We start from the raw sequence: 57671 nt of genomic DNA on the forward strand, positions 1-57671 counted from the left end.
TTCCGAAACGATTGCCTTTTTATTTTAAGTTTATGCCCAGACAACGTTTGATGCATATTGAAAACCTAGAACACTTACAGCAGTTCCGAGACCTGATTGCAGCAGAAATTTATACTGGGCTTAAAGACTTAAGAGTATTGCGTCAACAGCAGCATGGTGACCGATTTGATTGAGCATTTACATGCGTAAAATCTGCTTAGTCTTCCTGTAAATCTTTCAACAAATGTGCAATTTTTAAAGTATGGGTCTTATTCCCTTTGACTTCCATAACCTTATTTTCCACCCACCATAAATATTCAAAAATTTCAGTTTCACTGGCTTGTTCACAAATGAACCGAAATAAACTGGGTAAGTATTCCTCATATTCATCTTGTAGTGCAGGATTACGATAGATCCGCAGGGGATCCCAGTCTTTAATCAGTATTTTGTTAATCGCATGTAATAAAGAAACATGTCGATTTTCCTCGGTAAACATAATACACCCCGCTGTCCTTGGGTTGGTTTGACGTTTAAAAAGAAGTTGTGATGAAGATTATTTATCTATTGTTTTCATGTTTTAAAAGATATTAGCGTGCTTTTCGCATGAGTAAATAGTGCGCTCAGATAAATGGAAGCTAAAGAAAAATGCCCAATAAAGTGGCAGTAAAGTTAGATCGCAGATTTACTTCAAAATATTATTCAGAATAAATGTTTCAAAATAGTGCGTAATTACGTCTTAAGTAACATGTAGTAATAATTTAAAAAATCAAGTCTTTGTTTGAATGACGCAATTTTCACTAATACCGTGAATTTCATCACTCTCTAAATTTACATCATCCCATTTTTGCATTTGCTGTGTGAGCCAAACAAAATCCGAAACTTGCGGCTGGGCTTGTTTGGGAATAAAACCACGAATGATGTTCTGAATCAGGTGATATTTTTCGACGTGAACACTTGCTGAACATGCAAAGCGAATGATGTTGTAATCGACCAAGACTTGCCAAACAGGCTCAAGATCTTGCATTTGTTTAAGTTCAACTTGTGCTTTTTGGATGGCTTGGACGAGGGCTGCAAGCGTATTGGGATTGGAGATAGCCCATTCTTGAGTCACAGCCAGTACTTTGTCTGCGACGCGAGGAATAATGTCTGAGCCAGTCGCAATGATTTGGCTATAGCCTTGAATTTCCGCTTGTGTGTTCCAAGGTTCCCCAACACAAAAACCATCGATCAATTGATTTGAAATGGCTTCCACCATATAGGGCGGCGGTAAAGTGCGTAAATGTACGCGTTTGGCAAACTCAGGATTGGCCAACGCCAACCACTCGCGTAAACAATAATGATGAATAGACTGCTTAAACACATGGGCAATCGGAAGATACTGTTCATGCTGCATGGCACTAAAGAATTTCTGTGCAGTGGTGGCTGCATCGTCAGTTTTTTTGATATCAAGCGCGTAGCATAGTTTTTGGCTTAAGCTGATAAAAGCACTGTTGTAGCTTAAGACGAGAGGGGTTTGTAGCGGAATACCTAGTTGATCTTGAGCGAGTGCGGCAGTAGGCAACATAGCAGATAAGCAATGTGCTGCGTCTAGGAAACCAAAAGCCAAACGATCTCTTAAACTTGCCCAAGATGCTTCTTTGACTAAGCTCACGTCTAAGCCCACTTCTTCAAAAAAACCGCGTTGTTTAGCCCACAGTAAAGCAACACAGTCTAAAAGTGGAATATAGCCCAGATGAAGTTGCGACTTTTCGAGTTGAGCCATGACTTAGTCCTTGAGTTGAGATTGTAAAAGCTGTTGAGCATCCAACAGACGTCTTGCCATTTCACCGATGGTCATACGGTGGCTCATGGCATTTTTACGCAGCAATTGAAAGGCATCATCTTCAGATAGTCCATGTAATTGCATCAGCAAGACTTTCGCACGCTCCACATCTTTACGGTCAGCCAGTTTATTTTTAGTGTCTTGTAAGTCTGTGAGCAATTTTTTGTGTTTACGAAACTGTTCGATCGAGATTTCTAAAATATTTTCTAATTTTGAAGGATCGATCCCATCCACAATATAAGCTGTCACCCCAGCATCTATGGCACTTTTAATGGTGTCTTTATGGCTATTTTTAGTAAATAAAACAGTGGGCAGATTAAATTGGCTTACACAGCTTTCAATGATGTCACGTTGCGGGTGGTCCATATCTAACAAAATGACGTCAGCACTTAATTGTTCAAGACGGCTAATATTGATGTGATCGATAATCAGGCAGGCAACTACATCGAAATCATGTTCGATGAGGGAATTTCGAATATATTGTGCACGTTCTTGATTGTCATCAATCAATGCAATTTTCAGTTTAGGCATACTGTACAGTGCTCAGGAAAACCTGAAAATGAGATCTAAAAGTATACAAGCAATTTAAATGCCAAACTTAACAAATGCCAGCTTTATCTCGAATCAGGCAGTCAATCTTTATGGTCGCGATTACAGACCAAGTATGCATGTTGGCATGAAGACGATTGCGGATATGGGTTTAGTAAATCGAAGTGTTGATGTTCTCAGTCGATTTGTACATCTAAGGGCGAATTTCTAGATGTCGTGCTTAGAACAAAGCAATGTCGTTTATTTGAGAAAACAGATGCTCATCGATAATGCAAAATGCACCAAGAGGTAGCAGTGTTTTAAAAAGTCGGAAAAACTAGCTGTTGTGCTTTAAAAAAAAAGAGCTGATTATATCGAATTATAAGATTTTATTTTAAATAAATCATTAAAAAACAAAATATTAAAATTAAATTATAAATATTGGCACACTCGTTGCATTATCCCAAATGAGTCAAAGACGACTCTAAATCAAATTTGTAAGACGGCCAACGACGTCCGTTCTGATCGCTTCTACATCCCAAGTGTTTGTGCTGTAGAAAAACTATACGCTCAGTTCAGTCTGGAGAAGGTTATGTCTTCAAATTTACATGCTAAAAAAGCAACAAAAATAAGTCTTTTCAGTTTTAACGGCGCAGCAATGAGAGCCTTCCACATGAGTTGGCTCGCCTTTTTTGTTTGCTTCTTTGCTTGGTTCGCTTGTGCTCCGCTGATGCCAGTGATTGCGGGTGAATTTCATTTAACCAAAGATCAAATTGCCAATATCAATATTGCAGCTGTCGCGATCACCATTTTAGTTCGTCTTATTGTGGGGCCATTGTGTGATAAATACGGCCCGCGTAAAACCTATACCGCACTTCTTGTACTCGGCAGCATTCCAGTCTTTGGAGTAGCGTCTGCAAATAGCTATGAATCCTTCTTGTTCTTCCGTCTATTGATTGGTGCGATTGGGGCAAGCTTTGTCATCACTCAGTATCACACCAGCATTATGTTTGCGCCAAACGTAGTCGGGACTGCAAACGCAGCGACAGCAGGCTGGGGTAATGCAGGCGGTGGTGCAACACAAGTACTCATGCCATTGATGCTTGGTGCCTTAGTGATGTTTGGTGTAGAGCAAGCGATGGGCTGGAGAATTGCACTGATTGTTCCGGGTGTACTGATGCTGATCGTGGGGTTGATGTATTGGAAATTTACCCAAGACTGCCCACAAGGCAACTTCAAAGAACTTCGTGCAGAGGGTGTCAGTGTTGGTTCAGATAAAAAAGGTGGTGTAGCGATTCTGATGCATGCTGCGAAAAACTACCGTGTTTGGATTTTATTTGGTGCCTATGCCGCGTGTTTCGGGATTGAAATTTTTATTCATAACATTGTCGCGATGTACTACGTTGACCACTTTAGCTTTGGTTTAAAAGAAGCCGGGATGGCGGCTGGTATTTTCGGTTTACTGGCACTGTTTGCTCGTGCTCTGGGCGGCATTGTGTCAGACAAAGTCGCAACTAAAAAAGGGCTTGATGGTCGTACTAAAGTGTTGTTTGGCATGATTCTGCTGGAAGGTATCTTCCTCGTCTTATTCTCTCAAATGAATACCCCTATCTTTGCGATACTCGCAATGACAGTCTTCGCATTGTTCACCCACATGGCATGTGGTGCAACTTATGCTTTGGTACCTTTTATTGATCGTGATGCTTTGGGCGGTGTGGCAGGCATTATTGGCGCAGGGGGTAACGTGGGTGCAGTGGCAGCAGGTTTCCTACTCAAAGGTATGTTGGATATTCAAACCACACTGATGATTTTAGGTGGCTTGGTGGTCATCGCTGCAAGTTTTGTCCTTATGATTCGGTTCTCTGTTGAGCATAAAGAAAAGGAACAGCGCTTATTCGAACAAGCAGTACATGATCGTAGCATTGCTGAAGCGCAAAACTAAATAAAGAGATTAAACCCAAGCCTCAAGGCTCAGGCAGAACAAATGAAATATTGCGGAGAAAGAATATGAAAATCATCATGATTGGTCATGGCATGGTTGGCCACAAATTTATCGAATCAGTACTCGAACATGTGGGTGATGATGTTGAAATTACCATCTTGGCCGAAGAACCGCGCTTGGCTTATGACCGCGTACATTTGACTGAGTATTTCAGTGGTAAATCAGCAAAGGATTTAACCCTTTGTCGTGCAGATTTTGCTGATGCTTATGGCATAGATTTACGTTTGAATACCAAAGCGGTTGCAATTGATCAAAGCCATAAAACGGTGACGACGAATCATGGTGATGTTCTTAGTTTTGACAAATTAATCTTGGCAACAGGTTCATATGCTTTTGTTCCGCCTATTTCGGGTAATGACCGTGAAAACTGCTTTGTTTACCGAACCATTGAAGACTTAGATGCGATTCGTGCTGCAAGTCTCAATGCGAAATCAGGTGTGGTAATTGGCGGCGGTTTATTGGGCCTAGAAGCCGCTAAGGCGCTACGTGATTTGAACTTGGAAACCCATGTCGTTGAGTTTGCACCGCGTCTTATGGCGGTTCAAATTGATGACTTGGGCGGAAAGGTTCTACGTGCAAAAATTGAAAACTTAGGCGTAAAAGTCCATACCCAAAAAGCGACTTCATCAATTGAGGAAGGTGCAACGACGAAGCATGTGATGAAATTTGGTGATGGTTCTGAGCTTGAAACAGACATTATTTTGTTCTCAGCGGGTATTCGCCCACGTGATGAGTTGGCACGTCAAAGTGGTTTAGCCCTTGGAGAGCGTGGCGGGATCATGATTAATGATTATTGCCAAACGTCAAATCCAGATATTTATGCCATTGGTGAATGTGCGCTGTGGCAAAACAAAATTTATGGTCTGGTGGCACCGGGCTATGACATGGCACGTATTGCAGCAAAACATGTCACTGAACAAACTTGTGCTGAGTTTGCGGGTGCAGACATGAGCACCAAATTGAAACTGATGGGCGTTGATGTGGCTTCTGTCGGTGATGCACATGCGATGACACCGAATGCACTCAGTTATTTCTATGCCGATGAAGATACACAAGTTTATAAAAAAATCGTGGTGAACGGCGAAAAAACCAAGTTACTTGGCGCGGTTTTAGTGGGCTGTGCAAAAGAGTACAACGACTTACTACAAATGATGCTGAATGGTTTAGCGCTTCCAGAAAATCCTGAAAGTTTAATCATGCCGGGTTATGCACAATCTTCCGCTAAATCTGGCGGTAGTGGCGTCGATTTACTGCCAGACAGTGCAACCATTTGCTCATGTAATAACGTCTCTAAAGCCGATATTTGCAGTGCAATCGCCGAGGGCTCAACGTCTCTAGGGGCCCTAAAAAAATGTACCAAAGCAGCTACTGCATGTGGTGGATGTGCACCATTAGTGACCCAAGTTTTAAAATCTGAATTACAACGCCAAGGCGTGACCGTGAATAACCATATTTGTGAGCACTTTGCCTACTCACGTCAAGAGTTGTATCACTTGGTACGGGTTAATGAAATCAAAACTTTTGATGACCTGATTCAACAACATGGTCATGGTTTGGGCTGCGATATTTGTAAGCCAACTGCAGCCAATATTTTAGCGTCGTGTTGGAATGACTTTGTTTTGAAACCAAGCCATGCAGGTCTACAAGACAGTAACGACTACTACCTAGGAAATATTCAAAAAGATGGTTCTTATTCTGTCGTCCCACGGATGGCAGGCGGTGAAGTGACGCCTGACGGCTTAATTGCTGTGGGGCAAATTGCTAAAGAATATGGCTTATATACCAAGCTCACTGGTGGGCAACGTGTCGATATGTTTGGCGCGCAAATTCACCAACTTCCTGAAATTTGGGAAAAGCTCATCGCTGCCGGCTTTGAGTCAGGCCATGCGTATGGGAAATCGTTGCGTACAGTGAAGTCTTGTGTCGGCAGTACATGGTGTCGCTACGGTGTGGATGACTCGGTGGGTTTAGCTATTTTCCTAGAAAACCGCTACAAAGGACTGCGCTCACCGCACAAATTAAAAATGGCTGTTTCAGGCTGTACCCGTGAATGTGCCGAAGCACAAAGTAAAGATGTCGGTGTGATTGCCACTGAAAAAGGCTGGAATCTGTATGTCTGCGGTAATGGCGGGATGAAGCCTCGCCATGCCGAGTTATTGGCTTCAGATCTTGACACTCAAACTTTAATTAAATACATCGACCGATTTTTTATGTTCTATGTGCAAACCGCAGACCGTTTACAACGAACTTCGGTATGGCGCGACAACATGGAAGGTGGTTTAGATTATCTCAAAGATGTGGTTGTGCATGATTCTTTAGGTCTAGCTGCTGAACTCGAACGTCGTATGAGCCATGTGGTGGGGACTTATCAAGATGAATGGCGTACGGCTGTCGAAGACCCAGAAGTACGTAAACGCTTCGTGACTTTCATCAATGCCAAAGCTGAGCAACAACAAGATCCGCATATTCAGTTTGCAGAAGTTCGTGGCCAGATTCGTCCTAAAACTGCGGCTGAACGAGATCGTAGCCGTATTCCAGTGGTTGAAGCTTAAAAAATTAGGGTATTCAAACTTCTTTCTTCAGCACTCTCTCAAAAGCAAAAATAGAGGGACTAAATGAATGAATAAGTTTAAAAGGATCAAGATGATGACAATTTTAAAAGAAATGAATGAGCTAGATTGGGTTGATGTCTGTGCGCTAGATGATCTAACGCCAAATACAGGCGTAGGTGCACTTATTGAACATCAGCAAATTGCTATTTTTCGTGTCGGTGCTGAAAAGCGGGTATATGCCTTGAGCAATCAGGATCCATTTAGCCAAGCTTTTGTAATGTCGCGCGGCATTATTGGTGATTTACAAGGTGAGCGGGTGGTGGCATCGCCCATTTATAAACAGCATTTTAGTTTGGCGACAGGACGTTGTTTGGAAGATAAAGATCAGAAACTATTGGTTTTTCCAAGTAAAATTGAAAATGGCCGAGTGTGGATTAGTCCGACACCACAAAAAACCTACATCACCAACACAGGTGCATCTCAGGAAAAAATGAAGTTGGTGCTGGTTGGTAATGGCCTAGCGGGGATGCGTTGTTTGGAAGATTTACTCGACATGGCACCAGACCGTTATGACGTGACAGTGATTGGTGAAGAGCCTTGGGGGAACTATAACCGTATTATGTTATCGCCAGTGTTGTCAGGCGATAAAACCATTGACGACATCATGTTGCATCCACATGCATGGTATAGCGACAAAGGGATTCGTTTCATTGCGGGGGATCCTGCGGTACGTATAGACCGTCCTCGTAAGCAGGTCTATACCGAAAAAGGAGAAGTGGTTGATTATGATCGTTTAATTTTAGCGACAGGTTCGAAACCGTTCATTCCTCCAATTGCTGGAGCAGATTTGAAAGGTGTCATTAGTTTCCGAGATATCTACGACATCAACACCATGCTGGATTACTGCAAGACCAAGAAAAATGCCGTGGTAATCGGTGGTGGACTGTTGGGACTTGAAGCTGCATATGGCCTCAAACAACGCGGGATGAATGTCACGGTTTTACATCTGATGGATCGTGTTATGGAGCGCCAATTAGACAGTAAAGCCAGCCAAATGCTACGCCATAGTATTGAACAAAAGGGTATCTCCATTATTACTGAGGCCAATACTGAAGCATTGGTGGGTGTAGATGGTCATGTCACTCAAATTCGCTTGAAAGACGGTACAGTCTTAGCGGCTGATCTTGTAGTTTTTGCAGTTGGTATTCGTCCGAACATGGCACTTGCACAAAGTGCAGGACTGCGCTGTAACCGTGGTGTATTGGTGAATGACACCATGCAGACTTTTGACCCAAGTATTTACGCCGTAGGCGAGTGTATTGAACATCGTAGCCAGACTTTTGGCTTGGTTGAGCCACTTTGGGGGCAGGCGTTCATTTGTGCCTCACATTTGGCGGAGCATGGCAGCTTAACGTTCAAAGCACCAACTGTTCCGACACAGTTAAAGGTAAGTGGCTGTGATGTGTTCTCAGCGGGTAATTTTGAACCGAAGGATGACTTTGAAGACATCATTTTAAATGATGAAAAACGTCAGATTTATAAACGCATTATTATTCAAAAGGATAAGGTCGTTGGTGCGGTGTTGTTTGGGGATACCGAAGATGGTGTTTGGTATGCAGAACTTATTTCGGATCAAACCCCAATTTCCTCAATTCGAAATAAACTGTTATTTGGTAAAGATTTTGCATTAAAAAAAGCAGGGTAAAACCTTCCACTAACCCCTTCTAAAAAGGAGGGGGTGATTTTAAGTATTTGCCATAGATAAAGGAGCGAAGCAGAAATGAATAGTATCCCTGTAATGGAACTGCATAGCTCCACAGAAAAAATGATGACAACCACACAAACCACCTGCCCATATTGTGGGGTGGGGTGTGGGGTAACAGCAACTGTTGACGAAACGGCTTTAGGGCAAAAAGTGTCTGTAGTGGGCGATGCTCAGCATCCATCTAATTTCGGAAAGTTGTGCATTAAAGGCAGTAATTTAGCCGATACCGTAGGTTTAGAAACACGTGTCTTACATCCCATGTTAGGGCGTAAACCGCAACGTGAGGTAAGTTCATGGGATACCGCAACAAATTTAATCGCCAATAAATTTCAACATTATATCGATCAATATGGGCCTGAAAGTATTGCTTTTTATGTGTCAGGTCAGCTGCTGACTGAAGATTATTATGTGGTCAATAAATTTGTTAAAGGCTACTTAGGTACGGCCAATATCGACACCAATTCACGGTTGTGTATGTCTTCAGCCGTTGCTGCGCATAAACGCGCTTTTGGTGAAGACTTAGTTCCAGCCAGTTATAGTGATTTTGAACATACCGATATGGTGGTTTTGGTGGGTTCAAATACTGCATGGTGTCATCCTGTGCTGTATCAACGCATCATGAAAGCTAAAGAGGAGCGAGATATTTTCGTCGTCGTGATTGACCCGCGTTTTACTGCCACCTGTGAGGCGGCTGATTTACACTTACCGATTTTACCGGGTCAAGATGTCGCGCTGTTCAATGGTTTATTACAGTATTTAGCAAACAATCATTGTACCGATACCGATTTTATTGCAAAGCATACTCAAGGCTTAGAACAAGCGTTGGCAAGTAGTGCATCGGAAGCATCAATAGCGAGTGTGAGCGAACGGACGGGGATTTCTGTTGAAAAATTAGCACTCTTTTTTGAAAAATTTGCTCAAACAGAAAAAGTGATGAGCTTATTTTCAATGGGGGTGAATCAGTCTTCACGTGGGGTAGACAAAGCCAATAGCATTACCAACTGTCATTTGTTAACTGGCAAAATTGGAAAATTAGGCGCTGCGCCTTTTTCCATGACGGGCCAGCCGAATGCGATGGGCGGGCGTGAAGTAGGTGGACTTGCCAATATGTTGGCTGCCCATATGGATTTGGATAATCCAAAGCATCAACAATTGGTACAGCAGTTTTGGCACAGTCCAACCATTGCAAAGCAAGTGGGTTTAAAAGCCGTCGACCTTTTTGAAGCGGTCGAAGCCGGAAAAATTAAAGCCATTTGGATTATGGCGACCAATCCTGTGGTGAGTTTGCCCAATGCCGATCAGGTGAAACGTGCACTAGAGAAATGTGAGTTTGTGGTGGTGTCAGACATTTGTCTGGATACCGATACCACTCAATATGCCGATGTGTTACTGCCTGCATTGGGTTGGGGTGAAAAAGACGGCACGGTGACTAATTCTGAACGCCGGATTTCTAGACAGCGTGCCTTTCTAGAACGCCCAGCCCAAGCACAAGCGGATTGGTGGTCAGTTTCACAAGTTGCTAAAAAATTAGGATTTCAGGGTTTTGACTTTGAAAGTAGTCATGACATTTTCAAAGAACATGCACAACTTTCAGCTTATCAAAATGCAGAAATCGATTTACGTTCATCGACTGAAACATTTCGCTATTTCAATTTGGCAGGTCTGACGAATCTTTCATTTGATGACTACCAAGAGCTTGAACCGACGCAATGGCCTGTGCTCGTACCTTTGAAAAACGGCCAAACCAAACCAAACATTTTTGCCCAATTATTTAAAGATGGTCAGTTTAGTCATCCAGATGGTAAAGCCAAGTTTATTGCAACAACGGCAGTTGGTGCGGTGAATCCAATTAGCAGTGAGTATCCATTGGTGCTGAATACAGGACGCATCCGCGATCAATGGCATACCATGACACGTACAGGTTTATCAGCTAATTTAAGCACACATAAAGCAGAACCCTATTGTGAGATTCACCCAAATGATGCCCTGAAATATGGTTTAAAAGATGGCGAACTGGTGGAGATCAAATCGGCTTGGGGAAATTGCGTACTGCGAGCTACAGTCAGTGACAATATCCGCCGTGGACAGATTTTTGCACCGATTCACTGGAGTGATCAATTCGCATCTGATGCACGGATTGGAAAAGTGGTGAATCCTGTGGTGGATGCGATTTCAGGAGAACCTGAGTTCAAACATACCCCTGTGATGATTCATCCGTTTTATACGCAATGGCAGGGCGTATTTTATGTCAGAACGGGCTTTGAACATTTGGTACAACAAAGTATTGAACAAAGCATTTGGTGGACCAAAATCAAAACGTCCAAAGCTATTCGTTATGAGCTGGCAGACCGTCGACGTTTTACGGAAACGACGGAACAACTCAAAGCTTTATTGCCTTTTGATGATGAAAGTTTTGAATGGCTCAATGTAGAAGATCAAACCGCCCATATCAGTCATAGTGTGGTGTTACAAGATGGACACCTCATTGCGAGTCTGTATATTGCACCTAAAGCGTTATTGCCAGATCGAGACTGGGTGGCAAGTCTGTTTAAGCGCGAACGCTTAAGCGCGATGCATCGGAAGGCTTTATTAGCAGGGCAAGCCATGTCAATGACTAATAGCGATGGCCCACTGGTCTGTAGCTGTTTTAAAGTTGGGAAAAATCGTATTATCGATGTCATTAAAGAAAAAAATATCACCCATGAAAAACAAGTCACTGCATGCTTAAAGGCAGGAGGCAATTGCGGTTCTTGCTTACCTGAAATTCGAGGTCTGATCAAAGCGTGTCAAACGGAGGAGGTAGAATGAAAAGAAAAATACTCAAACCCGTGAGCTACCCAGAAACTGAAGTTGTTATTTTGGCGGGTGGTCAGGCGCGCCGTATGAATGGCATTAATAAACTCTTGCAAAAATTTGATGATGAAATTCAACTTATCAAAATTCATCAGCAGTTAAAGTCACGTGCAACCAAGTTATGGGTCAACAGCCATCGCGATCATTCCATTTATGAGCGGTTGATTCCGTCGATTGGCTTTTTTGAAGATGAGGCAACAGGCTTTCAAGGGCCCTTGATGGGGATGAAAAGTGCATGGACACATGTGCAATCAGACTATGTGCTGTTCGTGCCCTGTGATGTAACTTTTATTCCGAAAAAAGTGTTTTCACGGTTACATCAAGCGATGCAACAAGATCCGAACTGTGGTGTCGTTATTGTAGAAATCAATGACCGTGCACTGTATCCGTTTTGTTTGTTAAAACGGAGCAGTTTACCGACATTGATTCAGCACCTTGAGCAAAATCAGCGCAGTTTAAGGCAGTGTTTTGCAGATTTGCACCCACAAGTGGCACGATTTAAAAATCATGCACTGTTTTTTCACAGCATTAACTCGTTGGATGAGTTACAACAGCATCGGCAACTCAATTTTTTATAAATACCTCAGATATTGAAGAGAGGAGGTGTGTTGAGAGCAAAAGATGTTGCCATAAACCGATTTGACTGTTTAAATAAAAATCTATAAAAGAACCAAATAAGTATTCGTGTTTATATTAAATTTATTATAAAACAAAAAATTAGAATATATTTATGGGAGTCGTTATTTTATTTAGATTATAAACGTATGTAGCAGTGATCACTCATTACGGCGGTGAACTGAAAATACTCAAAATGTAAAAAGTGCACAAAGTTGGAACAGTTATTGCAATTTATACTTTAGAAAATAGGGCGTGAAATATGAACTGCACCGACACCGCTCAAAGGACGCATAGGTAAGACAGATGAACAGCATGACCCATGTATCCGCAGTTAGAGTATTCCAAGATCAGTTTGGACGTGAAAAGCGCAAACTACGAATCTCTGTGACGGATCGTTGTAATTTTAAATGCGTCTATTGCATGCCCGAACATCCCGAATGGATGAAAAAGCACGACTTGCTCAGCTTTGAAGAACTCTACCATTTTTGCAAATTTATGGTGCAGCATGGCATTGAGCAAATTCGTATCACGGGCGGTGAACCGTTAATGCGCCAAGGTGTGGTGCATTTTATCGAACAGCTACAAAGCCTAAAAAAACAGGGGCTGAAGCGTATTTCCATGACCACCAATGGTCACTATTTAAAACAATATGCCGCTGCTTTAAAGCAAGCAGGGCTGGATGATTTAAATATTAGTCTAGACAGTCTAGATGCCGAACAATTTCAACACCTCACTAAAAAACAATTACATACAGTGCTGGAAGGAATTCAGGTCGCACAGCAGGTTGGTTTTAACATCAAAATCAATACCGTGCTGATGAAAGGCATCAATGACGATCAAATTGTTCCTTTGGTTCAGTGGGCAAAGCTGCAAAAGGTAGAACTGCGTTTTATTGAGTTTATGCCTTTGGATGGCGATCAAAATTGGTCGCAAGCCGATGTCGTCACTGAACAAGAGATTTTGTCCCAACTCAGCTCGCAATTTACGGTGCAAGTGCTTGAAGGACAAGGTGCCAATCCTGCACGTAGTTATCGGGTAGATGGTGAGAAGGTTGGGATTATTTCTACCATTAGCAACTCATTTTGTGGGGAGTGTGATCGACTACGGTTGAATGCGCAAGGTGTGTTTTATAATTGTCTTTTTGCCAAGCAAGGCTTAAATTTAAAGTCAGATATTCAGCAACTTGCCCAGCTCAATCAGCATGAACCCTTTGTTTTAGAAAGTAAACTTTCAACTTATGTTTGGCATAAAGAGCAAGGCTTTCATGCTATTCAAAAACAGCAGTTGCATCAGCCCGTGCGAAAAATCAGTATGCATATGATTGGAGGTTAGGATGACTCAGGAATTAAACAACGTGATTAAAGTGAAGATTGAAGCTTTTGGTGCGATTGAACGCCAGTTACCCCCTAATTTAATGCTGCAATGCGAGCCTGATTCATCGGTTACGGTGGTTTTAAAGGATCTCGTTACTCAGTACCCAGATGTCCACACAGTATTGGAGCGCTGTGCCTGTGCAATCGGTGAAGACATTATTCCAAGGCAGACTATTTTAAGTCGAGATTGTACTTTGGTGTTGTTGTCCCCTGTGGCAGGAGGTTGAGATGGAATTAAAACAATTTCCACGGATTCAAACCGTGACTTTTAGCCAAAATGACTTTGATGGCATCCAGCATTTTCCTGAGTGCGGCGGCATAGGCATATTCATTGGTACGGTGCGAAATCACCATCAAGGTAAAGCTGTAAAAGCATTGAAATATACCGCTTATGCACCTGTCGCTGAAAAAATGATTCGTCAAATTGAACAAGAGATCCAATTAAAATATGGCGTGTCTTATGTTCGGGTGGTGCATCGCATTGGCGCTTTAGATATTGGCGATACTGCCATTATTGCGATGGCTTATGCCGCGCACCGCCGTGAAGCCTTCCAAGCCTGCGAGGAAGCGGTGGAACGGGTGAAACATGAAGTTCCTGTATGGAAAGAGGAATTTTATATGGACGGTACCAGTCAGTATGTCGAGGGTTGCTGTATTCGAACAGATCATGAAGCGCCAAAACCTCATAGCCATGAGCATTGCGAGCATGTACATGTTCATCCCTAGTAAATGCATCATGCAATGCCAATATTTACCAGTAACCCGTTTAAGATTTGGATAATGGAAATTTGGAAATAGTTGCGTATAAATGAAAAGCGGCGAGATAATTGAAAGAAAAATCTTCTGAAAACTTTATGAAAAATAATGCTTAGGTTAAGATGATCCATTCTTATATTTGAAGTCTTTTGAATCGCTATGCAACCATTTGTTCTATATAACTCAGAGCAACGCAAAAAAGTAGAATTCGTACCTCGTGTTGAGGGGCATATTGATATGTATGTTTGCGGTATGACGGTATATGACTACTGTCATATTGGACATGCGCGCGTGATGGTTGCATTTGACTATATTATTCGCTTCCTGCGTAGCCAAGGTTGGAGCGTTAAATATGTACGTAACATTACCGACATTGACGACAAAATCATTAAACGTGCCAATGAAAATGGCGAGTCGATTACGCAGCTGACAGACCGCTTTATTCAAGCGATGAATGAAGATGCTGAAAATCTAGGGTGCCTACATCCAGATGAAGCACCGCGTGCGACGGATTATATTGATCAAATGCAAAGCATGATTGGTAATCTGGTTGAAAAGGGTACAGCTTATCCATCTGCCAATGGTGATGTGTATTTCCAAGTGGAAAAATTCGCTAAATATGGTCGTCTTTCAGGACGTAAATTGGAAGATATGCAAGCGGGTGCATCTGAACGTGTTGATGTTGAAGTTGAGAAAAAACATCCCTTTGACTTTGTACTTTGGAAACATGCCAAAGAAAATGAACCTGCATGGGCTTCGCCATGGGGCAAAGGTCGTCCGGGTTGGCACATTGAATGTTCTGCCATGTCGACTTGCTGCCTAGGGAACCATTTTGACATTCATGGTGGTGGTTCGGACCTCATGTTCCCGCACCATGAAAATGAAATTGCACAGTCTGAGGCTTCAACTGGCGAGCAGTATGTCAACTATTGGATGCATGTCGGTTTTATCAACGTTGATGGTGAGAAAATGTCGAAGTCATTGGGCAATTTCTTTACCATTCGTGATGTGATGGATAAGTTCCACCCTGAAGTGATTCGTTACTTCATTGTGTCATCACACTATCGTAGCCCTGTGAATTTCTCTGATGTTGCTTTAAAAGAAGCAAAAACAGCGCTGTCACGTTTCTATCATTCATTCAAAGCTTATCAACAAGCCTATGGCGATACACAAGTCGATACCTTAGATGAAACATTGCTTGAGCGTTTCAATAGTGCCATGCGTGATGACTTCAATACCGCTGAAGCCATTGCGGTATTGTTTGAAGTAAACAAAGAATTGAACCGTGCCGTAAAAGAGCAACAAACTGAGCAAGCTGCGATTTACTATGCAACTTTGCGTCATTTAACCAATATTCTAGGTTTGGTTCAGCACAATGTTGAAGAATTCCTGAAGTCTGATATTGGGCAAGAGGCTTTGGCTTTGTCTGAAGAGCAAATTGAAGATTTGATTCAACAACGTCAAGATGCGAAAAAAGCCAAAGAATTTGCCAAAGCGGATGAAATTCGTCAGTCTTTGTTGGATCAAGGTGTGGTTTTGGAAGACACTCGCCAAGGGACAATCTGGCGCCGCGCTGATTAATTCAGCAATTGCATTATAGAGTGTTGACAGTTTGATGAAACTCTCTATAATGCACATCCATATTGCGGGAATAGCTCAGTTGGTAGAGCACAACCTTGCCAAGGTTGGGGTCGCGAGTTCGAGTCTCGTTTCCCGCTCCAAAATTTAAAAAGCCTCAAGTTCAACTTGGGGTTTTTTTATGTCTGTAATTTGAGTGTATTGAAAATAATTCATTTAAATGTGAAATTATCTCGGCGTTTCAGCCCATAATTTTGACAAAAATATGCTTAAATCATTCATCTTCATTTGTGAATAAAATTGTGTTTCTTCAACCCAATAGTACTGTAGTACCGACCGAAGCTCGAGACTATCCTGAATGGCATTTGGGACGAGAACGCTATGCACTTTGGTATATTGAAGTGGATGATCCCGTTTTGATCAGCTATTTAACAAAGCTTCGTGAGCAGTTTTCAGATTTGCTTTATCAATCAAATCAACGGCAGTTTCATATCACTTTATTTGTTGCAGGTTTTTGGGTAGAACAGGCAACACAGTCGGATGACTTTAGTCGAGTGCAACTGAATCAGCAGCTTGAACGCCTTAAAAAATTAAAGCTAGAATCTTTTCAGTTACAGATAGGTGGATTAAATAGTTTTGAAAGTGCCTTATTTTTAAAAGTGGATGATAGCGCAGGCGTATTGGATAAAATTAGAAAAACATTGCTGCAAACCTCGCAGGAAGTCGCAGCATTAAGTTATTGTCCACATATTACATTAGGTCTATACCGTGAAGCAGTGGGTAGTGATCATGTATTGGAACGTATGGCTGAAATTGAAGATATTAGGTATAGCTTAAATGTCTCAAAGCTCACGTTTGGTTTTTATCAGTCCCATGTCCTACAAGGGGCATTGTTTTCACAGACACAAATTGAGTTGGGGAATGCGCAATGCAACTGATTTTAGGTGGTGCACGTTCGGGGAAAAGTCGCTTGGCGGAGCAGATTGCCCAACAGCTGGCGCAGCCTGTGATCTATGTCGCCACAGCACAAGCCTTGGATGGGGAGATGCAAGCGCGTATTCAACACCATCAGCAACAACGACCCGAAGATTGGGGGCTGTGTGAAGAACCCATTTATCTTGCAGAGCAGTTGCTCAAATTAGATCGCCCAAACCAAACCATTTTGGTTGATTGCCTGACCTTATGGATGAGTAATTTACTGATGCATGCTGACCCAGATTTGCAAGTTCAAGAATGCCAGAAGTTGTTAGATGTTGTCGGAAATTTACAGTCCGAGCTGATTTTAGTGAGCAATGAAACAGGCTTAGGTGTGGTTCCAATGGGACAAATCAGCCGACGTTTTGTTGATGAAACAGGGCGATTGCATCAGCAGTTAGGTCAAATTGCAACAAAAGTGGTGTTCTGCGTAGCAGGATTTCCAATGATTTTAAAAGGAGAGCAAGTGTGAGTTGGTGGTTAGAAGCATGTCAAAGTCCGAGTGAGTCTGTATTGCCTCAAGCCCTAGCACGCCAGTCACAGTTGACCAAACCGACAGGCTCGTTGTCGGAGCTTGAATCGGTTGCAGTGACCTTAGCTAGTTTGCAAAACACTGTAAAACCCAAGATTGACCGCCCATGGATTACAATTTTTGCAGGTGATCATGGGGTGATGGAAGAAAATATTTCTGCCTACCCACAAGCGGTGACACGTCAAATGTTGCAGAACTTCGCAACTGGCGGGGCGTGTATTAGTGTGATTGCCAAAGAGTATCAAGCCAAGTTACAAGTCATCGACTGTGGTTCAGTCGGTGAAGCGTATGAATATGTCGGGGTTGAACGCCACTGCATCCGCGCGGGGACGGCTAACTTTGCTCAAACCCAAGCCATGACTGAAGCTGAATGTGAAGCAGCTTTTGCTTTGGGGCAAAAAAGTGTGGAAGATGCCATCGCTTATGGGGCAGATATCTATGTCGCGGGTGAGATGGGCATTGGAAATACCTGTTCAGCCTCAGCCGTGGCTTGTTTTTTATTGGCTGAACCTGCTGAAAAGCTCACGGGTGTTGGAACAGGTATCCGTACTGAACAATTAATACATAAAAAACAAGTGATTGATCAAGCACTTGCATTGCATACCCAATATGTCGATAACGATCCGTTTAAAGCCTTATGTGCAGTGGGTGGACTTGAAATTGCAGCCATGACAGGCGCGTATATTCGCTGTGCACAACTGAGGCTGCCAATGGTGGTAGATGGGTTTATCAGTACCGTTTCGGCATTGCTCGCAGTACGCTTAAATCCACAGGTTCGTGCTTGGATGCTCTTTGGGCATCAGTCGGCTGAATATGGTCATGTCCGTTTATTAGAAGAACTTAAAGCGATGCCTTTATTGAAGCTGAACCTACGTTTGGGTGAAGGCAGTGGAGCAGGAGCTGCACTGGGGTTGATCAAACTCGCCTGTCGCTTACACAATGAGATGGCAACATTTGCTGAAGCAGCCGTGATTGGTGAGAAAGTTTAAGGATGTTGTATTTAGATTTCCTACGCCACGGCGAAACTAATTTAAGCCATACTCTACGGGGTAGAACGGATGATGCTTTGACTGCGAAAGGATGGGCGCAAATGCGATCTACCATAACACAGTCTGAGCAGACTGGTCAGGCGTGGGATGTCATTTATAGCTCACCATTACAGCGCTGCCGTCTATTTTCAGAGCAGTGGGCGGAGCAAAAACAGCTTCCTTTGTATATAGAACCGAATTTGCAAGAAATGGATTTTGGGGAATGGGAGGCTCAGTCGACTGAGCGACTCTATCAACTCTACCCAGATGAATTGGCTCAATTTTGGCAAACACCGTTAAGCTTTACCCCGCCTCAGGCGGAAAGTTTATTGACATTTAAAAGTCGTGTTCTAGAGTCAGTAGAGACCTTGACTCAGCAAATGTATGCGCAGGGCTGGACACGCGCATTGATTATTTCCCATGGTGGAGTGATTAAACTCTTAAAATGCCAAGCGCTGAAACAGCATGATAATGATCTTTTAAAAATGTCAGCAGAGTTAGGGCAGTTGAACTGCTTTGTATTCGATCAAGGGCAGCTTCAGTTTATTCAAAGTGAGGACGTGTAATGACACCGTTTTGGATTGCATTACAGTTTTTAACGACCTTTCCAGTTCGCCTAAGCGTAATGCCAACGCCTCAGCAAAATGCGCAGGCATTGTTGTTTTATCCTGTAGTGGGTTTGCTTATGGGAGGAATTCTATATGGGATCGCCCTGTTATTGCATGCTTTGCCACTTGTGCTGTTAAGCAGTGTGATTCTGGTGTTATGGATTTGGTTGACGGGTGGTTTGCATCTGGATGGTTTAGCCGACACTGCCGATGCTTGGATCGGTGGTTTTGGTGATAAAGCACGCACACTTGAGATCATGAAAGATCCGAGTTGTGGGCCGATAGGTGTACTCAGTCTTATTGTGGTATGCATATTAAAGTGGTCTGCACTGTGTGTGTTATTGCAGCAGCAGTGTTATAGCGCACTCATTTTATTTCCTGTCTTAGGACGTCTCGTACCGCTATTCTTCTTTTTAAGTACAGACTATGTGCGCGATAAAGGACTCGGCAGTCAGTTGAGCCAACATTTAGCACGACCAATTGCAATGGCACTTTTACTGCTGATGCCTTTGGTGGCTTTGTATTGGGCATGGGTTGGTACTGTGGTGATTGCCACTTTTTATCTGGTACTGTGGTATTTGCGGTATAAATTTATACAGCGTATTGGCGGTGTGACGGGAGATACCATTGGTGCCAGTATTGAAATGATTGAATTAGCGACACTCTTTAGTTTTGTGATGGCTACTTTTTATTTCACTTAAGTTAGGGGATATATAAGAGCCTCTCAGTGTGAAAGTTGTGCAGTCATGCGTTGCCGAAAGAAAAAAGAATAAAAAGGTAGCGAGCTATATGCATTTGAAACAAAGGTCTTTCATCATCAGCAAAACACATTTGTAGATATGTTGTGAAAATCCAAAGATTTCCGCGCTAGTTGTCTACAGAGATATGATAAAATTGCGAAAATTATTTTTTATGTGCTGACGTTTCATTTCGTCACACGGTTCAGGTAAAACAACGTTGAATTCTGAAAATATGTCAAATCCCATTGATTTCCAAAAAGTTGCTTTAGAAACACTAGAGATAGAGCGTCAGGCACTCTCGGTACTTGCTCAGCAAATCGATGATCGTTTTAGCCGTGCTTGTGAAATTATCTTAAAGTGCAAAGGTCGCTTAGTCATTACTGGTATGGGTAAATCAGGGCATATTGGCCGAAAAATGGCAGCCACATTTGCCTCTACAGGTACGCCATCATTCTTTATGCACCCAGGTGAAGCGGGGCATGGTGATTTGGGGATGTTGGTTGCAGGTGATGTGTTGATTGCGATTTCAAACTCAGGCAAGAGTGATGAAATCATGATGCTGATGCCTTTGATCAAATATTTGGGTGTGCCTTTAATTACCATCAGTGGGGATGACCGTGGGCCGATGCCACAGAATGCTGATGTGGCGCTGACGTTGGGCAATATTCAAGAAGCTTGTCCATTAGGTCTAGCACCAACATCGAGTACAACGGCGACTTTAGCCTTGGGTGATGCATTGGCTGTTGCACTGTTAGATGCACGCGGGTTTACTTCAGATGACTTTGCACGCTCGCATCCTGCGGGTGCTTTGGGTAAACGCTTGTTATTACATGTGAAGCATTTAATGCACACTGGAGACGAACTACCGAAAGTGTCTCCAGATACAGCAATGAACAAAGTTCTGTATGAAATCTCTAATAAACGCCTAGGTTTAACCACAATTGTAGATGAAAATGACCGTCTATTAGGAATTTTTACCGATGGTGACTTACGCCGTTTGATTGATAAACAGCAAGGTTTTGATGTGAACTTGGCGGTGTCTGATGTGATGATTAAGAGCCCGCTGACGATTTCACCGGAAGCACGTGCTGTTGAAGCCTTAGAGCGAATGAATGAAAAGAAAATTAACCAATTTGTCGTTGTTGATGAGAGCAATAAAGTCATTGGTGTTTTGAGTATGCATGACCTGATTCAAGCTGGGGTAAATTAAAAAATGGCTTCTTATATTTTGTTAGAACAAGCGCGTTATGTAGAAGCTCTAGTTTTGGATGTTGATGGTATTTTAAGTGATGGTTTTGTGACTTTGACTAACTCGGGAGACGAAATCAAATCTTTCGATATCCGTGATGGCTTAGGTATGAAACTGGTTCAGCAAGCTGGTGTGAAAGTGATTATTATCACAGGACGTAAAAGTCAGATCGTAGAAAAACGGATGTCTGATTTGGGCGTGGACCTTGTTTATCAAGGCCGTGAAGACAAAGGTGTTGCATTGCGCGAGGCTTGTGCAAAATTTGGTATTTCACCCGAAGATTGTTTATACATGGGTGATGATTGGCCTGACCTATCTGCATTTGCCATTGCAGGCATGAAAGTGACCGTGCCAAATGGTCATTTAGAAGTACGTCGCCGTGCCGATTTGGTAACTCAAGCGATGGGTGGACGTGGCGCGGTACGTGAAATCTGCGATATGATTTTACAAGCCAAAGGTGTATACGAAACTTTACTTGAAAAGTACACCGCAGTCCCGCATTAATCTGTATGCATGCATGAGAGTTTAGTTAACATTTATGGATACTAAAGTTTTATATATCACTGCTGTAGCCATTGCGGCTATCAGTAGTGGTTATTACTATTACAGCGGAAAAGGGCAAAAGCTCGAGGTCGATGGTGCGCAAAGCATGACCTATTCTGCTGAGCAGATCCAACTGACTCAAACAGATGAGGAGGGTAATTTATACGTCCGCGCAAAAGTAGATCGTCTTGAGCAGGACATGCAAAAGAAGACCTCTAAGTTAGAGAACTTAAATGCTGAGATGTATAAAGATGGAAAAGTGGATGCGACTTTCTATGCCAAGCAAGCCAATGGCATCAACGACAACGAAAAAGTCGTTCTGACAAACCAAGTGGTTGCAAAGAAAATGTTGGATCAAGGTCAGATGCAGTTTGAGACCGCAGAATTGACTGCGTTTCCACAGACGCGTGAACTTGAATCTCAGCATCAAGTGGTTGTTACGACACCACAAGCCGAATTTGTTAGTCAGGGCTTAAAAGCGAATTTAAATACGGGTCAATATGACTTTTTCCATATTCGAGGGAAGTATGAACCATAATCCAAAATTTTCTATTTCTAAAACTTTCCTCAAGCAAACACTTGCACTGAGTTTAGGTGTGGCTGTTTCAACTTTTGCTTTAGCACTACCAAGTGACCGTAGTAAAGCGATTTCGTTGGTGGCAGATCGAGCAACGTTTAATGAAAAAACTGGTGTTACGACGTACACAGGCAATGTCATCATTGAACAGGGTACGATGAAACTACAAGCAGATTCAATTGTTGCCAATTTAAATCAAACCCGTCAAATTAGCACCATTACGGCCAATGGTAAGCCTGCACGTTTCCAGCAGCAAGTCAGTACCAATAAAGGTATTGCCAAAGGTCAGGCGCAAAAAATTATTTATAATGCAGAAACAGGCATTATTACCTTATCGGGCAGTGCACTTCTAGAACAAGATGGTGCCAGTATTCGCGGTAATACATTGCGTTATAGTATGAACAAAGGTGACATCGAAGCGATTGGTACACCAAATAACAGTGGTTCGTCGAGTGGTCGTGTTCAAATTGTGATTCCACCTTCAAGTTCTCAATCCTTCCCAGGAGCGCGTGACTAATGGAGCAAACTCTCAATCAGCCACAAACCCTATGTATTAAGCATCTTGCGAAAAACTACAGTAAGCGTTGGGTAGTGAAAGATGTATCGTTTAGCATGCAAAGCGGACAAATCGTAGGTTTACTTGGCCCTAATGGTGCAGGGAAAACTACCAGTTTCTATATGGTGGTTGGACTGGTGCGTATGGACAAAGGTGAAATTCATCTTGATGACCTAGACATGTCTGATTTGGCCATGCATGAACGTGCGCGTAAAGGCATTGGTTACTTACCTCAAGAAGCATCAATTTTTAGAAAACTCACCATTTCTGAAAATATTATGTCGATTTTGGAAACGCGTAAAGACCTGAACAAAGAACAACGTAAACAGCGTCTGCATGAATTGCTGGCCGATTTCAAAATTAGCCATATTAAAGATTCATTGGGTATGAGTGTATCTGGTGGTGAACGTCGTCGTGCTGAAATTGCACGTGCACTTGCAGCCGATCCAAAATTTATGTTACTCGATGAGCCTTTTGCTGGGGTTGACCCAATTTCAGTGGGTGACATTAAAGATATTATTCGTACTCTAAAAGACCGTGGTATTGGCGTTCTAATTACAGATCATAACGTTCGTGAGACTTTGGCGATTTGTGAACGTGCTTATATCGTGAGTGAGGGTGCGGTGATTGCTGAAGGCTCTCCAGATGAAATCTTAGCCAATGAAACCGTGCGTCAAGTTTATCTTGGTGATGATTTCACTGTATAAGATTATTCTGCGCCAATGAAAATAATTGGCGCAGATTTCCCTCTCATATTTTTAATCCATCGCTTTGTATTGAATTAAGAATAGGGCATTCCCTTTCTATCATCCTTTTGAAATCACTTCTTTCAGCATGCTACATAGGATGCATATCTATTTATTTTGTGTGGGCTTAAAGCGAAAAGCCATTTTCATACGATAGCTGATTGAAAATACGTTATAATTTTTTGTGAAATTTTTAAAAATTACGCTATGCCATTTACCATCTCTAGTTTAGTGAGCTATGAAGAAGACATTAAAAAAAGTCGTTTTCAAGCTTTTGCTGTGCCTGTAGAAAATGAACAAGCTGTTAAAGATTTTCTAGAGCAATATAAAGATATCGGTACCACGCATCAGTGCTGGGCATGGAAAATTGGCCACAATGTTCGTTTTAATGATGACGGTGAACCCTCAGGTACTGCAGGTCGTCCTATTTTAGCGACCATTGAAGGCAATGAACTAACCAATATTTTGGTTTTAGTCAATCGTTGGTATGGTGGTGTCAAGTTAGGTACAGGCGGGCTGGTACGTGCTTATGGTGGAACAGCAGGACAGTGTTTACTGTTGGCTGAAAAAATAGAGCTTATTGAGAAGAAAAAAGTGTATTTTGCCTGCCAATTTAATGAATGGGCGATTTTCCAGTACGAGCTGAATAGCCAGCAGATTGAATTTAATGAGCAATATACTGCGGATGGCGTGCTTGTAGAGGCATTATTACAAGTGCATCAGATTGAAGCGCTCGCACTTAAAATACAAGATGTAACCCGTGGACGTGAAGCGTTAAAAATTGTGGATGACCATCATGACTGATCCCTTATTAAAATATCGTGAGCAGCATAAGCACCGCTTAAACTATATGCCCTGGTTGTATTGGTCGCTCAAGCCTAAAAACCGCGTGTGGGCGGAAGAGTGGCAGCAAGAATACCAAGCTTATCTAATGGAAATGGAAACCGTTGAAATTGGTCAAAACTGTTTTATTTCTCCATTGGCACACATATTTGCAGAGCCTGGTCGAAAAATTGTCATTGGGGACAACACGTTTATTGCTGCCGATTGTACTTTGCATGGGCCTTTAGATATTGGCAGCGAAGTCGCGATCAACCACCATTGTATTTTAGATGGTGGTCGTGTGGGGATTAAGTTACATGATCAAGTGCGTATTGCGGCTTATTGTCACTTATATGCCTTTGATCATGGCATGGCACTCAGTAATCCGATTTATCAACAACCTGTGCGTTCACAAGGGATAGAAATTGGACGGGATGTTTGGTTGGGTGCGCATGTGGGCGTGAAAGATGGAGTGAAAATTGGTGCACATGCAGTGGTGGGAATGAATAGTATGGTAACCAAAGATATCGCGGAGCAATCGATTGTTGCTGGCAATCCTGCTCAGTTTATTCGTTTACGTGATTAAGATATCAAAGAATATTGAACATTTATCAATACTTAATTACATAAAAACCTGCCATCAAAAAAAAAGATATGCTAAGTTTAGAACAACAATGAGACCTTATACCAAATGCGGTGTAATGAGAGGCGATAATGAAACGAGTCATTGCATGTATCGATTCTTCCCCTTGTATCAATGCCCTAGCAGAAGCTGCGGCGTGGATCGCAAAGCAGACTGGGCGGGAATTGGTCCTTTTACAAGTTTTGGATTATTATCCTGCAAGTTATCACTTAGGTGAAATTAGCGGGGTAATTGGATTTGAAAGCAATGCAATGTTGCTCAAAGAGCTGGCTGAATTAGAGCAAAAACAAAGTGAACTTGCGCTCAGTTATAGCAATAATTTACTCGATCATATTTCGAAACTCATTCTCGAAACGCATGGCCTACATACAACGCATATTCAAGAAAAGGGTGACTTTCTAGAGCAAAGTTTTAACTTATTGCACGAAGATGACATTGTGGTGATTGGCCGTGTGGGTGAGAAATCGGCTGAACGCAATAAACCATTGGGCAGTAATGTTGAAAACTTTATCCGTGGTGCAAATTGTACCGTCATGACGGTAGGTGATAGCTTTAAGCCACCTACGCGCTTTATCTTTGCCTACGAGTATTCACCGACGTGTGTGAAGATGATGAAGCGGATTGCGCAAAGTGATCTACTGCACCTCTTACAATGCCATTTGGTCTATGTCGGTGACCACCCTGAAATTTTAAGAGAACCTGAACAGTATTTGAAAGATGCGAATTTGGATGTGATTACAGAATATCGTTATGGTGACGTGGCTGAAAATATTCTGGAATACCAAAATGAGCATGGCATACAACTGATTGTGCTCGGTGCGTTCAGCCACAGTAAAATTCATCAGTTCTTCTTGGGCAGCATTGCAACCACTATTTTTAGGAATGCCAAAGTTCCTTTACTGGTTGCCCGTTAATTTAGAGTGATTTCTCTGAATTGGAACTGTTTTATCCATAGTTATCCTCATTAATTGTGGATAACTATATGGACAGTAAATGTAAGTTTATAATTTATATAAGCTTAAATTAATCGATTGTTTTTTAATCTAAGTTTTGGCTTATTTTACAATGGCTAAGGCAAATCCATCATGTCCTTTGCTACCGACCGTTTGAAGTGCGGTGCACGACAAAATTTTCGGATGGTTTTGCATCGCTTTGAACATATCTCGAATCCCTTCAATACTTGGTTTATGATTTTCAGGATTGATAATATCGCCTGCACGAATTACGTTATCGAGGAAAATCAAAGTACCTGAATGAGATAGGTTCAGGCTTAATTCCAAATACTCTGGGTAGCTTTGTTTATCGGCATCAATAAAAATAAAGTCGAAAGGTTCAATGTCTGCAGGCAGTGATTTAAGGATATCTGCTGCACGTCCACATTTGAGTTCAATGGTTTGTTTAAGCTGAGCTTTGTCAATATTTTCTTGACCCATCGCGGCATGCGTATCACGCCCTTCAATCGTTAAAATATAGCCGTCTTCAGGTAAAGCACGCGCTAACCACATGGTGCTATAGGCAGCAAAAGTGCCGAGTTCTAGCACACGTTTACACTGATTCATTTGAATCAACATCTGTAAAAGCATACCTTGGTTGGGTGCAACAGCTAAGTGATCTGGAAAACCATGCTTCTCTGTATTTTCTAAAGTTTGCAGTAGAATGGGGTCTTCAGGAATTAAATGTGCATCGATATAGTTATCAATCTCTGTCCACATTTGTTGCATAGCATGTTCACCTTGGTTGCGATGTGGAGCATTTTAAACTTTTATTTTCAGAGTGCAATTTTTCCGACCATATTTGTTGAAATCAATGCTCAAAAAAAGAGGTCATATTGACCTCTTTTAATTTTTAAAAACTAGTAACTACACATCGAAGAATTGCGACTGAGGTCTGGGCCCCATGTACGATATCCTTGGGTATCAATGTGAATCTGACCAGAAGCATATAAACCTAAGCCCATGTTCAAGCTCTGACCATGTTGGGTCCAAAATTGGCATAGACGATATTTTGTATTTTCAATATAAGCATAATCTTCGGGTTGCGGGTTTTCAGACCCAATTCGAAAATCGATGGCAGAATTGAATAAGTGGCGGGATGAGTTTGCACCGCCAGCACATTGGTTTAAAGGTAGATCACGATAAACTGAAGTGACTTCAAAATCAGTCAGTACTTTGGCTGCAACTAAATATTTAAATACTTTTAAGGTCGCAATTTGGTTTTTCCAAAGTTCACGGTTCGGGATCATGTATTGTGAACGACCACATTTTTGCCAGTCACGTGCTGTTCTGAGCAGTTCAAAGCTTGGGATGATATTTCCCACGCCATTGCGTTCAAGAAAAACTTCATACTCACGTACGCGTGCTAGCGTGTCACCGACAGACATCCAAGCATTGTAGGTATAAGGAATAATTTTAGGTGGAGCAGGGCGGTCAAAACTAATTTTCTCTTGTGGGATAAAAATACGTTTTCCATCAGGAGTTGTGATGGTCTGGCCTTTGTGGGATGAAGTCGTACAGCCAATCATCACCAAGGGGATTATGCTAACCGCAAATAATCCCTTTAAAAATTTCTTCATTATAGAAATCAAATATTTAAAAAATACGCCTATTATTTTAATCCAAATTTGTGAGGAAAAATTGGAAATATTGCAATCAAATGTGTGTTTTAGGTATAAAAAAAGATCAGCTTATGCTGATCTTTTTCTGGCTTACTTTTCTAAATATTGTAACTTATCTGTTTTACCGTTCCATTCTTCACGGTCAGCAGGTTGGTCACCAATCTGGGTAATGTTCGGCCAAGTTTGTGATAACTCAGCATTTAGTTCAATAAATACTTCTTGACCTTCTGGCAGTTCATCTTCAGAGAAAATTGCATTTGCTGGACATTCAGGTTCACACAGTGCGCAATCGATACATTCATCAGGATTGATCACTAGAAAGTTTGGACCTTCATAGAAACAGTCTACTGGACAAACTTCTACGCAGTCTTGATATTTACATTTAATACAATTTTCAGTGACAACAAAGGTCATGGCGAAGGCTACCTAAAAATATGGTTCTAATAACTAATGTGTATTTTAGGCAAAAACAGCACCAACTAACAATTGCTTTTATTGATATTTGTTATATGCACGGCTGTTAAATTTGATAAAAACTGAACATTCTGCTGAAAATTGCTTTTTACAATAAAAAAGACCGTCATTTTGACGGTCTAGACGGTTTACAAAAATAGAAAACTACTATGAATGTAGCTGATCTTTCAATGCATAAAGCTGCTGTAAGGCTTCACGTGGACTTAAGTTATCGACATCAATGCTCTTGAGTAGTTCAAGTGCGGCAGAAGGCTTCTCAATTTCGACCACACGTTCAATGATTTCAAGTTCAGGTGTTTCTATCGCGGCAAACAAATCATTTTGAACGACTTTAGGTTTTTGCAGCTGTTGCTTCTCTAAAATTTTCAGACGATTTTGTGCTTCTTTGATCACACTGGCAGGAATACCCGCCAATTTTGCTACCTGTAAGCCGTGACTTTGGCTCGCTGGCCCATGTTGGACTTTATGTAACAAAATGAGGTTGCCATTGAGTTCTTTTGCGGTGACATGGTAGTTATCAATAGCAGTTTCTTTGGCTAGCTCGGTTAGTTCAAAGTAATGTGTGGCAAATAAACATAAGCATTTAATGCGTTTGGTTAAGTCAAGTACGCAAGCCCATGCCAAGGATAAACCATCATAGGTACTGGTGCCACGACCAACTTCATCCATCAGAACCAGCGACTGATTGGTTGCATGATGTAGGATTTGCGAGGTCTCAGTCATTTCCACCATAAAGGTCGATTTGCCTGTAGATAGGTCGTCCGCAGAACCAATACGGGTAAAGATTCGATCAATAGGACCTAAGACTGCTGATTGGGCTGGTACATATGAGCCACAATAGGCCAATAGGCTAATTAAAGCCGTTTGACGCATAAAGGTTGATTTACCGCCCATGTTAGGACCCGTAATAATGGCCATGCGGTGGTTAAAATCAAGTGTCGTGTCATTCGGTGTAAATGAGGCTTTGTTCAAAGCCTCAACCACTGGATGACGTCCCGCAATAATTTTAACCCCAATTTCTGGACTATACTCAGGACGTGACCAATTGCGTAAGCGAGCCTGATGTGCAAAGTTGGCTAAGAGGTCGATCTGCGCAATAGCGCTGCTCATCATTTGTAAATGCCCAATCTCGGCGCGCAGTTCATCTAAAAGCATTTCGAACAGCATTTTTTCGCGAGCTAATGCACGGGATTCACTCGAAAGCACTTTGTCTTCAAAGGTTTTTAGCTCAGGGGTGATATAACGCTCAGCATTTTTCAAGGTTTGACGACGAATGTAGTGATCAGGTGCTTGCTCGGCTTGTGCACGGGTCAGTTCAATATAATACCCACTGACACGGTTATAACCAATTTTTAAGGTCGAAATTCCAGTATTTTGACGTTCTTGAATTTCAAGGTCGATCAAGTACTGTCCTGCATGATCGCGGATTTTACGGAGTTCATCGAGTTCATGATCAAAACCTTCCGCTATCACATTTCCATCTCGTAAAAGCACAGGTGGATGTTCAACGATGGCAGACATTAAACGTTGATGTAAGCCATGGAAATCACCCAATTCCTCATTCAATTGGGTAATGAGTGCGGACTGTTTACTTTGAATCACGGGTTGAATGGCATGACGTAAATAAGGGACTTGCGCACAGGCTTGGCGCAGTTGCACTAAGTCACGCGGACGGGCGCTACCTAAAGCCACCCGACTGAGGACACGTTCGATGTCTCCAATCTCTTTTAATACTAAACGGACTGGTGATTCATGGTAACCATCCACAAGACTCTTAGTGGCATCTAAACGTGCGTCTAAGAGCTTGGTATCACGTAACGGTTGCATCAGTGTACGACTAAGTAAACGTCCACCCATTGCCGTTTGACAGTCATTGATGAGTTGAAATAATGACGTGCCGTGTTCAAACAGAGGCTCAACTAGCTCTAAGTTTCTACGTGTCACAGGGTCAAGCGCAATGAAATCACTGCTTTGTTCAAGCTGAATAGAGCGAATATGCGGTAAGGCTGTTTTTTGCGTTTCTTTGGCATAATGAATCAGCGATGCTGCTGCTGCTTTGGCAAGCGGCAAATGGTCAATACCGAAACCAGCTAAAGTCGATACAGCAAACTGATCACATAAAGTTTTTTGTGCATTGTTTAAATTAAAGTCGACATTGGGACGGCGTGTTACAGGGCAGTCGAGCAGTTTTTTAATGTGTTCAATGATATTGGGGTCGACAATATTTTCATCGACCAAAATTTCACTTGGCATCAGACGAGACAGTTCAATACCGAGTTGCTCAAGCTGAAACTCTTGTTGCTGAACTTTGAATAAACCTGCACTTAAATCTAACAGCGCAATACCAATTTCGTTTTGTTGTACGCAAAGCGCGACAAGATTTGAACTTTGATGTGCAGTCAGTAAGGCATCATCTGTCAGTGTACCTGGGGTAATAATCCGGACAACGCCACGTTCAACAGGGGCCTTACCTGTGACTTCACCAATTTGCTCGCAAATAACGACGGTTTCGCCTTTTTTCACCAAGCGAGCAAGGTAGCCTTCAGCTGCATGGTAAGGAACACCTGCCATAGGGATGGGTTCACCATTGGCTTTGCCACGATGGGTCAGGGTAATCCCGAGAAGTTTAGCGGCCTTGTGTGCATCTTCAAAGAACAGCTCGTAGAAGTCACCCATACGATAGAACATCAAAGAGTGCGGATGTTGCATTTTGACGCCCATGTACTGTTGCATCATGGGTGTGAGTGTGGACAAATCAGTTATGATTCCCGAATTGCTCATGTAGGTGAAATCCTTAAATCTTTGAAAATGCACAATATAAAAATAGACCGAGCGACACCGCTTACCGTGTGTATTTATGCGCTATGAACAGCTATTGTATGAATGGCAATATCTTAGCAAAATTGAAAACGACTAAACAATAAATCATCTATAAAGCGAACAGTTGTTAAACAGCCAAGTGATTATTGCTGTAGGCATTAGGTGTAAAGCAAAAATAAAAAAGCCTAAACATCTGTTTAGGCTTTTTAAGATTTAAGGCTTATACAGACCGAGTTCAGTCAGCTGCAACCGTAGGATACGACGTATCTCAAGAACAGCTTCAGGCGTTTCTTGAATAGAATGTCCACCTTTAATAATCTTCTCAGACAATGCACCATCTAGATGGGCACTCGTATAAGGCACGACATCGTCTGTAATGATATTGATGTCATCACTTTTGGTCGCATTCCCCATGATGCTGTGGAATTTCATGCCTTTGTATGGAACGACGTTTTTAGTTAACCGAGTGAAGTTAGAGTTCTTGCTGAGATCACTTGGCCCATTTTGTATGAGTCCATTATCTACATCTTTAATAAATTCTTGTAGGTCAGGGTCACTACTTTGTATAACATCGGTCAGTGCCCCCAAAAATGCACCTGGTAGACGAATGACTTTACGCGCCGCGAGGGTAAACCAGCGGTCAGCAAACTCTGTCCCACGATGTGGCGCTGCTAAGAAAATGGCCCGACTGAAATTTGGAATCGGTTGAATGTCGAGGCGCGATTTAAACAGAGGATCATTTTTAAATTGTTGCACACGTCGATTGGGTAGCAGTTTCATTGCCGCAGGGGTTAAGTCAGCATCGCTTACCAAAAGCCGCGCAATAATACCGCCCATACTATGACCCACTAGCACGGCATCCTTTTTGGCAGGCGCTTTGCTATCGACCAAATTAAAACTTTGTTGAATGATTGCATAGATTTGGAAACGACTTTCCAAAATTGGCATATTGGTCGAGTAGAACACTTGCCAGACTTGATAGTGTTCACGTAGCACGGGATCGCCCATGACATCATTCGTCAAACGAATCCATGCCTCTGGACTACTGGCTAGTCCGTGAACGAGCACCACCACTTTTTTATTTGGGTTGTACGGCTCAAGCATGTATAGGTGCGGCATAGTGAGGCGTGCATCACGATCAATCAGTGATAAATACGCGGCTTTACCTAAATTGTTTTGTGCCAACCATAAGCCATAAGGCGCAGAAAAGTTTGCAGCAAGAGGGTAACTTTTGCCTGCAATTTTCGCAGATTCAAACTTATAGGGATCATAAGCTGAGATTTCAAACTCAGGGTTGTTTAAGATCTCATCGATATTGGATGCAGAGCGTGGTTGTGCGGTAATAGTCGCTGCTAAATAACGGGCATTGTGAATGTTAGGATTACGACCATTGGTGTACTGATAATGCAGTGGATCGACAATATATTTGGCTTTTTCAGGTGAGGTATCGTTATGCTCAGGTGGGAGAACAATCAGAAACTCTGAACCAAAACCATCGCGACGCGTGATAGAGCGGAGGCCTGAGAAGTTCATATTGTAAGTTGACATTAGTTGTTCAACTTGACGGTTTTTTAAAAGTGGGTAGTTATCGTAATTTATGCGGTAAATACTTTGTCCCACTTTGATTTGATTACCGACTTCAGATGGTTCATGGCGTAGTCCATAACTATGTACAAGTTTAGCGATAGCTTGGTTATAAAAGTCACGCAGTTGGACTTGTCGGTTATCAAAAATACGATCTTGGGGACCACGTTTGGTGTTAAACATGTAGGCATAACTATAGCGAATACTTTTATCCAACATGCCGAGTTGCTCATCTAGGCAGCTTTGGTAGTTTTGTTTTTGTAGCGCTTTTTTTTCTTCGGACTGAGTCTTGGCTAAAATACTCACTTTACAGGTAGATGATTTTTCTAAGGAAATTGCTTTAGCGAGATACAGTTCGCTGGCAGTAGAGAGGAGTTGTTCATCCTGAATTTGTGGAATTTGTCTGAGTTCGCTGACACATTCTTCAGGTTGCTCTGAACAGATTTTGGCTTCTCGACCTGTCATGGACAACACGTTTAGACTCGCTTCACTGAGCTTATCTCGCGTTAAAATACTCTCACGCTCATTGGTAATCGTGACGTTCAGTGATTGATTTTTCACACTGACCACTTGGCAACCACTCAAGAGCGAAAATAGAGCAGTTACTATCAAGGTGCTACGGATGTATTTAGGCATAAAAAGCATCGACTACCGTTTATTCTTTTGAATTTTTTAAATCATACGATAATTTTCGGATTTATCAATTCGCCTAAAATAAAAATAGACCGAAAATTCGGTCTATTTTTTAGGTACATCAGAAGTGATGGAATTATTTTGCAGTATTTAGAACTTGCCAAACATTCCAACGACCTTGTTTTTCAATTTCATTAATCAAGCGATCCGCAACTTCAGCTTCTTGTGGATATTTCAATTTGTAGTTTTTCAAGGTTTGCACCGCATTTTTCTTTTGTTCCATCGCGATGTAGTTATTTGCTGTCGCTAAATATGCTTCTTGAACACCAGCTTTCATTGCTTTATCGAGGTATGGCATTGCTTCGCGTTGACCACCACCTTCAGACAAAGCAAAACCGAACCAGAAGTTTGCTTCAGGGTCTTCTTGGTTAATTTTTAAAATACGCTGTGCATAAGCCAAAGACTTGGTGGTATAGACTGAACCAAGGTCTAAATTACGTGCCATAACGCTGGCTTTGAATGCACGGACCAGTACATCAAATGAAGCATTGTCTTTTGATGCTAACGTATCAAGCTGTTGTGTCACTTCTTTTAGTTTTAACTCAAAACCTTTACGTTCTTGGCGTTCTGTAAAACGTGGTGGGTAGTGACGGGCTTTGCCTTCAGCCAACTGTAAGAAGTCATCAATTTCAGTAATGTCGACTTCATTGTCGCCTGCCAGTACGGCAAACTTTAATTGACGGTCTTTGCTGTTTATGGTTGGAATAATCAGTTTATTGGTGTCTAAAACCATTTTTTTAGATGGATCGTCAGAGCGAGTCACTTCCATTTTTGTTACAGGCTGAGCCGCTGCTTTTTTTAAGTTAATTTCAAATGGAGGTGGCGCATCATAATTAAATGGATTGAGTGCATAAAATGGTGCAGTTAATTCAGGCTCTGTAAAAACGATGGTATCGTTGTTATTCTTCGTTGGGTTTGAGCTACACGCTGTTAAAAACGAGACAGCAAGAACAGCAACCGCTAAGGGTTTAAGCATCATAAGGTTCTTCCATTCATTATTTTAAGAAGTGGTATAAAAGGCATGTTCGTCAGTCTAAAAAAACTCTGATGAACATGCAAGGTTTGCTATAGGCAGGTTTTCAAAAACTAACACTTTTCATGTTTAGTCATTGGATGGCAGGCTTTGAGCTTCACATTCGCGGCGTACATCTTCCAAAATTTTCAATTCTTCAGCACTAAAGGGTTGTTCATTTTGTTGTTGCTTTTTAAAGGTTGGATCAAGCAAAGACAAACGTTGGCATAAGGTGTTCATCCGTTTTTCATTGAGCTGAATGCGGTCAAGTAGAACACGCATACCTTCAAGAATTGGATCAGACTGGTCTTGTGTTGCAGCATAAGGTTGGAAACCAATACTTTCTGCATAATCACGACGACGTGTTTCTGCCTCATCTTTCGGTTTATCTTTAGAAATAAAGCGTGCAGGGTTACCAACTGCGGTCGTGTCGGCTGGAACTGCTTTGGTGACGACTGCATTTGAGCCGACTTTCGCATTTTTACCGACAGTAAAAGGGCCTAAAATTTTAGCACCAGCACCAACCACTACGCCGTCTTCTAAGGTCGGGTGACGTTTGCCTTTATTCCATGTAGTTCCACCTAAAGTGACACCGTGATATAAGGTCACATCGTCGCCAATTTCAGCGGTTTCACCAATCACGACGCCCATGCCATGGTCAATAAAAAAACGACGACCAATTTTAGCACCCGGGTGAATTTCAATACCTGTTGCAAAACGGCTAAAAGAAGACAATAAACGTGCTGAGCCTTTACATTCTTTTTTCCATAACTCATGCGCCATACGGTGCATGATCAAGGCATGAATGCCTGGATATGTGGTTAGAACTTCTAAAGTGTTTCGTGCCGCAGGATCGCGCGCGAATACAGCTTGTATATCTTCTTTGAGCTGTTTAAGCATTAGATTGATCCTCTGTTTGATCCGTATTTGACTTTTTCCATGTGCCATTGTTTAAGGCTTGTACACGACTAAAAATACCACGAAGTAAATGATATTCCATACGATCTAATTGTATACGTCCAAAAAGACGACGCAAGCGTAAAGGCAGTAATCGTGGATTTTTGGGGTCTAAAAATTCAATCTCGGCCAACATTTTTTCAATGTGCGGGTAGAACTGTTCCATTTGCTCATGGGTGACCAAAGGCTCATCCCATTGCATAGACTCTGTATCTGTGACAGGCATGGTTGCAGCTTCATCTTCACCGCTTTCCACAGCAGCCAGTGTGGCCATACGCATTTCATAACAAATCACTTGAATGGCTTGAGCCACATTTAGTACACCATAGTCTGTATTTACAGGAATGGTGACATGATAGTTAGCCATGGCCAGTTCTTCGTTGGTCAGTCCGCGGTCTTCACGGCCAAATACAACAGCAACGTCTTGCTGATCATTCACCACTGCTGAAATTGATTTTTCAGCCGCAGGGCGTGCGTCAAGCAAAGGCCAAGGAATGGTACGACTACGCGCACTCGTGCCAAACACTAAATGGCAGTCTTTGATGGCATCGGCAAGGGTTTCAACGATTTCAATCTGCTCAATTAAATCAGTTGCACCCGCAGCCAAAGCATCAATATCGGGATGTGGATAGGTTTTTGGCGCAACCAACACCAGCTTTGAGAGTCCCATTGTTTTCATGGCGCGCAGTGCGCTACCAATGTTCGCAGGGAGTGTGGTATTGACCATGACAATACGCACATGGGAGAGATGCGCTGAAACAGCGGCATTGTCAAATTGGCTCATGATTTTTCCAATGAATCTTTAAAATTTAAATAATTAAGAGAACTGACCGACTTCAGCTTGATATAAGTCAATGGCATCATCCATGCTCATATCCGCAGGGGGCGGTGGTACATCTACAGGTTTGGCTTCTTCATAGCTCACCGCTTTGGCTGCTTTGGATTTGACTTGATATTCCACATGAAGATTTTCTTTACCAAAATAGTCACGCAGTTTAGAAAGTAGTTCATCCAGCGGTGCCACTTTCCAATTGATCCCTAAGTGCAATTCAGCCGTGGCATACGGGTAGTCCAATAGCAATTGCAGCGGGATGTGATTACACATATCGACATTACAAAAGGGTGCAAGTATATTTTTTAAATCTTGACTCAGTGTTTTTGTACTATGTGTTGGGTCGAGACGAATTTGAATACAGTTGGCGCGTTTTTGACGAATTTCATTCAGAGTAAATGCTTTGGTTAAGCGTCCCATTGGACGGTCAAAACCTTCACGCTCGTAAATTTCGCCTTCAATTACCACGACTTTTTCATTTTGAATGATGTCTTTAAAACGCATAAAGCGTTCATGATTCGCAGAGACTTCAATTCGTGAGGTACCATCATCCAACGTCACCATCATTCGGTTCGGGAAGTTGGCTACATCGACCACGAGACCTGCAAAAACCGTAGTAACACCACGACGGGTTGGGGTAAGTTCATTGATTTTGTTCGGAATAAACGCTTTCAACTCAGTGCGATAGACATCAATTGGGTGGCCGGTTAAATACAACCCTAGAGTATCTTTTTCACCTTTGAGACGGACTTCATCTGACCAAGGTTTAACGGGTTTAGCGGGTTTACGTTGTACTTCTTCAACTTCACCAAACAAGTCCATGATACCTGTTTCACGGTTTGAGCGAGCTTGTTCAGCCGCTTGTACCGCTTCAGGTAGTTGCGCCATTAGACTTGAGCGTTCAATGCCGAGGCAGTCTAAAGCACCTGATCGAATCAACGCTTCTAAAGTCCGTTTATTAATTTTTTTCAGATCAATACGGTGGCAGAAATCAAACAAATCACGATATGGCCCATCTTGAATACGTGAGTCAATGACTGACTGCATCGCCGCTTCACCGACGCCTTTAATCGCACCGAGCCCATAGACGATTGTTTTATCGTCCGAAGCATGGAATTGATAGATAGACATATTGACCGAAGGCGGCAATACCTCTATATCGTTGTGTCGACAGTCATCAATCAAGAACACCACGTTATCGGTGTTTTGCATTTCCGATGACATCACCGCTGCTAAGAATTCAGCTGGATAATGCGCTTTGAGCCATGCCGTTTGATAGGCCACTAAGGCATAAGCTGCGGCATGCGATTTGTTAAAGCCATAACCTGCGAACTTTTCCATATAGTCAAAAATATGGTTGGCAGTGGCTTCATCAATGTCTTTTTTCGCTGCACCTTCCGTGAAAATTTGGCGCTGTTTGACCATTTCTTCGGGCTTTTTCTTACCCATTGCACGACGAAGTAAGTCCGCACCACCCAAGCTATAGCCCGCACAATACTGTGCTGCCTGCATTACCTGTTCTTGGTAAACCATAATGCCGTAAGTCGGCTCAAGTACACCTTCAAGTAGGGGGTGAAGATATTCAAACTCGCCACCATGCATACGGTGGATAAAGTCTGGAATCAGGTCCATCGGACCCGGACGGTAAAGGGATACGAAGGCGATAATTTCTTCAAATTTGCTTGGACGTGCTTCCTTGAGCATTTTTTTCATGCCCACGGATTCAAACTGGAAGACCGCTGTGGTGTTGGCATTGGCAAAGATAAGGTATGCATCTTTGTCATCAAGCGGAATGAACGCAATGTCTAAAGGCACATCTAACTGAATGCGCTTATTGATATTCTTCACGGCATCTTCAATGACCGTTAAGTTACGTAGACCCAAGAAGTCGAACTTCACCAGACCTGCAGATTCAACGTCGTCTTTATCGTACTGCGCAACACGGCCTGTACCATCTGCGTCACATAGAACGGCAGAAAAGTCGGTAATTTTAGTTGGGGAAATGACCACGCCACCTGCGTGTTTACCTGTGTTACGGGTAATGCCTTCGAGTTTTAATGCCATTTCCCAAATTTCAGCGGCATCGTCATTGTCTGGGTTAGATGGGTTGGTGACAATGTCTTTAAGTTGTGGCTCTGCTTCAATGGATTCTTCGAGGCTTAAACCTAAAGGTTTAGTCGGAATCATTTTTGAGATTCGGTCTGCCAAACCATAGGATTTACCCAAGACACGTGCCACATCACGAATAGCACCTTTGGCTGCCATGGTGCCGAAAGTGGCAATTTGTGATACTGCATCGCGTCCGTATGTACGCGCAACATAGTCAATCACACGATCACGACCAGCAATACAGAAATCGACGTCGAAATCGGGCATTGAAACACGTTCTGGGTTTAAGAAGCGTTCGAACAGTAGTCCGTATGGGAGAGGATCAAGATCCGTAATTTTTAAGCTGTATGCAACAAGTGAACCTGCACCTGAACCACGACCTGGACCAACGGGAACGCCATTACCTTTGGACCATTGGATGAAGTCCATGACAATCAAGAAGTAGCCTGGGAAACCCATTTTAAGAATGGTCCCGATTTCATACTCTAAACGATCATCGTATTCTTTACGTTTTTGAGGCCAGTATTCATCACGCGTTTCTGGTGGATATAAAAAGTCTAAACGCTCTTCTAAACCTTCTTTGGATAAATGTGCAAAGTAGGTGTCAATGGTATGGCCTTCAGGAATAGGGTAGTCAGGCAGGAAGTATTTACCTAATTGCAGAGTGACGTTACAACGCTTCGCGATCTGATAAGTATTTTCAATTGCAGAGGGAATGTCTGCAAATAACTCCGCCATTTGTTGGCCAGATTTAAAATATTGCTCTGGAGAGTAATTTTTTGGTCGGCGGTTATCCCCTAATACATAACCATCGGCAATACAGACTCGGGCTTCGTGTGCTTCAAAGTCTATTTCTTTCATGAAGTGCACATCGTTGTGCGCAACTACACCAATATTGTATTTTTTAGCCAGTTTTAGGGCTTCATAGTTGAAGTCATCTTCACCTGAACGCTCTGTTCGACATAAAGCCAAATAAACACGATTGCCAAACTTTGCAATCCATTCTTCGAGTAAAGGTTCGGCTTTTTGCGGATTCGATGTACAGAGCATTTTGCCGACATCAGATCGCATGCCAAGTAGCGCAATCAGGTCATGGTTTTGTTCTAAAATCCAGTCTTTTGCAACGCAAGGAATATCAAGCTGTTGACCTCGGATAAAACCTTCTGAAACCAGTTCGGTTAGATTACGCCAGCCAACATTGCTCATCGCCAATAATGTCACGCGATGTTCAGCATCGTTCAAGCGAACTTCTGAACCCATAATCGGTTTGATACCATTATCTAAGCATTTACCATAAAATTTTACAGCAGCATGTAAGTTAGATAAGTCAGTAATGGCAAGGGCTGGCATACCTTCTGCCTTAGCAGCTTTGACTAAATCAGGTATACGTACAATTGATTCTGTGATTGAAAATTCTGTATGAATACCAAGATGTACAAAGTGCATAAGTGAGTCCCTGCAAAAACCGCTGAATAGTTTAACATGCTCTGCCTTCATTCTGAGTGCGATTCAAATGAATTGGCAAAATTTAATAGGCTACAGTGTTTGGACTGTTTATTTTATTGTCAGTAAGTTCTAAACGACTTAAAAAAGCCAATGTCAGTCGCATTGTTTCTTGGAATAAAAGCCTTTATCAGGCCACTGCTTGCTGAAGGGCAAAATTACTTAACCGTCCATTTTTAAAACCAAAGTTGAGATAAGCTGTGTAGGGTGGGGCAAAGTCTTGGGGTTTTTTTAGAAAGGCTTTGATTTCATTGGGCTGCAAGAGCAAAACTTGGGCTTCACCTGATGCTGCCATACCTTGTGCACTGTATTTAAAGTCTTGTTTAAACTGCTGCAAAGTATAATTCGGTGTGATCTGAGTATTTTGCACGCGTATATTTTCGCCCATCGCTTGAGTGCTTTTCCAGTCAAGCCAAACACGGCCTTTGGTTTGACCGAGTTGTTTTAAACTCGCTTTGTCTTTATAGAATTTTTCAGCCTGAATCTTGGGATTATCTTCGCTAAAAATCTCAAATTTTAGGGTTTTGGGTTGGGTACTGGTAATACTGTATTCATAGTTGCCTGTACATTCGGCATATTGTTTGCTGGTTTTTCCATTCGGAGGAGCGAGTAATTGACTGACTTGATGTGCTGTCACAGGTGCATTGAGTTCAACCTGATTCACTTTTACACTGGTGACGTAGTTATAGGGATTTGAAGCTGCATGGCTGAGCATCGGCAAAAGACTTAGACTGATCAATAGAGTTGTTATTTTCATCGTTATAGCTTTTAAAAGTGTTGTTTGCCAGATTATATAAAACTTAGACCTGAAAAAAAGCTCCCAATATTGAGAGCTTAATTTTGTTAGCGTAGTTTAGACAGCCAATCGCCAACGGATTGTACAATTTGCACCATGATCAACAGCACAATCACCGTGAGGATCACGACACTGGTGTCAAAACGTTGATAACCATAAGAAATAGCAAGGTCGCCAATACCGCCTGCACCCACTGCACCAGCCATCGCTGTGGCACCAATTAAGCTAATCGTGGCTGTGGTTAAGTTTAAAATCAGTGAACTGCGTGCTTCAGGTAAAATAAACTTAAAGATGATTTGTAGCGGAGTTGCACCCATGGCTTGTGCAGATTCGATAATCCCTTCATTCACTTCAAGTAATGAAGTTTCCACCAAACGACCAATGTAAGGTCCAACATAAATGGTGAGCGGAACAATTGCAGCCCAAGTGCCAATCGATGTACCGACGATGAGTTTGGTTAAAGGTAAAACCGCAATCAGCAAAATAATAAAGGGCAGAGAGCGCAGGGCATTCACAATCGGGTTGAGGCTGTGATAAATCGCTTTATTTGGCAAAATACCATCAGGACGTGTGACCAATAAAATGATAGCTTGAATAAAGCCCCAAATACAGCCAAACAGCATTGCAAAAAACACCATATGAAATGTTTCTTGCAAAGCGGTAATAAACTGATCAATCGATAAAGAGCTTTTCCAAAAAGGTGCTGTGATTTGAGTTAACCACTGGACAATTAAATCTCTCATGCCAGCTCTCCTGATTGTTCAACAGCCACACCATGTTGTTTTAAAAACTCAACTGCTTCAGCGATCAGGCTTTCATCGCCCAAGAGCTGAACAAACATTTGTCCAATCACATTGCCATCAATTTCAATCATGTTGGCAAATAGGATATTCAGACTAATATCAAACTGCTTAATTAAGTTTTGAATTACGGTTTCGTGGGCAGAGTTACCCAGAAATTGTAAGCGGTAAATACTATGATGATGCTTATGTTCGAGGTTATTCAGAAGCTTAATAGGTAGTTGTTGATGCAAAATCGTTTGAATAAAATTCTGTGTCGTTGCATGTTGTGGACGACTAAACAGGTCCACTGTTTTTCCAGTTTCAACCACTTTACCGAGTTCCATCACGGCTACATGTGAGCAGATGCTTTGGATCACATCCATTTCATGCGTCACCATGACGATGGTAATACCTTGCTCTTGATTGATTTTTTTGAGCAAGTCTAAAACTGACTTGGTGGTTTGTGGGTCTAGTGCAGAAGTCGCTTCGTCACAAAGTAATATTTTAGGATGGTTGGCAAGCGCACGTGCAATACCGACACGTTGTTTTTGACCACCCGAGAGCTCGTCTGGATAAGCTTCTTTTTTGTGTTTGAGATCAATAAACTCAAGTAGCTCATTCAAACGTTTTTCACGTTCAGCTTTGCTATAACCTAAAAGTTTCATTGGCATTTCAATATTGGCTGCAACGGTTTTGGTTTGCAGTAAATTAAAATGCTGGAAAATCATGCCAATATTTGCACGTTCTTGACGTAATGCTTTTGCATCTAATGCAGTAAAGTCTTTCTGATTGATAATTACTTGGCCTTCGGTTGGACGTTCAAGTAAATTGATCAAACGAATGAGGGTACTTTTACCTGCACCACTATAGCCAATAACGCCAAAAATACTACCTTCTGGAATATCCAAATTGATTTGGTCCAGTGCAAGAATGGTTTGGCCTTTCAGCTGATAGTGCTTTGAAATGTTTTTAAATTGAATCATATCGTCAAAAACTACACAAAAATGAAAAAACAGGCAAAGAGACTTTGCCTGTTTCGTTGATTTGATTATATTACTATTTAGCTTGAGTAAGGTAGCTTACTGGCTTGTTCACATCAATTTTTGTGCCGCCAAAATGTTCTTGAACATATTTGCCTACTGCAGCGACATGGTAAAGCTCACCAACTTTTTTCAGTACAGGGTCGTTTTGACGCGCTTCAGCCACAGCAAGAACGTTGACGTTCATTTTCGTGGTTTGGTCGATTGGCTCATAATAAATCGCATCTTTCAATACGTTTAGACCACCTTCCATTGCAAGGGTATTACCCAAAACAATTGCATCAACTTCGTCTTTCACACGTACAGCTGTTGCCATTTGAATTGGCTTGATGACGAGAGCTTTGTTGTTTTCAACAATGTCTTTCGAAGTGCCTTTCACGAAGTCAAAGTCATTTTTTAACTTCACTAGACCCGCAGATTGTAATAATAACAATGCACGTGATTCGTTCGCACCATCATTTGGAATTGCAATCGTAGCACCATTTTTAAATTCAGCCAGAGTTTTTACTTTGCTTGAATAGATGCCCATTGGCTCTAGGTAGGTCGTTGAAAGTGGAGCAATCTTCGCTGTGTTCGCTTCGTTATATGCTACAAGGTAAGCATAAGATTGGAATGCATTGACATCGACTTCATTGTTTGCAACAGCAGTGTTCATTGCAACATAGTCAGTGAAGTTTTTAATGTCTAGCTTTAAGCCAGCTGCTTTAGTTTCTGGCAAAGTTGCAATATAGCGCCAAATGTCTGCATCAGACCCAGTCGATGCGATGGTTACTGTTTGCTCAGCTGCTGCAGTATCCGTTTTAGCCGCATCTGCTACAGGTGCTTCAGGTTTGCTACAACCCGTTAAAACAACAGATAAACCCAGCGCAATTCCTAGAATTTTTTTCATTTTTTCTTCCCGAGTAAGCACCCAAACGAGGCTTAACTTAGCTGAACAATAGAGAGATCGATTGATTTTAAATCAGGTATTCCTGATTTGATGCATATGACTGTAATGTGAGTTTTGCAAGTGTGCAATTCGATATCAGTCGAATATGTACTTTCACTTTGGAAAAGATTAACTTTTTCAACTCACTAGAAACATCTTTGCTCAATCGTTAAATTTTGCACATCATATCAACAAAGTAATATTCGATATAGAGTATAAAAGTTCAATACTTATCTTATTTAAAGATTAGTAATTTGAATTTTGTTTATAATTTTATAATGAAAACAATATATTATTTTTAATTAATCTATTTAAAAAATAATAATTTGCATAAATTTTGTTCTTTATAAGATTTTATCTAAACTAAATACAAAAAATAGATATAACGAGTATAAAGTGCAAAAAGTATGTCTCAGAATACAGGATGAATATAGCTACATCTGTAGAACTTGATTTATATTCATACGGATATATTTAAAAAAATTCGCAGCGGTTTGCAATAAAAAAACCCGCATTTAGCGGGTTTTTACGGTATGAATGTTTTTAAGTATTTTCACGCGCAATCGCACGATAACCAATATCTGTACGGTATTGCATACCCGTAAATGTGACTTGACCACAAACCTCTAAAGCATTGACTTGCGCTTCAAGTACGGTATCACCAAGAGCTGTCACACATAAAACACGACCACCTGCAGTCAAGATGCGACCGTCGGCACTCATTGTAGTGCCCGCATGGAAGATTTTTGTGTTTTCAGGAGATTGACCAAGACCAGAGATGACGTCACCTTGACGAACGGTTTCTGGGTAACCTTCTGCTGCTAGGACAATACCAATTGATTTGCGTTCATCCCATTCAGCTTCTGCTGGAAGATTACCTGCAATACCAGCTTCAACCAGATCAACCAAAGAAGATTTTAAACGCATCATAATCGGCTGAGTTTCAGGGTCACCAAAACGACAGTTGAACTCGATCACTTTTGGTTGACCTTTGTCATCAATCATCAAGCCTGCATATAAGAAACCTGTATAAACGTGACCGTCTTTTTTTATACCTTCAACGGTAGGACGCATCACTTCATTCATGGTTTTTTCAAATACGTCTGCAGTCACCACAGGAGCAGGAGAGTAAGCACCCATACCACCCGTGTTTGGACCTTGGTCGCCTTCAAAAATACGCTTATGGTCTTGAGATGTTGCCATTGGTAAGATGTTGTCGCCATCAATCATACAAATGAAAGACGCTTCTTCACCAGCAAGGAATTCTTCGATCACAACACGAGAACCAGCATCACCAAACTTGTTGCCCGCCAACATGTCATCAATCGCATCAAAAGCTTCTTGATTAGTCATGGCTACAATTACGCCTTTACCCGCAGCAAGACCATCGGCCTTGATCACGATTGGCGCGCCATTTTTTTCAACAAATGCTTTCGCTGCATCGACTTCAGTAAATACATCGTAGAACGCAGTAGGAATGTTGTGGCGTTTTAAGAAGTGCTTAGCAAAGGCTTTTGAGCCTTCTAACTGGGCAGCAAATTGAGTTGGCCCCCAAATTTGAAGCTCTGCCGCGCGGCAAGCATCCACTACACCATTTACAAGCGGTGCTTCTGGACCCACAATAATCAAATCTACTGCATTATTTTTTGCAAAGTCGATAATTGCAGCATTGTCTAAAATGTTGAGTGCAACATTTTCACATTTGTTTTCTGTTGCAGTTCCTGCATTACCTGGTGCAACAAAAACTTTTGCAACTTTTTCATCTTGCGCGATTTTCCATGCCAACGCATGTTCACGACCGCCATTACCCAAAACTAAAATGTTCATCTTACTATCCTTTTTTAATCCCTCCCAACCTCCCTTTGAAAAGGGAGGGGCATCACGAATTTAAAGAGTCCTTTAATTCATGACAAGTCCCCCTTTAAAAAGGGGGATTTAGGGGGATTTTTGAATATGAATTATTGTAAATTAATGACGGAAGTGGCGCATGCCCGTGAAGACCATTGCAATACCTGCTTCATCTGCAGCAGCAATGGTTTCTTCGTCACGCATAGAACCGCCTGGTTGGATAATACATTTAATGCCTGCTTTCGCTGCATTATCAATACCATCGCGGAATGGGAAGAATGCATCAGATGCCATTACAGCACCTTCAACCACTAAGCCTGCGTGCTCCGCTTTAATCGCAGCAATACGCGCTGAGTTAACACGGCTCATTTGACCTGCGCCTACACCAATGGTTTGACGACCTTTAGCATAAACAATGGCATTTGATTTTACGTATTTCGCAACTTTCCATGCAAAGATCAAATCATCAATCTCAGCATCCGTTGGTGCGCGTTTCGTCACGACTTTTAAATCATCTTTGGTGATCATGCCTAAGTCTTGGTCTTGAACCAATAAACCGCCATTTACGCGTTTATAGTCAAGTTGTGGCGCACGTTCATCAAGTGCCGGTAATTCACCACAAACGAGAACACGAACATTTTTCTTCGCGCCAGTGACTTCAAGTACGCCTTCAGCAATGCTTGGTGCAATGATCACTTCCACAAACTGGCGGTCAACAATCGCTTGTGCAGTTGCAACATCTAATTCACGGTTGAATGCAATGATACCGCCAAAAGCTGATTCAGGATCTGTCGCATAAGCCAAGTCATATGCCGCTTGAATACCATCTAAAGACACAGCAACGCCACATGGGTTTGCGTGTTTAACGATGACACAAGCAGGTTTTGCAAATGATTTCACACATTCAAGTGCGGCATCTGTGTCTGCAATGTTGTTATAAGAAAGTTCTTTACCTTGAAGTTGTTTCGCTGTTGAAACAGATGCTTCAGTTGCTGTACTTTCTACATAGAATGCTGCTGACTGATGCGGGTTTTCACCATAACGCAAGTCTTGAGCTTTATTTAATTGTGTATTAAAGGTACGTGCGAACTTGTCTGCTTGACCTTCTTCTTTGCCTACGCGAGCGCCTAGGTAAGAAGCAATCATGCCATCATATTGTGCTGTATGTTCAAATGCTTTAACGGCTAAGTCAAAACGAGTTTCGTAAGACAAAGCACCATTTGCTTTTAGCTCAGCAATAACAGTGTCATAGTCTGTAGCATTGACCACAATACCGACAGAAGCATGGTTTTTCGCAGCAGCACGCACCATGGTTGGGCCGCCGATGTCGATATTTTCAATCGCATCTGCAAGTGAGCAGTTCGGTTTAGCGACAGTTGCAGCAAATGGATAAAGGTTCACAACCACAAGATCGATCGCATCAATATTGTGTTCAGCCATCACAGCTTCGTCTAGACCGCGACGAGCTAAGATACCACCATGAATTTTCGGGTGTAGCGTTTTTACACGACCATCCATCATTTCTGGGAAACCCGTATGCTCTGAAACTTCAACTACAGCGATATTGTTGTCTTTTAACAACTTATATGTACCGCCAGTAGATAAAATTTCTACCCCTAGAGCAACAAGGTTTTGAGCGAACTCTACAATGCCAGTTTTATCGGAAACAGAGATTAAAGCGCGTTTAATGGTCATGATCTTCGTCACAGTTATCAAGAATTAAAACAAAAAGTCAAAAATAGCAGGTAAAAAAAATGCCCGCGGAAGCCGCAAGCATTTTATCATTTATTCACTCATTAAACCGTGAGCTTTTAACTTTTTACGTAAAGTTCCACGGTTAAGTCCTAGAATCTCCGCAGCACGTGTTTGGTTACCGCGGGTATATTCTAAAACTACAGATAGAAGAGGTTTCTCCATTTCTGCCAGCACCATGTCGTAGACCTGAGATGGTTGCTCGCCTTGCAGTTGTGCAAAATAGTGGCGAACTGCGCGATCTACGTGAATACGAAGAGCGACATCAGACTGTGCAGTAAAAATAGGAGATTTGCTATTCATGCGAAGTAATCCGAAAAATCTATATATCACTTGGGTAAAGTGACATATATAAAGTGGTCTAAAATTAAAATGAACTTCGTTTTAGATCCTAAAACGACTAGTTCTAAAACTGTACATTTAGCATGCCACAATATCGCTAAGTTGGTCGAAATATAAGCGTAACAATAGTTAAATATTTGTTACCGACCTTTTTTTAACAAAAAAATCTGCTCAATACGCGATATTTCGATAACGCGCATTTTTGCTGATGTTCTATTTGTATTAAAAGACTGAGGAGATTGCAGCACTAAGCTTTTGTGGCGCGTATCATACCATTGTCTAAGAAAAAGTGAGCAAGAAAACTGCATTTTTTTTCACTTTTTTTACATTTTTTTTAAATTTTAGGGCTGGACTATTTCTAAACTGTAATGATTGAAGCTTTTACGGCTAACTGGCAGGCTAAATTTGAATTTGAACGGACTATTTTTAGGAATTCGTTTGATTCCAACGAGACTATCAATCAAATATTCATTTGCATGTAGTTGATAGGTTGAATCGACTTCACCATCCACTTTTAAAATGACCTTAAGATCTGGTAGGGGAAGACTGGTGTCATGATAATTGATCAGTTCACCTGAAAATTGAGTTTTCTGTGCGTCTACACGTTTTACTTTTAATTTATTAATGCTGATCAGACTGTAACGTTCTTGTAGGCTGCTACAGTTCAGTACGAGACAAATTTTATTATAGGTTGCACCTAATGCGGGGCTGTTATTGAGGATATGTGGGTTAAACCATAAGTATTGGAAACACAATAAAGCCAATAAGCTGAAGTTAATCATACCCCAAAGCATATAGTACATCGGGCTTTTTTGCGGTTTCGCTGGATTGTTGTCTGCCAAATTCATGGCAGGATAGTTACCAATCGGGTCGGTACTAAAATAGTTTAAATTGTTTAAATAAGTTTTGAGGTCAATGTTGGAGTGCTCAACTTTCAGGTTGAAAATATCAAGCAAATTTGATGTCGACATTGAAAGTGCAGCAGATTGTGATAAATCAAAATGAATGCTGTCTATACGAGGAGAGGAAAATGCTGAATTTGAAGACATGCTCATGTCATTCTGATTCGACGATCTTTCCTCACCTGTGTCAAAAGTATGACCCGTGGTTAAATGCGAGAGCGCATTAAAGGTCATCGAACACTTTGGGCAACAAACCATACCTTGCGCAACAGTGAGTTGTGCAACACTTACTTTGTAGATGGTTAGGCATTTAGGGCAAGAGGTTTGTTTGTCGCTCATAGTGTATTAAGAGTTCATTTAAAGGGTGTGGCGTTTACCCGAGATTCGGCACCAGTTTTCATCACGTTTCTCGACCTCTAATATATCAAAAAACTCAGAATAAACACTAGAAACATCAGAAACTTGCTCTTCAATTACACCTGCAAGTGCGAACTCTCCCTCAGATTTGACCAAAGTTGCGAATTCTGGCGCTAACATCATAAGCGGGCCTGCCAAAATATTTGCAACAAAGACATCTGCTTTTTGGTCAGCCAGCTCTAAATTGAACTCGTCTGGTAAGCCGACATAAAGGTTCTCAGCCACGCCATTGAGTGCCGCATTTTGTTCAGTGGCTAAAATTGCTTGTGGATCAATATCTGTCGCATAGACTTTTTTTGCACCTAGGAGTAGAGCAGCAACCCCTAAAATACCTGAACCGCAACCATAGTCGATCACGATTTTATCTTTAACATCAGTTTTACCTAACCACTGCAGGCAAAGAAAAGTAGATGCATGGTTCCCCGTACCAAACGCTAAGCCTGGATCAAGTTTAATGTTCACTGCATCCGGTTCTGGTGCTTCCATCCATTCAGGAACGATCCAGTATTTGTCTGCAATTTGAATTGGTTCGTAGGCATCCATCCATGTGCGTTCCCATTCTTGGTCTTCAAGAAATTCGCTACGCATCGGTGCATCAGGCATTTGAGTGCGAATAAACGTTTCTAATGCATTGACATCAATTTCTTCGTCGTCTTCTTGCGCATAGATACCTGTCACAATGACTTTATTCCAAAGTGGCGTTTCACCTGGAAGTGGTTCAAGTAAGTCTTGGTTTTCTGCATCATCTAATGTGACACTGACTGCACCCAAAGATTCTAAAAGGGTTTCAGTAAAATCGACTTGCGCTTGATCAACCGTAATATGAATTTGTAACCACTTCACAGGAATAACCTAATATTTATGTATAAATAAATATTGTAGCGGAACAGGGGGCAGTTCGACAGCATTCCTCAAAATAAAAAAGGATGCCGAAGCATCCTTAGATCTACACCTGTTCTAGGCTTGTTCTGTACTGGTTTGAACCGATGGGGCAAAACGGTTGAGTAATGTCCCAAAGATGGCAGCAAAGATATACATAAAAATAGAATAGACCGCTGCAGGCATGGCAATGGTGGTACTGGCCATCACGGTGAGTGCAATGGTCATGGCAAGGGTGCTGTTATGAATGCCAATTTCAAAGGCACAAGCCCGTGCTTGAGCACTGTTGATCCCCAGTAGTCTCGGTACAAAATAACCAATCATTAAACTACAAATACAGAAAATGACGGTGGCTAAACCGACCTGAGTCAGATACTCCAGAATATGTGCGCGTTCTTTGGCTATTGCTCCAACAATGATTAAGACCAAAAATACAACAGAAAAAATACGCAATGGCTTATTCAGCTTCTTGGTAAAAGAAGGTGCATAGTGGCGAATCAACATACCAATACAGACGGGGATAAGAATAATCGAGAATACCTGCAAGATTTTACTAAACTGCATACTGACGTGTTGTCCATCCTGCATAAAGTACTGAATGGCAAAGTTGACAATTAGCGGCAAGGTAAACGCTGCAATAACGGAGTTAATTGCGGTTAAAGTAATATTGAGCGCAATATCACCTTTAAACAAATAGCTAAATAAGTTTGCAGTACTACCACCTGGAGAAGCTGCTAAGAGCATTAAGCCGACGGCAAGCAGTGGCGGTAAGTTGAGTACTTTGCAAATTACAAAGGCAATCCCAACAAGAAGTACCAACTGACAAAATAAAGCAACCAATACTGCTTTGGGATGTTTGCTGACGCGTGCAAAATCCTTCGGGGTTAACTCTAAGCCCAAACCAATCATGATGATGGCAAGAGCTAGGGGTAACATAATCGTTATAATTCCTGAATCCATAGGTGTATATTCTCCTTAAAATTATATAAATCATGACCGTGAAATTATTCAGCTGCGGTCTCTTTCTTCAAAAATAAACTGTCATTTCTTCGCGAGATTAATAGGCCCAATAACGCAGCAAATACAAACATGAAAATAGAATAAATACCGGCAGGAATAGCCATGGCGGTGTTGCCTAAGACTGACAGGGCAACCGTAATGGCAAGTGCGGTGTTGTGAATGGTGATCTCAAAAGAGCAGGTTAAGGCTTGTTTTTCTGGAATATTGGCAAGATGTGGCACAAAAAAACCAATAAACATGCTACAGAAGCAGAATAAGGCTACGGCAGGCCCAATCTCAAACACATATTCAACAAAATTATGTCGCTCTAAGTACAGTGCGAGAAAAAAGATAAAAAGAAGACAGCTTGCAGACAAAATACGCATTGGGCGGTTTAATTTGTCGGCAAGTTTTGGAAAGTAATAACGTAAAAACATGCCCATACTGACTGGAAGTAGAGTGATGAAAAATACCTTCATCATTTTCATGGCCGGCATGTCAACGGGTTGTGATGTTTGTAGAAAGTACATCAGTGAAAAATTAATAATAAAAGGAAGGGTCAGTGTTGAAATGATGGAGTTCGTGGCTGTAAGAGTAATGTTGAGCGCAACATCACCTTTAAATAAATAGGTCAATAGATTTGACGTTGGTCCGCCCGGTGAGGCTGCAACGAGCATCAAACCAATCGCGAAAATAGGCGCTAAATTTAAAAATTGACAAATCAGGAACGCAATGCCCACCAGCAGTACCAACTGTGAAAATAACGCGATGAAAATGACTTTGGGGTGTAGTGTGAGGCGATAAAAATCAGCTGGGCGTAGGTGTAAACCAAGACCCATCATCATTAATGCCAAAGTCAAAGGCAAAAAAACTGTAAACAATTCCGAATCCATGGAATACCTTTTTTATTCGTTTTTATCTTTTGTGTTTTTGAGTGTATACAGAATTCAATAATTTACAAGGTAGAAAAAAGGGCAAAAAATGGACTATTTTTTACCCTCAATACAGCATGAACTTTAAGTTGTTTTGCTTACATTCTTGGTTTAGGTGCTACAAAACCAAGGGCACATTTGCCTTTGATTTCTTTACCTTCGATATTGATTGATGTCGCTTTTGAGTCGCCTTGGCAAATGCTGGCTAACTCAGCTTCATCACCATGAATATTGGCATTTTTTGAGCTTGGGAAAAATTGAGGTTCACAGGTACCATTCCAAATAATGCCTCGATAGGCAAAACTAACCGCTGTTCCTTGTGACTTACCTTTACAGACTTGTTGATAACGTTGACTATCATAGACCTTTTCAACTTTGTCGTTGGCTGATACAAAAGGCGAAAAAAATAAACCGCAGAGAATGGATGAAAAAAGAATCTTCTTATTCATAATGCTTACCTTTGGTTGTTGTATGATCAACTTATAGGATAAAAAATGATCAAATTAATACAAGGCTTTTCAGGTAACAAAACGCATCCTTTGTTGAGTTTTTGCTACTACTCTGCAAGTAAAATTACATAAACCTAGCGCTGGCGCAGTAAGCACAGCACCGTATATACAATAAATTCCACGGAATCTGTCAACTTACAATCGAAAATTTGCTATAATCTTTCGTTATCATTTTTTAATCTCCTTTACCACTATGCATTATCCTAAAGTTTACGATGTCATTGTTATCGGCGGCGGTCACGCAGGTACAGAAGCAGCATTGGCTGCGGCACGTATGGGGCGACAGACTTTACTCTTAACTCATAATATTGAGACTTTAGGGCAGATGAGCTGTAATCCAGCAATTGGTGGTATTGGTAAATCGCATTTGGTGCGTGAAATTGATGCCTTGGGCGGTGCAATGGCATTGGCTGCCGATAAAGGTGGTATTCAGTTCCGTATCCTAAACTCACGTAAAGGTGCAGCCGTTCGTGCAACACGTGCACAGGCAGACCGTATTCGCTATAAAGCCGCGATTCGTGACACTTTAGAAAACCAAGCAAATCTCGATATTTTCCAACAAGCCGCAGACGACCTGATTGTTGAGGGTGATACTGTAAAGGGCGTTGTAACTCAAACGGGTATTCGCTTTGATGCGAAAACAGTTGTACTCACCGCAGGGACGTTCTTGGGTGGTGTAATCCACGTTGGTCTTGAAAAATCAAGTGGCGGCCGTGCAGGTGATCCACCTTCAATTTCACTGGCACACCGTTTACGTGAATTGAATTTGCCAGTGGGTCGTTTAAAGACAGGTACGCCACCACGTATTGATGCGCGTTCGGTTGATTTTTCTGTGATGATTCCACAGCCGGGTGACTTCCCATCACCGACTATGTCATTCATGGGTGATGCATCTATGCACCCTGAACAAGTGAATTGTTATATTACCCATACCAATGAAAAAACCCATGACATCATCCGCGGCGGTTTAGACCGTTCACCGATGTACACTGGTGTTATTGAAGGTGTGGGGCCACGTTACTGCCCATCCATTGAAGACAAAATTCACCGTTTTGCAGATAAAGACTCACACCAAGTATTCTTAGAGCCTGAAGGTCTAGATACACATGAGCTTTATCCAAATGGTATTTCAACTTCACTTCCGTTTGATGTGCAGTTTGAGCTGGTTCGTTCAATTCGCGGGATGGAAAATGCGCACATTTTACGTCCGGGCTATGCTATCGAGTACGATTATTTCAACCCGCAAGCATTGAAGTTTACTTTAGAAACCAAAGCCATTAATAACTTGTACTTTGCTGGTCAAATTAATGGTACGACAGGTTATGAAGAGGCAGGTGCACAAGGCTTGCTTGCAGGCTTAAACGCTGCGCGTCGTGCGTGGGATCAAGAGCAATGGACACCAAAACGTGATGAAGCCTATATGGGTGTATTGGTAGATGACTTGATTACGCTCGGTACGAAAGAACCGTACCGTATGTTTACTTCACGTGCCGAATATCGTTTGATGCTACGTGAAGACAATGCGGATCAACGTTTAACGCCAGTGGGTCGTGAAATGGGCTTGGTGGATGATGTGCGTTGGGCAGCTTACTGTGAAAAAATGGAAGCCGTTGAACAAGAAACTGGTCGCTTACAACACCTTTGGGCTGCACCAAATAACCCGATGGGTAAAAAGTTTGTCGAAATGACAGGTGCGGATTTATCGAAAGAGTGTTCTGCGATTGATTTGTTAAAACGTCCGAATATTTCATTTGCTCAAATTGCGGAACTCACAGGTTCAGAAGTGTCTGCACAAGTGGGCGATCAAATTGAAATCGCGGTGAAATATGCAGGTTATATTAACCGTCAGCATGAAGACGTTGCGCAAATGAAGCGTTTGGAAGAAACTAAAATTCCAGCCGATTTTAATTATGATGTGGTTTCAGGTTTATCTCGTGAAATTACTTTAAAATTGAAAGATGTACGTCCTGAGACATTGGCTCAAGCAAATCGTATTCCGGGGGTAACACCTGCAGCAGTGCAATTGATCATGATTACGATCCGTAAAAATACACAAGCGAAAAAATCTGCTTAATCTTTGAAAGTTATTGAAAAAGTCCGCTTTATGCGGGCTTTTTTTTTGGGTAAAATCTGCGCAGGGGTAATATACAATAAAAAATAAGGTGAATTATGTCATTACATTATAAAAGCGGAGAAGAGATTCGCGCGGGTGATGTGGTTATCTGGCTCAATCAAAGTGGTGAGTTTTATCAATTTGATCAAGCCATTATGAAAGTTTGGGAGGTTGCTAAAACCAATAATGGTGAGGTGGTTGGAGTGAATTTAATGCCACCACAAGCTGAATCTCCTATGCAGATGCTGAGAGCTTTAGTCCGACCCGAAGATCCTGAGCCATCTTCTGACATTGTGAAAATGCAAGATGTTCCGGGACTCTATACCATTACACGATGGTTTCTACCCTTGGAGCAAGTGTCTAAAAGTTTGGGATTGATTGAACGAATTGAGTATTTCTCTGAGCATGAAACTGGACATGGAGCGTTAATCCTTCAATTAATTAGAGGTAAAGCCGAGCAATATCGGGGTATTTATCAATATTATTTGGCAGATCAAGCCTACCAAGAGCGTGAGTTTCAGCTCTATATTGATTTCCTACGTCAATCCGCTCAGTCGGGTTATACCCCTGCGATGTGTCAGTTAGCACAGTAATTATTCATTGGTGGAATTTTACAAAAAAGTCTGGAAGGAAGTTTTAACTGGTATCGAGAAGCCGCATCCAAAATGGATAGCATTGCGCTATATCAGTTGGCGGGATGTTATGCACGAGGTCAAGGCACTGAACAAGATTTACAAAAAAGTTTGCAGCTCTTGGAGCAGTCCTCCGAACAGGGTTGTTGGGCAGCCACATTGGGGTTGGCGGCTAATTATCGTTTTGGTTGGTTAACCTGTTTCTTGGTAAATTCAGTTTATCCAAATTATGGTGTTGTGAGCGAACATGTGATTCACTCGGCACGAGCATTCTATTTGTATCATCGAATCTCATCACAAGCGCCTGAAACTGAAAAAGCTGTTTTAGCAAATGCTTATTATCATTTAGGCTGGATGTATCAAGATGGTATCGGGACAAAGCGAGACTACGAACAATGTGTCTATTGGTATCAAAAATCTGCTGATCTGGGTAATCCCGTTGCGATCAATAATTTAGCGGATAAGTATGAGCAAGGTTTAGGTGTACCGCTGGACCTAGATATGGCAATTGGACTGTATCAACAAGTAGTAGGTCAGGTCATAGCGGCAGATTTAAGTTTGGGCCGTATGTATTTAGAGGGGCGAGGTGTTGAGCAAGACTTCGAATTGGCTCGAAAACATTTAAATGTCGTACTGGATGCGCGTATCAGTGGGATAGATGAGATGCAGGCAGAAGCAATGCAATTAATCGCATCCTTTACCGAAGAAAGTCCACTGCAACAGGCTCAACATGTTCTCAAAAATGCACGGGACTACTCAATTGATCAGATTAATGAACAAATCCGAAAGATTGATTCATTTCTGCATATGGATGAAGCCAAACAACTATTCTTCAAACTATTTTTACTGAATGCCCAAAAAGGTGAGGCATCTTCACAATATCAAGTGGGATATTGGTATTTAAATGGCTTGTACACTGAGAAAAGTTTGGAAGAAGCCGTATATTGGATTCAAAAAGCGGCTGATCAGAAAGACCAACATGCGGAATGTAAAATTGGCTATTTGTATGAAAAAGGGCTCTATTTTAATGCCGATTTAGACGTTGCACAAAAATGGTATGAGCGCTCATTACGAAAACCTTGTACATCGTATACGCCTGAATATATCGGAGAGCAGTTGAATCCTGAATATTTAAAAATGTATGACAGAATCAATAATGAAGCACTCAAGGGATTGGTGCGTATTGAAGAAAAGCGGCCTAAACGTAGCAAGTGGCAATTTTGGAAGAAATAAAAGCGGATGATTTGTAACGATTACTGCCGAAAGGTTCTTGCAATCCATATTGGAAATGCAAGGGTCTAATCATAAGCCTGCTGACCATAAGGCTGGCTTTTTGTTTTGAAAGATAAACAAAGCAAAAGAGTTGTTTAAGATAAAAACAGATAAAAATAGCCAATCATGTTATTTCACAAAAGTATCGCCATATTTTAAATTGATTCTACGTTCTTAACATGAGGTCAACACTATGACGATGAAATCGATCCGTTTTAACAGTGGAGAGCTTGCATGCCAATGCTAGTTTGTATCAATCACCAAAAACAGCACACTTATCTTGGTTTAGGGGAGGCATTAAACCAAGATGAGCAATGAAAACGACAAACCCAAGCAATTCAAATATCTAATACCAAAAAGACTGTAAAGCCCCGAATACTTGGGGCTTTTTTTATTTTAGTCGGTGATGGTCTGATTAACTGCATCACGAACTTCTTTGGGTTCAATGTGGCTAATCTTATGACCAAAACTACGTAACCACCACACCAGTTGATTGGTAAAAGGGACGGTCGCATGAACCAAGATTTGCCCATTTCCAAGCGGTTCTAAAACCTGATTGGTACTGAGTTTGGTTTCTTCCAAATACAGCGCATCTATTTCATTCATGGTCAGGGTAAGTGCAACGGTTTCTGTAGGTTTTGAAAAATCTACACGGAAACCTAATGCACCTGATTCGATGTATTCATCGATATCAAAATTGACTGGGTGTAAGGCACGAGTGTTTAAAACCGTCGCTGATTTGAAACGGTGCAGTGCAAAGGTTTGAATATCAGTTTTGTCGTGGCGGGTACAAATCAGATAAATAATTGCACCTTTTTGAACCAGTGCCAGAGGGTTGAGGGTATAGGTTTTTGCTTCAGCCGCTTGGTTTAAGCCTTGATAAACGCATTCCAGCTGTTTGTCTTGGAGTAGTCCTTCATAGATGGCTTGTTGTGCTGTTTTCTCCACAATCGGGGGAATCAGCGGTTGTGTCGCAGGGACAATGCGTACGCGGTTAATCCATTGGCGCACATTATTTTGGGTAGAGAGGCTACGACGTGCTAAGTCAAACCATGGATTCATTTCTTCAATTAAGCTTGGAGGAAGAAGATGTTTAAGGTGTTCTTCAACCATCATAAACGTCACCGCTTGAGAGCTGGTCATGTGCGGTAAGCTTTGAATTGGAGCATCAGAACGCCAACGCCAACCTTGAGGCACAGCCCCATTGTTTTCAATCGGGAAGCGTTGAGAGATTTGGTTTAAATCACGTTGAATGGTTCGCAAAGTAATATCGATGCCTTCACGTTGTAAAATCTCTTGCAGCTCTCGAGTCCCCATCCATTTTCCAGTGGAAAGGCGAGACAAAATTTGCCATTGGCGATAGAGACTATTGGACGTTTCTTTTTCTTGTATAGACATAGTTTAATAAAATATAGGAGTCGAAATTACTTACTTGAATGTGAACACAATAAGAAAACTCATTCGTTTAAGCAAGCTTTGCTTGAAATTTTTCAGTTATATTTTTTGACACAACTTAATGCGAAATAGAATTGAAGCAATGCGTTTTTTATCGATTAATAAACAAAGCATCTTTAGAAATCCATGGCATAGATATTGCTACGTATGGGTTACATATCGATAACAATTGAGAGGTTTGTATGTTTAAAGAAGATAAAGATACAAATGTAAATACGATGTTGGACGGATATAAGCTTAACTCTCCTGTATTAAATCCGATTCACTCTCATGATCGTCTATCGAGCCAGTCTGCTGGATTGTTTCATCAAATGACCTCGAATTTCTTTAATGAAATGACAGATGACCAAGCGATGTCTGGTGAGGCTTGTACGCGTATTGAGCACTGGTTGTCACAGCATAGTGTAGAAGAACTCGAAGAACTGAACCAAATTGCCAAACAGCATTTTTTATATGAAGGTATTACGTTTACTGTATATGGTGAATCTGAGGGCATTGAGCGCACCATTCCTTATGATTTAATTCCACGTGTGATCGCCAAACAACAATGGAATAAAATCTCCCTTGGCTCTGCACAACGTGTGCGAGCTTTAAATCTATTTTTACATGATATTTACCATCAACAAGACA

General features: G+C 41.7%; 52 protein-coding genes and 1 tRNA gene (2 of these 53 running past the window's edge). 28 read left to right on the forward strand and 25 right to left on the reverse strand.

Annotated elements, in window-relative coordinates; translation table 11 throughout:
- Positions 1-173, forward strand: partial view of a 1-acyl-sn-glycerol-3-phosphate acyltransferase gene (locus tag AC5EUN_RS05085; protein WP_010327084.1) — the 3' portion only. The gene continues 601 nt to the left of window position 1, outside the view; 173 of the gene's 774 nt are visible here — the last part of the coding sequence; its start codon lies off the left edge, out of view; the stop codon is at positions 171-173.
- Positions 174-196: 23 nt separating this feature from the next.
- On the opposite strand, the gene AC5EUN_RS05090 is transcribed toward AC5EUN_RS05085, so the two are convergent.
- From AC5EUN_RS05090 to AC5EUN_RS05100, 3 genes are all read right to left on the reverse strand, one after another.
- Positions 197-475 carry a hypothetical protein gene (locus AC5EUN_RS05090; protein ID WP_004696307.1) on the reverse strand — a complete coding sequence of 93 codons (279 nt, stop codon included), beginning with the start codon at positions 473-475 and terminating at the stop codon, positions 197-199.
- Between the two features lie 270 nt (positions 476-745).
- Positions 746-1741, reverse strand: coding sequence for an ABC transporter substrate-binding protein (locus AC5EUN_RS05095; RefSeq protein ID WP_010327083.1), 996 nt, complete (start codon positions 1739-1741; stop codon positions 746-748).
- A gap of 3 nt (positions 1742-1744) precedes the next feature.
- Positions 1745-2332 (reverse strand): ANTAR domain-containing response regulator, encoded by a 588-nt coding sequence (locus AC5EUN_RS05100; protein ID WP_004982170.1) that lies wholly within the window; start codon positions 2330-2332, stop codon positions 1745-1747.
- Between the two features lie 589 nt (positions 2333-2921).
- On the opposite strand from AC5EUN_RS05100, the gene AC5EUN_RS05105 reads away from it, so the two are divergent.
- The 23 genes from AC5EUN_RS05105 to AC5EUN_RS05215 all read left to right on the forward strand — a co-directional run bounded on the left by AC5EUN_RS05105 (position 2922) and on the right by AC5EUN_RS05215 (position 25759).
- Positions 2922-4271 (forward strand): MFS transporter, encoded by a 1350-nt coding sequence (locus AC5EUN_RS05105; RefSeq protein ID WP_029575062.1) that lies wholly within the window; start codon positions 2922-2924, stop codon positions 4269-4271.
- 65 nt (positions 4272-4336) lie between these two features.
- Positions 4337-6883, forward strand: coding sequence for a nitrite reductase large subunit NirB (gene nirB, locus AC5EUN_RS05110; protein ID WP_493352183.1), 2547 nt, complete (start codon positions 4337-4339; stop codon positions 6881-6883).
- A gap of 94 nt (positions 6884-6977) precedes the next feature.
- Positions 6978-8588 carry a nitrite reductase small subunit NirD gene (gene nirD, locus AC5EUN_RS05115; RefSeq protein WP_279697760.1) on the forward strand — a complete coding sequence of 537 codons (1611 nt, stop codon included), beginning with the start codon at positions 6978-6980 and terminating at the stop codon, positions 8586-8588.
- 75 nt (positions 8589-8663) lie between these two features.
- Positions 8664-11456, forward strand: a complete 2793-nt coding sequence (locus tag AC5EUN_RS05120; protein ID WP_493352184.1) for a molybdopterin-dependent oxidoreductase — start codon at positions 8664-8666, stop codon at positions 11454-11456.
- Entirely contained in the window at positions 11453-12079 is a 627-nt protein-coding gene (gene mobA / locus AC5EUN_RS05125; protein WP_010327078.1) for a molybdenum cofactor guanylyltransferase, read from the forward strand. Before AC5EUN_RS05120 ends, mobA begins: the two co-directional genes overlap by 4 nt.
- Before the next feature lie 343 nt (positions 12080-12422).
- A complete protein-coding gene (gene moaA / locus AC5EUN_RS05130) occupies positions 12423-13451 on the forward strand; it encodes a GTP 3',8-cyclase MoaA (RefSeq protein ID WP_493352185.1) in 1029 nt (342 codons plus the stop codon).
- Position 13452: 1 nt separating this feature from the next.
- On the forward strand, positions 13453-13719 hold the full coding sequence (locus AC5EUN_RS05135; RefSeq protein ID WP_010327076.1) for a MoaD/ThiS family protein: 267 nt from the start codon (positions 13453-13455) through the stop codon (positions 13717-13719).
- Position 13720: 1 nt separating this feature from the next.
- On the forward strand, positions 13721-14218 hold the full coding sequence (locus tag AC5EUN_RS05140) for a molybdenum cofactor biosynthesis protein MoaE (protein WP_010327075.1): 498 nt from the start codon (positions 13721-13723) through the stop codon (positions 14216-14218).
- Between the two features lie 189 nt (positions 14219-14407).
- Positions 14408-15829: a cysteine--tRNA ligase gene (gene cysS / locus AC5EUN_RS05145; protein ID WP_010327074.1), complete on the forward strand. Its 1422-nt coding sequence runs from the start codon at positions 14408-14410 to the stop codon at positions 15827-15829.
- Between the two features lie 64 nt (positions 15830-15893).
- Positions 15894-15969: transfer RNA gene (locus AC5EUN_RS05150), tRNA-Gly, on the forward strand.
- Between the two features lie 147 nt (positions 15970-16116).
- Positions 16117-16764: a 2'-5' RNA ligase family protein gene (locus AC5EUN_RS05155; protein WP_029575060.1), complete on the forward strand. Its 648-nt coding sequence runs from the start codon at positions 16117-16119 to the stop codon at positions 16762-16764.
- Positions 16755-17273: a bifunctional adenosylcobinamide kinase/adenosylcobinamide-phosphate guanylyltransferase gene (cobU, locus tag AC5EUN_RS05160; RefSeq protein ID WP_010327072.1), complete on the forward strand. Its 519-nt coding sequence runs from the start codon at positions 16755-16757 to the stop codon at positions 17271-17273. The genes AC5EUN_RS05155 and cobU overlap by 10 nt, the downstream gene beginning before the upstream one ends.
- Positions 17270-18322 (forward strand): nicotinate-nucleotide--dimethylbenzimidazole phosphoribosyltransferase, encoded by a 1053-nt coding sequence (cobT, locus tag AC5EUN_RS05165; RefSeq protein WP_010327071.1) that lies wholly within the window; start codon positions 17270-17272, stop codon positions 18320-18322. The genes cobU and cobT overlap by 4 nt, the downstream gene beginning before the upstream one ends.
- Before the next feature lie 2 nt (positions 18323-18324).
- Positions 18325-18927, forward strand: a complete 603-nt coding sequence (locus tag AC5EUN_RS05170; RefSeq protein ID WP_010327070.1) for a histidine phosphatase family protein — start codon at positions 18325-18327, stop codon at positions 18925-18927.
- Positions 18927-19670 carry an adenosylcobinamide-GDP ribazoletransferase gene (locus AC5EUN_RS05175; protein ID WP_010327069.1) on the forward strand — a complete coding sequence of 248 codons (744 nt, stop codon included), beginning with the start codon at positions 18927-18929 and terminating at the stop codon, positions 19668-19670. The genes AC5EUN_RS05170 and AC5EUN_RS05175 overlap by 1 nt, the downstream gene beginning before the upstream one ends.
- A 271-nt stretch (positions 19671-19941) precedes the next feature.
- Entirely contained in the window at positions 19942-20919 is a 978-nt protein-coding gene (locus AC5EUN_RS05180) for a KpsF/GutQ family sugar-phosphate isomerase (RefSeq protein WP_010327068.1), read from the forward strand.
- 3 nt (positions 20920-20922) lie between these two features.
- Positions 20923-21462, forward strand: coding sequence for a KdsC family phosphatase (locus tag AC5EUN_RS05185; protein WP_004982122.1), 540 nt, complete (start codon positions 20923-20925; stop codon positions 21460-21462).
- Positions 21463-21496: 34 nt separating this feature from the next.
- The gene (gene lptC, locus AC5EUN_RS05190; protein ID WP_005400648.1) at positions 21497-22039 is read left to right on the forward strand and encodes an LPS export ABC transporter periplasmic protein LptC; all 543 of its coding nucleotides are present in this window, start codon (positions 21497-21499) and stop codon (positions 22037-22039) included.
- The gene (gene lptA, locus AC5EUN_RS05195) at positions 22029-22595 is read left to right on the forward strand and encodes a lipopolysaccharide transport periplasmic protein LptA (protein WP_010327067.1); all 567 of its coding nucleotides are present in this window, start codon (positions 22029-22031) and stop codon (positions 22593-22595) included. The genes lptC and lptA overlap by 11 nt, the downstream gene beginning before the upstream one ends.
- Positions 22595-23341, forward strand: coding sequence for an LPS export ABC transporter ATP-binding protein (gene lptB, locus AC5EUN_RS05200; protein WP_004696348.1), 747 nt, complete (start codon positions 22595-22597; stop codon positions 23339-23341). The genes lptA and lptB overlap by 1 nt, the downstream gene beginning before the upstream one ends.
- Positions 23342-23587: 246 nt before the next feature.
- On the forward strand, positions 23588-24184 hold the full coding sequence (locus tag AC5EUN_RS05205; protein ID WP_010327065.1) for an IMPACT family protein: 597 nt from the start codon (positions 23588-23590) through the stop codon (positions 24182-24184).
- A complete protein-coding gene (locus tag AC5EUN_RS05210; RefSeq protein WP_004982112.1) occupies positions 24177-24788 on the forward strand; it encodes an acyltransferase in 612 nt (203 codons plus the stop codon). The genes AC5EUN_RS05205 and AC5EUN_RS05210 overlap by 8 nt, the downstream gene beginning before the upstream one ends.
- Positions 24789-24916: 128 nt before the next feature.
- A complete protein-coding gene (locus tag AC5EUN_RS05215; RefSeq protein WP_010327064.1) occupies positions 24917-25759 on the forward strand; it encodes a universal stress protein in 843 nt (280 codons plus the stop codon).
- Positions 25760-25900: 141 nt separating this feature from the next.
- Here AC5EUN_RS05215 and AC5EUN_RS05220 read toward each other — a convergent pair whose 3' ends face one another.
- The 21 genes from AC5EUN_RS05220 to AC5EUN_RS05320 all read right to left on the reverse strand — a co-directional run bounded on the left by AC5EUN_RS05220 (position 25901) and on the right by AC5EUN_RS05320 (position 51509).
- A complete protein-coding gene (locus tag AC5EUN_RS05220; RefSeq protein WP_010327063.1) occupies positions 25901-26566 on the reverse strand; it encodes an O-methyltransferase in 666 nt (221 codons plus the stop codon).
- A 131-nt stretch (positions 26567-26697) separates the two neighbouring features.
- Positions 26698-27417: a D-Ala-D-Ala carboxypeptidase family metallohydrolase gene (locus AC5EUN_RS05225; protein ID WP_004982106.1), complete on the reverse strand. Its 720-nt coding sequence runs from the start codon at positions 27415-27417 to the stop codon at positions 26698-26700.
- Between the two features lie 132 nt (positions 27418-27549).
- Positions 27550-27873 carry a ferredoxin FdxA gene (gene fdxA, locus AC5EUN_RS05230; RefSeq protein WP_010327061.1) on the reverse strand — a complete coding sequence of 108 codons (324 nt, stop codon included), beginning with the start codon at positions 27871-27873 and terminating at the stop codon, positions 27550-27552.
- Between the two features lie 207 nt (positions 27874-28080).
- Positions 28081-30714: a DNA mismatch repair protein MutS gene (gene mutS, locus AC5EUN_RS05235; protein WP_010327060.1), complete on the reverse strand. Its 2634-nt coding sequence runs from the start codon at positions 30712-30714 to the stop codon at positions 28081-28083.
- A gap of 252 nt (positions 30715-30966) precedes the next feature.
- On the reverse strand, positions 30967-32973 hold the full coding sequence (locus AC5EUN_RS05240) for an esterase/lipase family protein (RefSeq protein WP_029575059.1): 2007 nt from the start codon (positions 32971-32973) through the stop codon (positions 30967-30969).
- A 133-nt stretch (positions 32974-33106) separates the two neighbouring features.
- Positions 33107-34009 carry an ABUW_2363 family tetratricopeptide repeat lipoprotein gene (locus AC5EUN_RS05245; protein ID WP_029575058.1) on the reverse strand — a complete coding sequence of 301 codons (903 nt, stop codon included), beginning with the start codon at positions 34007-34009 and terminating at the stop codon, positions 33107-33109.
- Between the two features lie 123 nt (positions 34010-34132).
- Positions 34133-34942, reverse strand: coding sequence for a serine O-acetyltransferase (gene cysE, locus AC5EUN_RS05250; protein ID WP_004696365.1), 810 nt, complete (start codon positions 34940-34942; stop codon positions 34133-34135).
- On the reverse strand, positions 34935-35783 hold the full coding sequence (locus tag AC5EUN_RS05255; RefSeq protein WP_010327057.1) for an RNA methyltransferase: 849 nt from the start codon (positions 35781-35783) through the stop codon (positions 34935-34937). The genes cysE and AC5EUN_RS05255 overlap by 8 nt, the downstream gene beginning before the upstream one ends.
- Before the next feature lie 33 nt (positions 35784-35816).
- A complete protein-coding gene (gene dnaE, locus AC5EUN_RS05260) occupies positions 35817-39386 on the reverse strand; it encodes a DNA polymerase III subunit alpha (protein WP_010327056.1) in 3570 nt (1189 codons plus the stop codon).
- A gap of 187 nt (positions 39387-39573) precedes the next feature.
- Positions 39574-40200 (reverse strand): hypothetical protein, encoded by a 627-nt coding sequence (locus AC5EUN_RS05265; RefSeq protein ID WP_029575057.1) that lies wholly within the window; start codon positions 40198-40200, stop codon positions 39574-39576.
- Between the two features lie 86 nt (positions 40201-40286).
- A complete protein-coding gene (locus AC5EUN_RS05270; protein ID WP_004696373.1) occupies positions 40287-40982 on the reverse strand; it encodes a methionine ABC transporter permease in 696 nt (231 codons plus the stop codon).
- Entirely contained in the window at positions 40979-42004 is a 1026-nt protein-coding gene (locus AC5EUN_RS05275) for a methionine ABC transporter ATP-binding protein (RefSeq protein WP_010327054.1), read from the reverse strand. The genes AC5EUN_RS05270 and AC5EUN_RS05275 overlap by 4 nt, the downstream gene beginning before the upstream one ends.
- Positions 42005-42077: 73 nt before the next feature.
- A complete protein-coding gene (locus AC5EUN_RS05280) occupies positions 42078-42950 on the reverse strand; it encodes a MetQ/NlpA family ABC transporter substrate-binding protein (RefSeq protein WP_010327053.1) in 873 nt (290 codons plus the stop codon).
- Between the two features lie 582 nt (positions 42951-43532).
- The gene (gene purD, locus AC5EUN_RS05285; protein WP_010327052.1) at positions 43533-44816 is read right to left on the reverse strand and encodes a phosphoribosylamine--glycine ligase; all 1284 of its coding nucleotides are present in this window, start codon (positions 44814-44816) and stop codon (positions 43533-43535) included.
- A 141-nt stretch (positions 44817-44957) separates the two neighbouring features.
- A complete protein-coding gene (gene purH / locus AC5EUN_RS05290; RefSeq protein ID WP_029575056.1) occupies positions 44958-46532 on the reverse strand; it encodes a bifunctional phosphoribosylaminoimidazolecarboxamide formyltransferase/IMP cyclohydrolase in 1575 nt (524 codons plus the stop codon).
- 90 nt (positions 46533-46622) lie between these two features.
- Entirely contained in the window at positions 46623-46892 is a 270-nt protein-coding gene (gene fis, locus AC5EUN_RS05295; protein ID WP_001086304.1) for a DNA-binding transcriptional regulator Fis, read from the reverse strand.
- 380 nt (positions 46893-47272) lie between these two features.
- On the reverse strand, positions 47273-48172 hold the full coding sequence (locus AC5EUN_RS05300) for an MJ0042-type zinc finger domain-containing protein (protein WP_010327050.1): 900 nt from the start codon (positions 48170-48172) through the stop codon (positions 47273-47275).
- Positions 48173-48190: 18 nt separating this feature from the next.
- On the reverse strand, positions 48191-49093 hold the full coding sequence (gene prmA, locus AC5EUN_RS05305) for a 50S ribosomal protein L11 methyltransferase (protein ID WP_004696394.1): 903 nt from the start codon (positions 49091-49093) through the stop codon (positions 48191-48193).
- A gap of 114 nt (positions 49094-49207) precedes the next feature.
- Positions 49208-50089, reverse strand: coding sequence for a bile acid:sodium symporter family protein (locus tag AC5EUN_RS05310; protein ID WP_010327049.1), 882 nt, complete (start codon positions 50087-50089; stop codon positions 49208-49210).
- Positions 50090-50133: 44 nt separating this feature from the next.
- A complete protein-coding gene (locus AC5EUN_RS05315; RefSeq protein WP_010327048.1) occupies positions 50134-51021 on the reverse strand; it encodes a bile acid:sodium symporter family protein in 888 nt (295 codons plus the stop codon).
- Between the two features lie 137 nt (positions 51022-51158).
- Complete coding sequence (locus AC5EUN_RS05320) at positions 51159-51509, reverse strand: hypothetical protein (protein WP_004696401.1); 351 nt, start codon at positions 51507-51509, stop codon at positions 51159-51161.
- Positions 51510-51762: 253 nt separating this feature from the next.
- On the opposite strand from AC5EUN_RS05320, the gene mnmG reads away from it, so the two are divergent.
- From mnmG to AC5EUN_RS05335, 3 genes are all read left to right on the forward strand, one after another.
- On the forward strand, positions 51763-53643 hold the full coding sequence (gene mnmG, locus AC5EUN_RS05325; protein ID WP_010327047.1) for a tRNA uridine-5-carboxymethylaminomethyl(34) synthesis enzyme MnmG: 1881 nt from the start codon (positions 51763-51765) through the stop codon (positions 53641-53643).
- 95 nt (positions 53644-53738) lie between these two features.
- Positions 53739-54275: a hypothetical protein gene (locus AC5EUN_RS05330; protein WP_010327046.1), complete on the forward strand. Its 537-nt coding sequence runs from the start codon at positions 53739-53741 to the stop codon at positions 54273-54275.
- Positions 54276-54347: 72 nt separating this feature from the next.
- Positions 54348-55547, forward strand: a complete 1200-nt coding sequence (locus AC5EUN_RS05335) for a tetratricopeptide repeat protein (RefSeq protein WP_010327045.1) — start codon at positions 54348-54350, stop codon at positions 55545-55547.
- A 435-nt stretch (positions 55548-55982) separates the two neighbouring features.
- Here AC5EUN_RS05335 and AC5EUN_RS05340 read toward each other — a convergent pair whose 3' ends face one another.
- A complete protein-coding gene (locus AC5EUN_RS05340) occupies positions 55983-56984 on the reverse strand; it encodes a helix-turn-helix transcriptional regulator (RefSeq protein WP_029575055.1) in 1002 nt (333 codons plus the stop codon).
- Positions 56985-57223: 239 nt separating this feature from the next.
- Between AC5EUN_RS05340 and AC5EUN_RS05345 the strand changes: the two genes are divergently transcribed.
- Positions 57224-57671: the 5' portion of a circularly permuted type 2 ATP-grasp protein gene (locus AC5EUN_RS05345; RefSeq protein WP_010327043.1), read on the forward strand. Its footprint extends 1103 nt past the window's final position; only the first 448 of its 1551 coding nucleotides appear in the window; the start codon lies at positions 57224-57226; the stop codon falls past the right edge of the window.

The sequence above is a fragment of the Acinetobacter sp. CAU_H_S170_2 genome (assembly GCF_058890445.1).

Coding starts and splice junctions, on each gene's coding strand:
- AC5EUN_RS05140 (WP_010327075.1), top strand. CDS start 13,721: ATGGAATTAAAACAATTTCCACGGATTCAAACCGTGACTTTTAGCCAA.
- AC5EUN_RS05275 (WP_010327054.1), bottom strand. CDS start 42,004: ATGATTCAATTTAAAAACATTTCAAAGCACTATCAGCTGAAAGGCCAA.
- AC5EUN_RS05100 (WP_004982170.1), bottom strand. CDS start 2,332: ATGCCTAAACTGAAAATTGCATTGATTGATGACAATCAAGAACGTGCA.
- moaA (WP_493352185.1), top strand. CDS start 12,423: ATGAACAGCATGACCCATGTATCCGCAGTTAGAGTATTCCAAGATCAG.
- AC5EUN_RS05300 (WP_010327050.1), bottom strand. CDS start 48,172: ATGAGCGACAAACAAACCTCTTGCCCTAAATGCCTAACCATCTACAAA.
- AC5EUN_RS05330 (WP_010327046.1), top strand. CDS start 53,739: ATGTCATTACATTATAAAAGCGGAGAAGAGATTCGCGCGGGTGATGTG.
- mutS (WP_010327060.1), bottom strand. CDS start 30,714: ATGAGCAATTCGGGAATCATAACTGATTTGTCCACACTCACACCCATG.
- fis (WP_001086304.1), bottom strand. CDS start 46,892: ATGAATAGCAAATCTCCTATTTTTACTGCACAGTCTGATGTCGCTCTT.
- AC5EUN_RS05340 (WP_029575055.1), bottom strand. CDS start 56,984: ATGTCTATACAAGAAAAAGAAACGTCCAATAGTCTCTATCGCCAATGG.
- AC5EUN_RS05205 (WP_010327065.1), top strand. CDS start 23,588: ATGCCATTTACCATCTCTAGTTTAGTGAGCTATGAAGAAGACATTAAA.
- AC5EUN_RS05240 (WP_029575059.1), bottom strand. CDS start 32,973: ATGCCTAAATACATCCGTAGCACCTTGATAGTAACTGCTCTATTTTCG.
- AC5EUN_RS05185 (WP_004982122.1), top strand. CDS start 20,923: ATGGCTTCTTATATTTTGTTAGAACAAGCGCGTTATGTAGAAGCTCTA.
- mnmG (WP_010327047.1), top strand. CDS start 51,763: ATGCATTATCCTAAAGTTTACGATGTCATTGTTATCGGCGGCGGTCAC.
- cysE (WP_004696365.1), bottom strand. CDS start 34,942: ATGCTTAAACAGCTCAAAGAAGATATACAAGCTGTATTCGCGCGCGAT.
- purD (WP_010327052.1), bottom strand. CDS start 44,816: ATGAACATTTTAGTTTTGGGTAATGGCGGTCGTGAACATGCGTTGGCA.
- AC5EUN_RS05095 (WP_010327083.1), bottom strand. CDS start 1,741: ATGGCTCAACTCGAAAAGTCGCAACTTCATCTGGGCTATATTCCACTT.
- lptC (WP_005400648.1), top strand. CDS start 21,497: ATGGATACTAAAGTTTTATATATCACTGCTGTAGCCATTGCGGCTATC.
- nirB (WP_493352183.1), top strand. CDS start 4,337: ATGAAAATCATCATGATTGGTCATGGCATGGTTGGCCACAAATTTATC.
- AC5EUN_RS05335 (WP_010327045.1), top strand. CDS start 54,348: ATGGATAGCATTGCGCTATATCAGTTGGCGGGATGTTATGCACGAGGT.
- AC5EUN_RS05180 (WP_010327068.1), top strand. CDS start 19,942: ATGTCAAATCCCATTGATTTCCAAAAAGTTGCTTTAGAAACACTAGAG.
- cobU (WP_010327072.1), top strand. CDS start 16,755: ATGCAACTGATTTTAGGTGGTGCACGTTCGGGGAAAAGTCGCTTGGCG.
- fdxA (WP_010327061.1), bottom strand. CDS start 27,873: ATGACCTTTGTTGTCACTGAAAATTGTATTAAATGTAAATATCAAGAC.
- purH (WP_029575056.1), bottom strand. CDS start 46,532: ATGACCATTAAACGCGCTTTAATCTCTGTTTCCGATAAAACTGGCATT.
- AC5EUN_RS05135 (WP_010327076.1), top strand. CDS start 13,453: ATGACTCAGGAATTAAACAACGTGATTAAAGTGAAGATTGAAGCTTTT.
- AC5EUN_RS05210 (WP_004982112.1), top strand. CDS start 24,177: ATGACTGATCCCTTATTAAAATATCGTGAGCAGCATAAGCACCGCTTA.
- AC5EUN_RS05105 (WP_029575062.1), top strand. CDS start 2,922: ATGTCTTCAAATTTACATGCTAAAAAAGCAACAAAAATAAGTCTTTTC.
- mobA (WP_010327078.1), top strand. CDS start 11,453: ATGAAAAGAAAAATACTCAAACCCGTGAGCTACCCAGAAACTGAAGTT.
- AC5EUN_RS05310 (WP_010327049.1), bottom strand. CDS start 50,089: ATGGATTCAGGAATTATAACGATTATGTTACCCCTAGCTCTTGCCATC.
- dnaE (WP_010327056.1), bottom strand. CDS start 39,386: ATGCACTTTGTACATCTTGGTATTCATACAGAATTTTCAATCACAGAA.
- AC5EUN_RS05265 (WP_029575057.1), bottom strand. CDS start 40,200: ATGAAAATAACAACTCTATTGATCAGTCTAAGTCTTTTGCCGATGCTC.
- AC5EUN_RS05225 (WP_004982106.1), bottom strand. CDS start 27,417: ATGAAGAAATTTTTAAAGGGATTATTTGCGGTTAGCATAATCCCCTTG.
- AC5EUN_RS05120 (WP_493352184.1), top strand. CDS start 8,664: ATGAATAGTATCCCTGTAATGGAACTGCATAGCTCCACAGAAAAAATG.
- AC5EUN_RS05090 (WP_004696307.1), bottom strand. CDS start 475: ATGTTTACCGAGGAAAATCGACATGTTTCTTTATTACATGCGATTAAC.
- AC5EUN_RS05255 (WP_010327057.1), bottom strand. CDS start 35,783: ATGAGCCAATTTGACAATGCCGCTGTTTCAGCGCATCTCTCCCATGTG.
- AC5EUN_RS05320 (WP_004696401.1), bottom strand. CDS start 51,509: ATGAATAAGAAGATTCTTTTTTCATCCATTCTCTGCGGTTTATTTTTT.
- AC5EUN_RS05170 (WP_010327070.1), top strand. CDS start 18,325: ATGTTGTATTTAGATTTCCTACGCCACGGCGAAACTAATTTAAGCCAT.
- AC5EUN_RS05315 (WP_010327048.1), bottom strand. CDS start 51,021: ATGGATTCGGAATTGTTTACAGTTTTTTTGCCTTTGACTTTGGCATTA.
- AC5EUN_RS05270 (WP_004696373.1), bottom strand. CDS start 40,982: ATGAGAGATTTAATTGTCCAGTGGTTAACTCAAATCACAGCACCTTTT.
- nirD (WP_279697760.1), top strand. CDS start 6,978: ATGACAATTTTAAAAGAAATGAATGAGCTAGATTGGGTTGATGTCTGT.
- lptA (WP_010327067.1), top strand. CDS start 22,029: ATGAACCATAATCCAAAATTTTCTATTTCTAAAACTTTCCTCAAGCAA.
- AC5EUN_RS05245 (WP_029575058.1), bottom strand. CDS start 34,009: ATGATGCTTAAACCCTTAGCGGTTGCTGTTCTTGCTGTCTCGTTTTTA.
- cysS (WP_010327074.1), top strand. CDS start 14,408: ATGCAACCATTTGTTCTATATAACTCAGAGCAACGCAAAAAAGTAGAA.
- AC5EUN_RS05215 (WP_010327064.1), top strand. CDS start 24,917: ATGAAACGAGTCATTGCATGTATCGATTCTTCCCCTTGTATCAATGCC.
- AC5EUN_RS05280 (WP_010327053.1), bottom strand. CDS start 42,950: ATGAAAAAAATTCTAGGAATTGCGCTGGGTTTATCTGTTGTTTTAACG.
- lptB (WP_004696348.1), top strand. CDS start 22,595: ATGGAGCAAACTCTCAATCAGCCACAAACCCTATGTATTAAGCATCTT.
- AC5EUN_RS05175 (WP_010327069.1), top strand. CDS start 18,927: ATGACACCGTTTTGGATTGCATTACAGTTTTTAACGACCTTTCCAGTT.
- AC5EUN_RS05220 (WP_010327063.1), bottom strand. CDS start 26,566: ATGCAACAAATGTGGACAGAGATTGATAACTATATCGATGCACATTTA.